The organism is Bacillus lumedeiriae, from assembly GCF_044891285.1.
Taxonomy (GTDB): domain Bacteria; phylum Bacillota; class Bacilli; order Bacillales; family Domibacillaceae; genus Pseudobacillus; species Pseudobacillus lumedeiriae.
In genome coordinates this window covers 57,672-115,342 of the sequence record NZ_JAUIYO010000007.1, presented here as the reverse complement: position 1 = coordinate 115,342, position 57,671 = coordinate 57,672, and the positions used below count along the sequence as shown (strand labels likewise).

General features: G+C 40.6%; 56 protein-coding genes and 2 riboswitches (2 of these 58 cut by a window edge). Of the genes, 24 read left to right on the top strand and 32 right to left on the bottom strand.

Features of this window, described 5'->3' with window-relative positions; all coding sequences use genetic code 11:
- From ntdP to mutY, 4 genes are all read right to left on the bottom strand, one after another.
- Nucleotides 1-69 carry the 5' portion of a nucleoside tri-diphosphate phosphatase gene (ntdP, locus tag QYG89_RS11000; RefSeq protein ID WP_404317185.1) on the bottom strand. The gene continues 462 nt to the left of window position 1, outside the view, so 69 of the gene's 531 nt are visible here — the first part of the coding sequence; it begins with the start codon at nucleotides 67-69; the stop codon falls past the left edge of the window.
- A 393-nt stretch (nucleotides 70-462) separates the two neighbouring features.
- Nucleotides 463-669, bottom strand: a complete 207-nt coding sequence (locus tag QYG89_RS10995; RefSeq protein ID WP_404317183.1) for a gamma-type small acid-soluble spore protein — start codon at nucleotides 667-669, stop codon at nucleotides 463-465.
- Nucleotides 670-895: 226 nt separating this feature from the next.
- On the bottom strand, nucleotides 896-1,645 hold the full coding sequence (gene fabL, locus QYG89_RS10990; RefSeq protein ID WP_404317181.1) for an enoyl-[acyl-carrier-protein] reductase FabL: 750 nt from the start codon (nucleotides 1,643-1,645) through the stop codon (nucleotides 896-898).
- Nucleotides 1,646-1,720: 75 nt separating this feature from the next.
- A complete protein-coding gene (mutY, locus tag QYG89_RS10985; RefSeq protein WP_404317180.1) occupies nucleotides 1,721-2,815 on the bottom strand; it encodes an A/G-specific adenine glycosylase in 1,095 nt (364 codons plus the stop codon).
- Between the two features lie 201 nt (nucleotides 2,816-3,016).
- Between mutY and QYG89_RS10980 the strand changes: the two genes are divergently transcribed.
- Nucleotides 3,017-4,003, top strand: a complete 987-nt coding sequence (locus QYG89_RS10980) for a metal-dependent hydrolase (RefSeq protein ID WP_404317178.1) — start codon at nucleotides 3,017-3,019, stop codon at nucleotides 4,001-4,003.
- A 71-nt stretch (nucleotides 4,004-4,074) separates the two neighbouring features.
- Here the strand turns inward: QYG89_RS10980 and QYG89_RS10975 are convergent, their stop codons facing one another.
- The 3 genes from QYG89_RS10975 to recX all read right to left on the bottom strand — a co-directional run bounded on the left by QYG89_RS10975 (nucleotide 4,075) and on the right by recX (nucleotide 5,581).
- Nucleotides 4,075-4,344, bottom strand: a complete 270-nt coding sequence (locus QYG89_RS10975) for a YfhJ family protein (protein WP_404317176.1) — start codon at nucleotides 4,342-4,344, stop codon at nucleotides 4,075-4,077.
- A 33-nt stretch (nucleotides 4,345-4,377) separates the two neighbouring features.
- Nucleotides 4,378-4,695 (bottom strand): YfhH family protein, encoded by a 318-nt coding sequence (locus QYG89_RS10970; RefSeq protein ID WP_404317174.1) that lies wholly within the window; start codon nucleotides 4,693-4,695, stop codon nucleotides 4,378-4,380.
- 85 nt (nucleotides 4,696-4,780) lie between these two features.
- Nucleotides 4,781-5,581 (bottom strand): recombination regulator RecX, encoded by an 801-nt coding sequence (gene recX / locus QYG89_RS10965; RefSeq protein ID WP_404317173.1) that lies wholly within the window; start codon nucleotides 5,579-5,581, stop codon nucleotides 4,781-4,783.
- A 114-nt stretch (nucleotides 5,582-5,695) separates the two neighbouring features.
- Here recX and QYG89_RS10960 point away from each other — a divergent pair, with 114 nt between their 5' ends.
- On the top strand, nucleotides 5,696-6,601 hold the full coding sequence (locus QYG89_RS10960) for a TIGR01777 family oxidoreductase (RefSeq protein ID WP_404317170.1): 906 nt from the start codon (nucleotides 5,696-5,698) through the stop codon (nucleotides 6,599-6,601).
- Between the two features lie 139 nt (nucleotides 6,602-6,740).
- Here the strand turns inward: QYG89_RS10960 and QYG89_RS10955 are convergent, their stop codons facing one another.
- Both QYG89_RS10955 and QYG89_RS10950 read right to left on the bottom strand, forming a co-directional pair.
- Nucleotides 6,741-8,042, bottom strand: coding sequence for a uracil/xanthine transporter (locus QYG89_RS10955; protein ID WP_404317168.1), 1,302 nt, complete (start codon nucleotides 8,040-8,042; stop codon nucleotides 6,741-6,743).
- Between the two features lie 194 nt (nucleotides 8,043-8,236).
- The gene (locus QYG89_RS10950; protein WP_404317166.1) at nucleotides 8,237-9,223 is read right to left on the bottom strand and encodes a diaminopimelate dehydrogenase; all 987 of its coding nucleotides are present in this window, start codon (nucleotides 9,221-9,223) and stop codon (nucleotides 8,237-8,239) included.
- A 202-nt stretch (nucleotides 9,224-9,425) separates the two neighbouring features.
- On the opposite strand from QYG89_RS10950, the gene QYG89_RS10945 reads away from it, so the two are divergent.
- The 3 genes from QYG89_RS10945 to QYG89_RS10935 all read left to right on the top strand — a co-directional run bounded on the left by QYG89_RS10945 (nucleotide 9,426) and on the right by QYG89_RS10935 (nucleotide 13,125).
- The gene (locus QYG89_RS10945; protein ID WP_404317164.1) at nucleotides 9,426-10,727 is read left to right on the top strand and encodes an ATP-binding protein; all 1,302 of its coding nucleotides are present in this window, start codon (nucleotides 9,426-9,428) and stop codon (nucleotides 10,725-10,727) included.
- The gene (locus tag QYG89_RS10940; RefSeq protein WP_404317162.1) at nucleotides 10,709-11,596 is read left to right on the top strand and encodes a response regulator; all 888 of its coding nucleotides are present in this window, start codon (nucleotides 10,709-10,711) and stop codon (nucleotides 11,594-11,596) included. The genes QYG89_RS10945 and QYG89_RS10940 overlap by 19 nt, the downstream gene beginning before the upstream one ends.
- 251 nt (nucleotides 11,597-11,847) lie before the next feature.
- Entirely contained in the window at nucleotides 11,848-13,125 is a 1,278-nt protein-coding gene (locus QYG89_RS10935) for a cation:dicarboxylate symporter family transporter (RefSeq protein WP_404317160.1), read from the top strand.
- Between the two features lie 161 nt (nucleotides 13,126-13,286).
- Here QYG89_RS10935 and QYG89_RS10930 read toward each other — a convergent pair whose 3' ends face one another.
- The gene (locus tag QYG89_RS10930; protein ID WP_404317158.1) at nucleotides 13,287-14,084 is read right to left on the bottom strand and encodes a hypothetical protein; all 798 of its coding nucleotides are present in this window, start codon (nucleotides 14,082-14,084) and stop codon (nucleotides 13,287-13,289) included.
- Between the two features lie 368 nt (nucleotides 14,085-14,452).
- Between QYG89_RS10930 and QYG89_RS10925 the strand changes: the two genes are divergently transcribed.
- A complete protein-coding gene (locus QYG89_RS10925; RefSeq protein ID WP_404317154.1) occupies nucleotides 14,453-14,947 on the top strand; it encodes a ferritin-like domain-containing protein in 495 nt (164 codons plus the stop codon).
- A 196-nt stretch (nucleotides 14,948-15,143) separates the two neighbouring features.
- Here QYG89_RS10925 and QYG89_RS10920 read toward each other — a convergent pair whose 3' ends face one another.
- On the bottom strand, nucleotides 15,144-15,911 hold the full coding sequence (locus tag QYG89_RS10920; protein ID WP_404317152.1) for a hypothetical protein: 768 nt from the start codon (nucleotides 15,909-15,911) through the stop codon (nucleotides 15,144-15,146).
- A 245-nt stretch (nucleotides 15,912-16,156) separates the two neighbouring features.
- A riboswitch (Lysine riboswitch) is annotated at nucleotides 16,157-16,338 on the top strand.
- A 129-nt stretch (nucleotides 16,339-16,467) separates the two neighbouring features.
- Between QYG89_RS10920 and dapA the strand changes: the two genes are divergently transcribed.
- From dapA to QYG89_RS10900, 4 genes are all read left to right on the top strand, one after another.
- Nucleotides 16,468-17,355, top strand: coding sequence for a 4-hydroxy-tetrahydrodipicolinate synthase (gene dapA, locus QYG89_RS10915; RefSeq protein WP_404317149.1), 888 nt, complete (start codon nucleotides 16,468-16,470; stop codon nucleotides 17,353-17,355).
- A 418-nt stretch (nucleotides 17,356-17,773) separates the two neighbouring features.
- On the top strand, nucleotides 17,774-18,613 hold the full coding sequence (locus QYG89_RS10910; RefSeq protein WP_404317147.1) for a basic amino acid ABC transporter substrate-binding protein: 840 nt from the start codon (nucleotides 17,774-17,776) through the stop codon (nucleotides 18,611-18,613).
- Nucleotides 18,614-18,693: 80 nt separating this feature from the next.
- Nucleotides 18,694-19,350, top strand: coding sequence for an amino acid ABC transporter permease (locus tag QYG89_RS10905; RefSeq protein WP_404317145.1), 657 nt, complete (start codon nucleotides 18,694-18,696; stop codon nucleotides 19,348-19,350).
- Nucleotides 19,347-20,069 (top strand): amino acid ABC transporter ATP-binding protein, encoded by a 723-nt coding sequence (locus QYG89_RS10900; protein WP_404317143.1) that lies wholly within the window; start codon nucleotides 19,347-19,349, stop codon nucleotides 20,067-20,069. The genes QYG89_RS10905 and QYG89_RS10900 overlap by 4 nt, the downstream gene beginning before the upstream one ends.
- Nucleotides 20,070-20,444: 375 nt before the next feature.
- Here the strand turns inward: QYG89_RS10900 and rlmD are convergent, their stop codons facing one another.
- The 8 genes from rlmD to QYG89_RS10860 form a co-directional block, all read right to left on the bottom strand.
- The gene (gene rlmD, locus QYG89_RS10895) at nucleotides 20,445-21,809 is read right to left on the bottom strand and encodes a 23S rRNA (uracil(1939)-C(5))-methyltransferase RlmD (protein ID WP_404317217.1); all 1,365 of its coding nucleotides are present in this window, start codon (nucleotides 21,807-21,809) and stop codon (nucleotides 20,445-20,447) included.
- Between the two features lie 109 nt (nucleotides 21,810-21,918).
- Complete coding sequence (gene pdaA, locus QYG89_RS10890) at nucleotides 21,919-22,704, bottom strand: delta-lactam-biosynthetic de-N-acetylase (RefSeq protein WP_404317141.1); 786 nt, start codon at nucleotides 22,702-22,704, stop codon at nucleotides 21,919-21,921.
- A gap of 75 nt (nucleotides 22,705-22,779) precedes the next feature.
- Nucleotides 22,780-23,715 (bottom strand): 1,4-dihydroxy-2-naphthoate polyprenyltransferase, encoded by a 936-nt coding sequence (locus tag QYG89_RS10885; RefSeq protein ID WP_404317139.1) that lies wholly within the window; start codon nucleotides 23,713-23,715, stop codon nucleotides 22,780-22,782.
- 291 nt (nucleotides 23,716-24,006) lie between these two features.
- Entirely contained in the window at nucleotides 24,007-25,548 is a 1,542-nt protein-coding gene (locus QYG89_RS10880) for a fumarate hydratase (RefSeq protein ID WP_404317137.1), read from the bottom strand.
- A gap of 310 nt (nucleotides 25,549-25,858) precedes the next feature.
- Nucleotides 25,859-26,035 (bottom strand): SE1561 family protein, encoded by a 177-nt coding sequence (locus QYG89_RS10875; protein WP_404317135.1) that lies wholly within the window; start codon nucleotides 26,033-26,035, stop codon nucleotides 25,859-25,861.
- Nucleotides 26,036-26,362: 327 nt separating this feature from the next.
- Nucleotides 26,363-27,163: a YfkD family protein gene (locus tag QYG89_RS10870; RefSeq protein WP_404317133.1), complete on the bottom strand. Its 801-nt coding sequence runs from the start codon at nucleotides 27,161-27,163 to the stop codon at nucleotides 26,363-26,365.
- Nucleotides 27,164-27,314: 151 nt separating this feature from the next.
- On the bottom strand, nucleotides 27,315-28,373 hold the full coding sequence (gene cax, locus QYG89_RS10865) for a calcium/proton exchanger (RefSeq protein ID WP_404317131.1): 1,059 nt from the start codon (nucleotides 28,371-28,373) through the stop codon (nucleotides 27,315-27,317).
- 90 nt (nucleotides 28,374-28,463) lie between these two features.
- Nucleotides 28,464-28,853, bottom strand: coding sequence for an OsmC family protein (locus tag QYG89_RS10860; protein WP_404317129.1), 390 nt, complete (start codon nucleotides 28,851-28,853; stop codon nucleotides 28,464-28,466).
- Between the two features lie 320 nt (nucleotides 28,854-29,173).
- Here QYG89_RS10860 and QYG89_RS10855 point away from each other — a divergent pair, with 320 nt between their 5' ends.
- On the top strand, nucleotides 29,174-31,090 hold the full coding sequence (locus QYG89_RS10855; protein WP_404317127.1) for a heavy metal translocating P-type ATPase: 1,917 nt from the start codon (nucleotides 29,174-29,176) through the stop codon (nucleotides 31,088-31,090).
- Between the two features lie 113 nt (nucleotides 31,091-31,203).
- Here the strand turns inward: QYG89_RS10855 and QYG89_RS10850 are convergent, their stop codons facing one another.
- Together QYG89_RS10850 and QYG89_RS10845 are read right to left on the bottom strand one after the other, a co-directional pair.
- A complete protein-coding gene (locus QYG89_RS10850; RefSeq protein ID WP_404317215.1) occupies nucleotides 31,204-32,019 on the bottom strand; it encodes a YihY/virulence factor BrkB family protein in 816 nt (271 codons plus the stop codon).
- A gap of 36 nt (nucleotides 32,020-32,055) precedes the next feature.
- On the bottom strand, nucleotides 32,056-32,403 hold the full coding sequence (locus tag QYG89_RS10845) for a hypothetical protein (RefSeq protein WP_404317126.1): 348 nt from the start codon (nucleotides 32,401-32,403) through the stop codon (nucleotides 32,056-32,058).
- Between the two features lie 385 nt (nucleotides 32,404-32,788).
- Here QYG89_RS10845 and QYG89_RS10840 point away from each other — a divergent pair, with 385 nt between their 5' ends.
- Both QYG89_RS10840 and QYG89_RS10835 read left to right on the top strand, forming a co-directional pair.
- Nucleotides 32,789-34,147: an alanine/glycine:cation symporter family protein gene (locus tag QYG89_RS10840; protein ID WP_404317124.1), complete on the top strand. Its 1,359-nt coding sequence runs from the start codon at nucleotides 32,789-32,791 to the stop codon at nucleotides 34,145-34,147.
- A gap of 70 nt (nucleotides 34,148-34,217) precedes the next feature.
- The gene (locus tag QYG89_RS10835) at nucleotides 34,218-34,439 is read left to right on the top strand and encodes a DUF1128 domain-containing protein (protein WP_404317122.1); all 222 of its coding nucleotides are present in this window, start codon (nucleotides 34,218-34,220) and stop codon (nucleotides 34,437-34,439) included.
- Between the two features lie 212 nt (nucleotides 34,440-34,651).
- Here the strand turns inward: QYG89_RS10835 and motB are convergent, their stop codons facing one another.
- The 4 genes from motB to hmpA all read right to left on the bottom strand — a co-directional run bounded on the left by motB (nucleotide 34,652) and on the right by hmpA (nucleotide 37,781).
- Nucleotides 34,652-35,413, bottom strand: coding sequence for a flagellar motor protein MotB (gene motB, locus QYG89_RS10830; RefSeq protein ID WP_404317120.1), 762 nt, complete (start codon nucleotides 35,411-35,413; stop codon nucleotides 34,652-34,654).
- A complete protein-coding gene (gene motA / locus QYG89_RS10825) occupies nucleotides 35,406-36,197 on the bottom strand; it encodes a flagellar motor stator protein MotA (protein ID WP_404317118.1) in 792 nt (263 codons plus the stop codon). The genes motB and motA overlap by 8 nt, the downstream gene beginning before the upstream one ends.
- A gap of 140 nt (nucleotides 36,198-36,337) precedes the next feature.
- Nucleotides 36,338-36,595, bottom strand: coding sequence for a hypothetical protein (locus tag QYG89_RS10820; protein ID WP_404317116.1), 258 nt, complete (start codon nucleotides 36,593-36,595; stop codon nucleotides 36,338-36,340).
- Nucleotides 36,573-37,781 (bottom strand): NO-inducible flavohemoprotein, encoded by a 1,209-nt coding sequence (hmpA, locus tag QYG89_RS10815; protein WP_404317114.1) that lies wholly within the window; start codon nucleotides 37,779-37,781, stop codon nucleotides 36,573-36,575. Before hmpA ends, QYG89_RS10820 begins: the two co-directional genes overlap by 23 nt.
- A gap of 181 nt (nucleotides 37,782-37,962) precedes the next feature.
- Between hmpA and QYG89_RS10810 the strand changes: the two genes are divergently transcribed.
- On the top strand, nucleotides 37,963-38,409 hold the full coding sequence (locus QYG89_RS10810) for an RrF2 family transcriptional regulator (protein ID WP_404317112.1): 447 nt from the start codon (nucleotides 37,963-37,965) through the stop codon (nucleotides 38,407-38,409).
- Between the two features lie 222 nt (nucleotides 38,410-38,631).
- Nucleotides 38,632-39,867 carry an aminopeptidase gene (locus QYG89_RS10805; RefSeq protein WP_404317110.1) on the top strand — a complete coding sequence of 412 codons (1,236 nt, stop codon included), beginning with the start codon at nucleotides 38,632-38,634 and terminating at the stop codon, nucleotides 39,865-39,867.
- A gap of 191 nt (nucleotides 39,868-40,058) precedes the next feature.
- Here QYG89_RS10805 and QYG89_RS10800 read toward each other — a convergent pair whose 3' ends face one another.
- Complete coding sequence (locus tag QYG89_RS10800; RefSeq protein WP_404317108.1) at nucleotides 40,059-40,964, bottom strand: LysR family transcriptional regulator; 906 nt, start codon at nucleotides 40,962-40,964, stop codon at nucleotides 40,059-40,061.
- Between the two features lie 137 nt (nucleotides 40,965-41,101).
- Nucleotides 41,102-42,055 (bottom strand): ornithine carbamoyltransferase, encoded by a 954-nt coding sequence (gene argF / locus QYG89_RS10795; RefSeq protein ID WP_404317213.1) that lies wholly within the window; start codon nucleotides 42,053-42,055, stop codon nucleotides 41,102-41,104.
- A gap of 203 nt (nucleotides 42,056-42,258) precedes the next feature.
- Between argF and QYG89_RS10790 the strand changes: the two genes are divergently transcribed.
- Nucleotides 42,259-42,768 carry an acyl-CoA thioesterase gene (locus QYG89_RS10790; protein WP_404317106.1) on the top strand — a complete coding sequence of 170 codons (510 nt, stop codon included), beginning with the start codon at nucleotides 42,259-42,261 and terminating at the stop codon, nucleotides 42,766-42,768.
- 251 nt (nucleotides 42,769-43,019) lie between these two features.
- Nucleotides 43,020-44,027 carry a rod-share determining protein MreBH gene (mreBH, locus tag QYG89_RS10785; RefSeq protein WP_404317104.1) on the top strand — a complete coding sequence of 336 codons (1,008 nt, stop codon included), beginning with the start codon at nucleotides 43,020-43,022 and terminating at the stop codon, nucleotides 44,025-44,027.
- A gap of 170 nt (nucleotides 44,028-44,197) precedes the next feature.
- Here mreBH and QYG89_RS10780 read toward each other — a convergent pair whose 3' ends face one another.
- The gene (locus QYG89_RS10780) at nucleotides 44,198-45,103 is read right to left on the bottom strand and encodes an EamA family transporter (RefSeq protein ID WP_404317101.1); all 906 of its coding nucleotides are present in this window, start codon (nucleotides 45,101-45,103) and stop codon (nucleotides 44,198-44,200) included.
- A 147-nt stretch (nucleotides 45,104-45,250) separates the two neighbouring features.
- A riboswitch (SAM riboswitch) is annotated at nucleotides 45,251-45,362 on the top strand.
- Nucleotides 45,363-45,454: 92 nt separating this feature from the next.
- On the opposite strand from QYG89_RS10780, the gene QYG89_RS10775 reads away from it, so the two are divergent.
- Nucleotides 45,455-47,320 carry a bifunctional homocysteine S-methyltransferase/methylenetetrahydrofolate reductase gene (locus QYG89_RS10775; protein WP_404317211.1) on the top strand — a complete coding sequence of 622 codons (1,866 nt, stop codon included), beginning with the start codon at nucleotides 45,455-45,457 and terminating at the stop codon, nucleotides 47,318-47,320.
- Nucleotides 47,298-50,744, top strand: a complete 3,447-nt coding sequence (metH, locus tag QYG89_RS10770; protein WP_404317099.1) for a methionine synthase — start codon at nucleotides 47,298-47,300, stop codon at nucleotides 50,742-50,744. The genes QYG89_RS10775 and metH overlap by 23 nt, the downstream gene beginning before the upstream one ends.
- 95 nt (nucleotides 50,745-50,839) lie before the next feature.
- Here metH and QYG89_RS10765 read toward each other — a convergent pair whose 3' ends face one another.
- Nucleotides 50,840-51,598, bottom strand: coding sequence for an SGNH/GDSL hydrolase family protein (locus QYG89_RS10765; protein ID WP_404317097.1), 759 nt, complete (start codon nucleotides 51,596-51,598; stop codon nucleotides 50,840-50,842).
- Between the two features lie 193 nt (nucleotides 51,599-51,791).
- On the opposite strand from QYG89_RS10765, the gene QYG89_RS10760 reads away from it, so the two are divergent.
- Entirely contained in the window at nucleotides 51,792-51,971 is a 180-nt protein-coding gene (locus tag QYG89_RS10760; protein WP_404317095.1) for a hypothetical protein, read from the top strand.
- A 91-nt stretch (nucleotides 51,972-52,062) separates the two neighbouring features.
- Here QYG89_RS10760 and QYG89_RS10755 read toward each other — a convergent pair whose 3' ends face one another.
- The 3 genes from QYG89_RS10755 to QYG89_RS10745 all read right to left on the bottom strand — a co-directional run bounded on the left by QYG89_RS10755 (nucleotide 52,063) and on the right by QYG89_RS10745 (nucleotide 54,538).
- Nucleotides 52,063-53,028, bottom strand: coding sequence for a Gfo/Idh/MocA family protein (locus QYG89_RS10755; protein ID WP_404317093.1), 966 nt, complete (start codon nucleotides 53,026-53,028; stop codon nucleotides 52,063-52,065).
- Nucleotides 53,025-54,128: a DegT/DnrJ/EryC1/StrS family aminotransferase gene (locus tag QYG89_RS10750; RefSeq protein WP_404317092.1), complete on the bottom strand. Its 1,104-nt coding sequence runs from the start codon at nucleotides 54,126-54,128 to the stop codon at nucleotides 53,025-53,027. Before QYG89_RS10750 ends, QYG89_RS10755 begins: the two co-directional genes overlap by 4 nt.
- 230 nt (nucleotides 54,129-54,358) lie before the next feature.
- Nucleotides 54,359-54,538 carry a hypothetical protein gene (locus tag QYG89_RS10745; RefSeq protein WP_404317090.1) on the bottom strand — a complete coding sequence of 60 codons (180 nt, stop codon included), beginning with the start codon at nucleotides 54,536-54,538 and terminating at the stop codon, nucleotides 54,359-54,361.
- 297 nt (nucleotides 54,539-54,835) lie between these two features.
- On the opposite strand from QYG89_RS10745, the gene QYG89_RS10740 reads away from it, so the two are divergent.
- The 4 genes in view from QYG89_RS10740 to QYG89_RS10725 are tightly spaced (at most 15 nt apart) and all read left to right on the top strand, a layout consistent with a single transcriptional unit that may run on beyond the window.
- The gene (locus tag QYG89_RS10740; protein ID WP_404317088.1) at nucleotides 54,836-55,726 is read left to right on the top strand and encodes a GNAT family N-acetyltransferase; all 891 of its coding nucleotides are present in this window, start codon (nucleotides 54,836-54,838) and stop codon (nucleotides 55,724-55,726) included.
- A 15-nt stretch (nucleotides 55,727-55,741) separates the two neighbouring features.
- Nucleotides 55,742-56,707 (top strand): CgeB family protein, encoded by a 966-nt coding sequence (locus QYG89_RS10735; protein ID WP_404317085.1) that lies wholly within the window; start codon nucleotides 55,742-55,744, stop codon nucleotides 56,705-56,707.
- 13 nt (nucleotides 56,708-56,720) lie between these two features.
- Nucleotides 56,721-57,572, top strand: a complete 852-nt coding sequence (locus QYG89_RS10730; protein ID WP_404317084.1) for a UDP-3-O-acyl-N-acetylglucosamine deacetylase — start codon at nucleotides 56,721-56,723, stop codon at nucleotides 57,570-57,572.
- Nucleotides 57,569-57,671: the 5' portion of a WbqC family protein gene (locus QYG89_RS10725; protein ID WP_404317082.1), read on the top strand. 587 nt of this gene lie beyond the right edge of the window; 103 of the gene's 690 nt are visible here — the first part of the coding sequence; its start codon is at nucleotides 57,569-57,571; its stop codon lies off the right edge, out of view. The genes QYG89_RS10730 and QYG89_RS10725 overlap by 4 nt, the downstream gene beginning before the upstream one ends.

The window sequence follows — 57,671 nt, the reverse complement described above, 5'->3', positions numbered from 1 at the left end:
ACGATGAATGTGTCCATCATGTTTATAACTATGGATTTGGATGGATTCACCTTCTGTGGGAATTGCCATGATTCTCCCCTACTTTCATTACAAGCTATTTGCCTTTACTGTTTCCTTCATGTGCATAATTAAAACGTTAGATTGTAGACAAAGTCTATTTTGAACATTTCTAGGCTGATTGAAAACGTTTATATTTCCTTATTATAACGATTTACACTCAAAATTAAAACAAAAGAGGTATGATAATCAAAAAAGAGAAAAGAAATGCAGTTATTCTAATGAGAGGAAAAACAACACAAAGAAAAGAGACTGTTCGCCGCGGCAATCGGAAACAGTCTCTTTCTTTGTGTCATTGGTGTCCAAATATAAGGGCACCCCCAGCATGATGATAGTATGTATATCTTGCTCACTTACTATATACAAGCGTATAAAGGAGGTGCCAAACACCTATAAAATACCCTCTTACGACGGATTTCTAGGCGCTCTGTTTTTACGAGCTTCAGATTGAGCGTTGCGCTCTCTTACTTCCTGAGCATCTGTTTCAGCTCCAAATTCCGTGCCAAAAGGTTGTCCCGCAGCAGAAGCGGCATTTTGTTGCCTTACTTCATTTACGTCTGTACCTGCAGGTGTTCTTTGTCTGTTATTTGGTTGATTTGGTTGGTTTCTCATTCTTATCACCTCCACAAGAATTACTTTGCCCAAGGTGATGAATTTTTAACCCGCTTTTTTAATTTTTTTGTCTATGTTAAATCCCCTCTGTTGATTTCCGCTGCAAGCGGTCCGGAAGCCTCCTCGCTGCTCTCACATCTTCAGGGGGGACCGTGGCCACGCTTTTCCCGCAGGAGTTTCGCGCCTTCCTCTCTAATCAGCAATCATCATTAACATAGCCTAATTTTTATACTAATAGTGAACGGCCGCCGTCAACGATAATTGTTTGGCCTCGAATCATGTAGGCGCCTTCTGAAATTAAAAACATCACTGCATGTACGATGTCTTCTATATGAACAATCCGTCCTGCAGGTGTATTCACTCTAGCATCTTCCAATATCTCCTCACGGTTAGGAAAATGTTTTAGTGCCTCTGTATCAATCGCTCCTCCCGAAACAGCGTTGACAACGATGTTCTTCTCAGCGAGTTCCACTGATAAATACCGAGTCATCGCTTCAACAGCTGCTTTAGACACACCAACAGCTGTATAGTTTTTCAAATAGCGGATCGCCCCCAGTGAACTAATGCTGACGATGCTGCCGCCGCCTGTCTCTTCCATGAGCCGAGCCGCTTCCTGAGAACAAAATAGCAGCGCCTTACTATTAATATCCATTGTCCAATCCCAGTGTTTTTCTTCTAGTTCCATAATTGGCCGCTGCACGCCGGAAGCAGCATTATTAATTAACACATCAAGCCGGCCAAACACTTCTTTTATTTCAGTAAACATTGCTTTTACCTTTGTCACATCACCGACATTCGCTTTAATCACGAGCGCTTTTCGTCCTAGCTTTTCAATTTCTTCTGCTGTTTCCAGTGCAGCTGTTTTGCTGCGCGCATAGTTGATAACGATATCGTATCCATTCTTCGCTAATTCAAGGGCGATTTGCTTGCCTACACCACGGCTGCTGCCCGTTACTAATGCCACTTTTTGTGTCATTGCTCTTTCTCCTTTCTTCTTGCATCCTTAAATTGTACCGGCTTCTTAACATACGGACAATACGCGCCCAAATCCTTACTCATCTTTCGCTTTCTTCCAAATCTTTTGATGAGAAACAGAAAAAGCGTACGTTTCCACTTCTTCCGCTTTTACGAGCCGGCTATTTTCTTTGACAGAGCAGTAATCGGTTACTCTCCCTTCATATACGTCAATATCCCAAGTTAAATGGGAAAAAACGTGCTGAATTTTCGCAATCGGCTCTGCTTTCAGCTTCGTTTCAATCTCGTATTCCCGTTTTAAAAAGAGTTCCAGTTCTACTTTTGGGCTGCCTATGCCGCTCAGTTCAGTATTGGGAAATTCCCATAAATTCGCAAGCAATCCTTGTGGGGGCCGCTTTTGGATCACGACTTCTCCCATCTCTGTTTTCAAAACAGCCGCTGCCAAATGAAGATGCCTCATCGTTTTCTTTTTCGTTTTCACCGGCAGTTCATTCATCGTTCCTTCATGAAACGCACAGCAATGCTCCCGCACCGGACAAAGCAGACAAGCAGGGGAACTTGGAGTACAAATTAACGCTCCTAATTCCATTAACGCCTGATTAAATGAGGAAGGATCATCTTCTGAGATCAACTGCCGGATCGCCTCTTCAAATACTTTTCTAGAAGAGGCTTTCGCGATATCGTCCCAAATGGAAAGAATTCTTGACATCACCCTCATCACATTGCCGTCAACGGCAGGCTCTGGCACCCCGTAGGCAATACTTAAAATGGCTCCGCTCGTATAAGGACCTACTCCCTTTAAAGAAGAAATTTCTTCTTTCGTATGAGGCACTCTTCCCCCATATTGTTCATGAACTTCACGAACCGCAGCTTGTAAATTACGAACACGTGAATAATAGCCAAGTCCTTCCCATGCCTTTAGCACATCTTCCTCTTCTGCTTCTGCTAATGCCTTCACTGTCGGAAATTGGTCAATAAAGCGTTCAAAATATGGAATGACTGTATCGACTCTCGTCTGTTGAAGCATAATTTCCGACACCCAGATTTTATAAGGATCCTTATCTTTTCTCCATGGTAAATCCCTCTTTTCTTCTTCATACCACTGAAGCAAATCGCGTTGAAATTGTGCGGCATTTACTTTTTCTATTTGATTAAGCGATGAAAAATTCACAACCAACCTCCGTAAATGTTAAAATTAAATCTATATAGGGAATAGTAATACTAAATAAAAGTGTCAGACCCCACATCCACTATATACTTTATATTAGAAGGATGAACATCCACTATATAAAACACATGGAGGATGGGGCCAGACCCTTGCTCAAACGAACCAAAACCACACCATCCACACTTGATAAAAGGAGGGACACTTTTGGATACTGGAACTCATATTGTCATGGGATTTGCTCTGGGAGGGCTGGCGACTCTTGATCCCGCCGTCTCCGCTGAACCGGTAACGAGATATGCTGTTATGACAGCCGTTGTGATCGGTTCGCAGGCTCCTGATATAGATACAATTTTAAAACTTCGAAACAATGCTGTCTATATACGCAATCATCGGGGAGCGACTCATTCCATCCCAGCGGTCATTTTATGGCCTCTTCTTATTACAGCGGTCATCTATTTATTGTTTCCAGGCAGCAATTTGCTTCATCTATGGCTGTGGACGCAGTTTGCGGTATTCCTCCACGTATTTGTAGATATATTTAACGCTTACGGGACTCAAGCGCTTCGTCCGTTTTCTTCCAAATGGGTCGCTCTTGGAGTCATTAATACATTTGACCCCATTATTTTTTCACTACATGTCGCCGGGCTGCTTCTATGGGCCATGGGGGCTCATCCTGGCTATACTTTTCTGATCATTTATTTACTGCTCATCGGTTACTACATCCTGCGCTTTCAAATGCAAGGCGCTGTTAGAAATTCCGTCAAAAAACTAATTCCAGACGCGGAAGAAATCATTATTGCTCCGACAGTCCGATTCAATCAATGGAGAATTGCTGTGAAATCGCAGGCTCACTTTTACGTCGCTCGCGGTTATAGACGATCCGTCACGATTCTTGATAAATACAAACGAGTCAAAGTTCCTGACTCAAAACTGTTCCAAGCAGCGAAAAAGAATGAAAATCTGGCAGCTTTCCTTCACTTTTCGCCAGTATATCGCTGGGAAGTAGCCGAATATAATGACTGCTTTGAAGTAAAATTCATTGATCTTCGGTATCGCAACAACGGATACTACCCTTTCGTCGCCGTCGTACAGCTTGACCTTGACTATAACGTGATCGGCTCGTACACCGGCTGGATTTTCAGTGAAGAAAAATTACGAAAAAAGCTGACATTTGTCCCTGAGTCCAATTAGATAAGCATATCGAAAACCAAAGGGTCTGACCTTACTCACGATAGACTGCGAGTGAGATCAGACCCTCTTTATTAATGAGTCATATCCTTGTCATCTTCAAGTAAGCGGCTATATTTCGGATTGCGGCCTGCAAATTCATGAAGACGGCTCCCGTAGTTTTCAAGCCATTGCCGGACCACTTTTTCTGTCATTTCTTTCCCTTGATAATCATGCCCTGCTTTTGCATAGGTTGTTTCGAAATCTTCCCATAAAAGCTCGACCCATGTCCGCGCTCTTGCATAAGACAAGCTTGTATTTTTACTTAATAAAAGATGGGCCAGTCGTTCAAACATATCTTCCATTCTATCCGTCCTTTCTATGTATCATCGAACAATTTAAAGTTTTAGCATGGAAATTGGCAGTCCTTCTTCCTTCTCATCACCGCCGACTCTATATCCCCAGGCGAACACCCCGTTCATATAATCAACTTTAAAATATGCCCCGGGATCGCCTTTGATTTCATACCTTTCTCCCGGAGTAAAATCAGCTGGATTCATTAAATAAGCTTCCGCCATTAATGCTTTTCTTTCTAATACCGCAAACTCATTAACAACCCCAAGCTGTTCGGCTTTACGCGCCCGCTCTTTTAACCTTCCGATTTCCTGTCTCAATTCAACCTCTGTCATCTCACTGTAACGCTTCCCTATTTCCAATCATTACACACCCTTTTTTCTTTAGTATAGTGAAATAGTATCAATTAAGAAAGTGAAAAACTTGTCCCTAAAGCAGCCACAGAAATTATGACTCTTCCTGCAGCCGTTCGAGGGCACGCTCAATATCATCAATCGAAAAACCCTTTCGATAAAGTGCCTGCTTCATTTTCTGTCTGTATTCCCCATCAGAAAACTTGCTATACCGGCGATGTGCTTTTTCCACTTGATACATAAGCGCTTCTATCTGCTCCTCTTCATTTTCACTTGGATGTGATTCGGCCAGCGCTTCGTGAATCACATTCCAGCTATAGCCTTTCCTGGCGAGCATCTGCTCTATTTTTTGCTTTTGAATGATGAGTGATTCATTCCTATATTTTTGCCTGTATTTTTCCGCCAGCTTGACCGATTTTTCTAACTGAAAACGAAACTCAAATGGCGCTAGCACTTTTTTTATTAAGACATCCGCTATTCCTTTTTCTTTTAATTCCCGCTCAATCAGCTGCGGACCTTTATCTGACGTATTCATTTGTGTGTTGGCATATGCCTCAGCAAACTGCGCATCATCTAAATAGCTTAATCGGTATAGGGAACGGATCACTTCTTCTGCGGCTTCATTTGTCACTTCTTTCTTAACAAGAAAATCCCGTACTTCTTTTTCCGACCTCATTCTAATAGATAAAAAATGAATCGCTGCATTCATCCCTTGGCGAACAGCATCCTGTTGAAAAATAGCGGCCAGCTTTTCATCAGTCAACTCCATCCCTTTTCTTAATTCAAATTGGATAAGCACCGACTCATCTACACTAAAAGCATATTTCTCATCAATAAAGATGTTATAACGGTCCTTCAGCTTTTGCTGCAGAGAGATTTTTGTAATGACTCCCATATGCGTCACCTCTTTACTCTTAAATGTACCACATACAAATGCTTAGATTCCTTCTGCAAATGGTATTATAAGTATATAACTTTGATTTCCATAATAATTGGGGGAGGGAAACAAATGAAAGCAGCTATTGCCGGCGGCACGGGATTTGTCGGAAAAGCACTAACAGATCAGTTACTAAAAAATGGCTGGGAGGTTATCATCTTGACGCGCAGCCTAAAAAATAAAAAAAACACGAAAAATATTCGCTTTGTTGAATGGCTTTCGAATGATTCAAAGCCCGAGGAAGCCCTGAAGGATGTCAATGTTTTTATTAACCTGGCAGGTGAATCGCTGAATAGCGGCCGATGGACAGAAGAAAGAAAACGGCGGATTATTAACAGCCGAATCTCATCGACAAAGGAACTCATTCGAATAATGGGTGAGCTTCCAAATAAACCGGATGTCTTTATTAATGCCAGCGCTATTGGCTGTTACCCTGTTTCCCAAATAGCTGTTTATACAGAGTCGTCCAATGAATTAGGCAGCGACTTTCTTGCTCATACCGTAAAAATTTGGGAAGAAGAAGCCAGTCACGCTAATGCACTTGGAATTCGAACAGTCTTTGCACGCCTTGGAGTTATTCTAGGAAAGGAAGAAGGAGCTCTTCCTCGAATGGCTTTGCCTTACAAACTATTTATAGGTGGAAAAATCGGCTCTGGCAGTCAATGGCTGTCATGGATTCATGTCCAAGATGTGGCAAGGGCCATTTTCTTTATCATTGAGCACCCTGAAATCAGCGGACCTGTTAACTTAACCGCTCCTTCCCCTGAAACATTAAATACAATAGGAAAAACGCTGGGAGAGATTCTACACCGCCCGCATTGGCTTCCTGTTCCAGGGATTGTGCTTAAAACGGCTCTTGGTGAAATGAGTACATTAATCTTAAACGGCCAGCGGGTGCTTCCCGAAAAATTAATTGCCCATTCGTTTTCCTTTCAATTTCCTGATATAAACCAAGCATTAAAAAACATCTATTCATAGTTGTGCACAAAAATATCCACAACCTGTGAATAATGTGGATATTTTTGTTGATCTTTTATTTTTTCAAATCTATTTATCTATGATTATGTGGAAAAAGTTATCCACAACTTGTTAGTAACTTGTGGAAAGAACTTGAAGCTTATTTTTCAGACAGCGCCGATTCATCGTACCGTTCCCATTTGACAGACCGTTCTAAAACGATGGATAACAGCACACCCATGATAAATCCATTAGAAAGAAATGGCTGAATATAAATCGGCATCTCACTGAAAATCTTCGGATCGATAGTCATTAAGCTAATACCAGCAAGCATAGGCAGAGCAATACGAAAGATGGTATTAGAATTGAAAACAATGCCTTGAATGGACTGCAGAGCGGTGCCGAATAATTGTAAATAGGCAGCAAATAAAACAGCATTGCCGATTGTGATTGGCATCGTTGCCAAAAAGGAGCCCGCCGCTGGGATCAGACCGAGCAAACTAAATAAGGCGCCCCCAATTAAGAAAGGAGCCCGATCAAAAATACGTGTACTCTCCAAGAAACCAATCGTGGAGGTAAATGGAGCATAAGGTACAAGTCCAAAAACAGAACCAACCGCTGTATATAAGCCAGTCAAAGAAAATGAACGATTATAACTTTTTTCCGCTGGTTCTTCACGATACAATCGCGCCGCCGCCTGAACGGAAGTAATCGTATTACTCATGTTGATCATCCCAGTAACAAATGTGGCTAAAACAATTCCCCATTCTAAATTAGGTGTGCCTAAAGGGAATAAAGAGAATGAGTGATCACCAGCAGAAAAAAGTGTATCCGCTGGGAAGATCATACGGTAGACGATCCAGCCCGCTGCAATCCCGATTAAAATGGAAAAGTTGCTGATGGCTCCTTTGCCTTTAATTTTCAGGATCACTACCAGCAAAACAACACCTATAGACAGCAGGCTGACCGGCACATCTAATGTTCCAGCCGGTGTGATCTTCAGCATGCCTGTAAAGAAAATAAATATAAGCTGAGCAGAAAGCAAAAACAAATACACACTCATAACCATCGGTGTAAACACCTTTTTCACCCATGCGGATAGACCGAACACACCTACAGCGATCATACAAATGGCTGAAGCGAGTATACCAGTAGCGATGCCTCCGCCGATTGTCTGTAAATCCATACCGAGAGCAGAAGCGGAGGCGCTAAAGTTCAAAAGCAGACCCCATGATAATCCCGAATGCCCTTCCAGCAAAGGATAGCGGTGTCCCCACAGCCCTTGCAGCACACAAGCAGCCCCTGTCAGTATGAGTGAGCTGCGCAGCATCATTGAGATATCTGCTGCAGACAAATCAAATGCCGCCCCGATAGAAACAGGGACAACGATCGTATTAGCAAAAATAAAGAAGACCCACTGAATCGCTGCTATACTAGTTGGTAACACATTTAACTTTTTCATCCAATCCTTCCCTTCTCTATTCATCATCCCATACTCATTATTTGAAATAAATGGCGATGTTAATGATGTTTGTTGATTTTGCTGCTTTGTTGATTGGAGCGGAAATCAACGGATAAGTTTAACAAGGCCAAATAAATAGAGAAGAATGAAAACATCCAGGTGAGGGAATCCCGAACCTGGATGTTTGACTATACTTATAGTAATTCTTCGCGCAGCTGTGCAGCTGATTTCGGTGAAAGCAGGCCTGGTGCTACGTCAAATACTGTTTTAGCACCTGCTTGTCCATCTTTATTCATTCGATGGGCAGCACGAGCGTAAGCGACAAGCACACTTGACGTAAATTCTGGATTACTGCCAAGGTTTAGTGAATATTCAATAATTTGATTCGTATCTTCACCTGTTTTTCCGCTTCGGATCACGAAACCGCCATGCGGCATAGCTGAATGATTCGCTTTCATTTCTTCTTCGGTAATAAATGTGACATTTGTATCATAATCAGCAAAGTAGTTTGGCATTGTTTTGATCGTCTTTTCAATTTCGGCTTTATCGGCCCCTTCTTCAGCGACGACATAACATTCACGAAGATGTTTTTCTCTTGTTGTTAATTCTGGATTTTCACCGTTTCTTACACGATTCATCGCTTCCTCGCTTGGAATTGTGTATTGTACGCCTGCTTTCACTCCGTTTATACGGCGGATCGCATCAGAATGTCCTTGACTCAAACCTTTCCCCCAGAAAGTATACGTTGCTCCTTCTGGTAAAACAGCCTCACCAAACAGACGATTTAATGAAAAGAGTCCTGGATCCCAGCCAACTGAGATGATGCTCACTTTTCCAGATGCTTTTGCAGACGCATCCACTGATTCGAAGTATTCTGGAATTTTTGCATGTGTATCAAAACTATCAATTGTATTAAACAATTTCGCGAATTCTGGTCCTTGTTCAGGCAGATCCGTCGCTGAACCGCCACACAAAATCATGACATCAATCTCGTCTTTATACTGTTCCACATCTTCTACCGACAATACTTTGACAGCAGGATCACCAACATCTACGCTCACTGGATCTCTTCGTGAAAATACTGCGACTAGTTCCATATCTTCGTTTTGTTTAATGGCTGATTGCACACCCCGGCCAAGATTTCCATAACCCGTGATACCGATTCTAACTTTGCTTCCCATATGTACTCCTCCTCAGACGAAATATCGCTTAAAAAAGCTTAAATTAAGAGTATCGCAACATGGTTTTCGACACAACTTTTTTCTTTGTCGAAGAACAAAGAAATTATGGTTCCATCTCCATAGCGTTCCTTTTACTTCATCATTCTATTATAATGAAAGCAATCATTTAGATTTACTTACATATATAAATCAGGAGAAATAGATGTTATCAATAAACAAATTTGTAAATGGAAATTCCAATCAATTTTCTAAAGTTCCTCTCGTCCTTACAGCCCTATTGACCGCTATTGCGAGTGAAGTCAGAGTTATCCCCTTTTACGGGGAGGCTTTTCGTTTCGGATTAGGCAGTATTACTTTTTTTCTGCTTATTCTCATTTGGCCCTCATCCTCTTTTATTCGAACAGGCTGGGTCACCGGTCTCTCAGTCGTTTGTTTTCGTGTGTTTGAAGATATGGTAACGGGTGCTGTCCCTTTTTGGACGAGCCTAGTCGATCACTCGCCCGCCTTTTTATATTATTTTTTATTCGCTTTAGGATTTCATTTCATCAAAATAGAAACGTATAAAACAATTCCGCTTCTTTTGGGCGCTTTAGCTGCTGGACTGGAAGTGATCGGGAACAGCGCGGAATACCTGTTACGCTGCTGGCTGTTAAACTACACAGGCCTTGACTTTGGAGAGTGGATATTACTGTGCGGGGTAGCCTTGCTTCGCAGCTATTTTGTCGTGGGAGTGTATAGTTCAATCACTATTTCAGAACAAAAGAAACAAATGCAAGAGATGCTGACGGTCGGTTCAGAATTATACGTAGAATCTCTTTATTTGCAGAAATCAATGGATAATATCGAACGAATTACAGCATCCAGCTACGATTTATATCGGAAATTAAAAAAAGAAAACCTTCGTGAACTGAGCTCACAAGCGTTAGGTATTTCACAAGAAATACATGAAGTAAAAAAAGATTCACAACGGATTCTTTCAGGCCTTTCTAAAATATCTGCACATAAAAAAAATGAAGTGATTTTCCTTTCGGACGTACTCGCCTTTGTCGTAGCAGCAAATGAAAATTACAGTGAGCTTTTGAAGAAGAACATTACTTTTCACTCGTCCATATCGATTGATTTCGAAACAAATCAACAAATTCCTCTGCTGGCGCTATTAAATAATCTCACAGCTAATGCGATCGAAGCCATTGAGAAAAAAGGCTGCATCACTTTAAGTATTTTCGAGGAAGCAGAATGCACATCCTTCATTGTGAAAGATTCTGGCAAAGGCATCCCCGCAGATGACCGATCATTCATCTACGAACCGGGGTATACGACTAAATATAATGATCAAGGGGTTGCCGCAACCGGGATCGGACTTTCCCACGTACGAGACGTGGTTCATCATTTGCAAGGCTGCATCGGGATTGAATCATCAGTGGAAGGAACGTGTTTCACCATCCGAATTCCAACAACAAATATTAAAAAAGGAGTGACAGAAAATTGCGCTACTTTATTGTAGATGACGATACAGCAAGCCGCCGAATGCTGGAGAACATTATTACGGATGGTGAACTCGGCATCGTCATAGGCGAGGCCGACAGCGGAGAAAAGGCTCTTCCTTTAGTCCTTGCTGCTCAGCCCGATGTCGTCTTAATTGATTTATTAATGCCCCAATTGGATGGGATCGAAACGATTGAACAACTAAAACTGCAGGGCTTTCAAGGGCAGTTCATTATGATTTCTCAAATAGTTAATAAAGAAATGGTCGGAGAAGCCTACGATAAAGGCATTGAATTTTTTATCCACAAACCAATTAACCGTGTAGAAGTGCAAAGCATTTTAAAGAAAACGATCGAACAATTCCGTCTCAAACATTCATTAATGGCAATCCGAGAGTCGTTGGCCCACATTGAAGTGCCCATTTCCCCTCAAAAACAGCGCAGTGTAAAGGAAGTCATTCTATCTATCTTAAATGATCTTGGGATTACCGGAGAAACAGGAAGCCGAGATATTATTTTCATGATGGAGTTTGTCATTCACCAAAGAGAGGACGACGCACTGCTGCCTCCATTAAAAGATTTATACGAAGCGGCGGCCCGGATAAATAAAACAAGCGAGTCCGATATAAAGAAAGAAAGCAAATCCATTGAGCAGCGAATCCGCCGAGCTATTATAGCCGCCCTTAATAACTTAGCTTCACTAGGTTCCATCGATTATACGAATCCTAAATTTGAATATTACGCCCCTCGCTTTTTTGATCTTCAGGAAGTTCGACTACGGATGAAAGAAATTGATGAAGGCAGTAATGAAACGATGAAAGTAAAAATTAATATAAAAAAGTTCCTGCAAGCTTTGTATATTGAAACCATTGAAAAGCTCGGCCGCTGAATGGTTAGTCATGAAACTTTATTTATAGAACAAGCCCCCATTGCGCCAATTCAGAGATGGGGGCTTGTTGCTCCTTTATAAAATAAAACTCTCTTGTTGATTTCCATTTCAATCAACAAGGGGCATTCACATAGCCTAAAAAATAAAAATTTATTAAAAAGTTTGTCGGATTTTATCGGATTCAATAACACCTCCCTATAATGATGTATAGATTCAGTAAGCGTTTTCAGTATGTAAGGAGAGGTGACTATATGAAAAAGTTTAAATTTGGGTTAGCTTACCAAATTCTTGTCGGATTAGCCTTAGGTATTGCCGTAGGCGCAATTTTTTATGGAAACCCTGCAGTTGCAACTTATTTGCAGCCCATTGGAGATATTTTTATTCGTTTAATTAAAATGATTGTTGTACCAATCGTTATTTCTACACTCATTCTTGGTGTTGCTGGAACTGGAGATATGAAAAAGCTAGGGAAACTTGGCGGAAAAACGATTCTTTATTTTGAAGTCGTCACAACGATTGCCATTGTCGTCGGTTTGCTCGCAGCGAACATCATCAAGCCTGGAGAAGGCATCGATATGTCCAAATTAGCTAAAGGCGATATTCAACAATATGTTGAAACAACAAATGAAGTAACGAGCCACAGTTTTGCTGATACATTTGTCAATATCGTACCAAGTAATGTCATCCAAGCATTAGCGAATGGCGACATGCTTGCTGTCATTTTCTTTGCTGTGATGTTCGGTTTAGGTATTGCCGCAATCGGTGAAAAAGGAAAACCGGTCCTTGCCTTCTTTCAGGGTACAGCGGACGCTATGTTTTGGGTAACAAATCAAATTATGAAGTTTGCTCCATTTGGTGTATTTGCATTAATTGGTGTTACTGTTTCAAAATTTGGTGTCGAGTCATTAATTCCACTCGGTAAATTACTCATTTGTGTATACGCTACCATGCTCTTTTTTGTTGTTGTCGTGCTTGGTATTATTGCAAAGATGTGCGGGACAAGCGTCATTCATCTTGTCAAAATCTTAAAAGACGAACTCATCTTAGCTTTCTCTACTTCAAGCTCAGAAACTGTACTTCCAAAAATAATGGAGAAAATGGAGAAATACGGTTGTCCAAAAGACGTCGTTTCCTTTGTTATTCCTACCGGTTATTCATTTAATTTGGATGGATCTACTCTTTATCAAGCACTTGCGGCAATCTTTATCGCCCAAATGTATGGAATCGATTTAAGTATTACACAACAAATTACATTAATGTTAGTATTAATGGTTACATCTAAAGGAATTGCTGGTGTGCCGGGAGTATCCTTCGTCGTTCTACTAGCAACGTTAGGATCTGTAGGCATTCCACTAGAAGGACTCGCCTTCATCGCTGGAATCGACCGTATTCTAGATATGGGACGTACTGTAGTAAATGTAATGGGTAACTCTTTAGCAGCTGTTGTTATGTCTAAATGGGAAGGCCGCTTCGACTCCTTAAAAGGACAAAAATACCTCCTTTCTATTAAAAAAGAAAAAGCAGCTTAATTTTATATTTAAAAGGGACAGACCTCTCAGCCATCGGGCTATGAAGTCTGTCCCTTTTTTCTTCCGCATGACATAAATCTATCACCTAAAGCAAAAGATTTGAATATGTTACCTATAGGAATATAAATGAAGAGTCTTTAGAGGAATGATCAGTGGATATATTATATTTTAAATTGCGCAATAATATATAATTCTTTTTGAAATTTTTGTAATAGTTCATCGAAAGAGGAATGAATTAAAAGTGGAAAAAGGCTTTCAAGTGCTTCGTTGTAATCCTGACCTAACACTTCCCGCAGAACAATAAATTTATGAAAGAGCAGTGCTTTTTCAAAATCAATCCCTAGTTCATATAAGCCTTTGTGCAATTCTTCTTTAGGAATTTTTCTAATTTTATTATAGATTTTTTTATTTTTCTCTATAAATTTCATCTCTAAATAATAAGTAACATAATCTGTATAGACCATTTGACCAATATCATTTGCTTCTTTTTCTGAATAATTAAAGCCAATCACACGACCTTCCTTATTTTCACGGATAATGGCGGTTTTATTTCCTTGTAACTGTGAAATAAAACTTTTTACGCTTTTATCAAAGATTTTATTAAATTGAATCGTTTGATATAGTTTAACTGCAAAATCTTTATGTTCTTCACCAACGACAAATAACCTGTCTACTATCGGTAATAGTTTTAATACTCCTTCGGAAAGTTGACTAGATGCATCATATATAATGATATCGTATTCTTTCTTCATCTTTTTAACTTTTCTTTTTTGTTCTGCCCATGATAACTTTGAGAATTCATGAACAAGCTCATTTGAAGGCTCTTCTTTTTCTAAAGTCCCGTAAGAAATAAAGGCCGCAGATAAATACGTGTTCCTTTTAAGCCATTTATAAATGGATAAAGACAACTCCGTTACACCTGATTTTGCTTTTGGCGAATAGAAACCAACTAAATACATATTCACTCACCCCCTTTTACTTAGGCTTTGTTAAACTCGCCTATTGACTTCCGCTGCAGGCACCCGCCTCCCGCTTCAATCAATAATAGTCATTAACACAGCCTTTTATTTACATAATATTCAAAAAAGTAATTAGTGTTAAAGACAAACCCCTACTTTCTTCCCTTTCATTCAATCTCTTCTCAAAAAAGATTTTGATATGATCTAAACTTAAAAGGACTCTCCATCATTAAATCAATAAAGGAAATATTTACATCGGTTTATACGATGAGTCTATTTTTATTGAATTCACATTTTATAAATCCCTCACATAAAGCAGGAAGCGTGAATATATTGCCCATATGAATATAAAGCAAGGGGGATTTTTCATGTATCTACCATACGGTTATCCGCTTAGGCAATACAGTCCGCCCCAAAATTCACTCTCTCAAGGAATGGATCAGCATTGTTTGCCCTCAGCGTTAGAACGCGTAAAAAAGGCTGTTCAAGGGGAAAAAGAAGATGAGCTGTTCTATCAGCACTTAATCGCCATGGCACCGACACAAGAAGCGAAAGACGTGATCGCCACAATAAGGGATGATGAAAGAAAACACAACCAAATGTTTAGACTTATTTACCGTAGTTACACAGGGCAAGATATAGCGCCTTCCGAAGAAGAGACCTTCCAACAACCCGAGAGCTATAGTGAAGGATTAAGAACGGCTTTATTTGGGGAGCTCCGCGCTGTAGAAAACTATCGAAAAATCAAGCAATGCTTATCTGGTTATGTATATCAGCAAATGTTATTCGAAATTATTACAGATGAGCTGAAACACGCCACGAAATATAATTATTTGTTCACATTAGCCAAATTAGGCGGTTGATTTCTGTTCTTTTGCTAGTTAATTTAGAAAATAATAAAAGAGGCCAGTTCTCCATTACTTTAACGTAATGGGAAACTGGCCTATGAAAGAACCTACTCTTATTCAATAGCTGCTGCATACATAATATCAAGCACTTTTCATCTGGATATATAAAGTACGAATCATTCTTATATGAAAGACATTCAAAGATTAACCGTTATTTCCCTTCGATGCTGTTTCTAAAATGGTCGTAGTCAGTCTTAATGTAATGAAATAACTTTGCATTGCCGCCGCGGTCTGGATGAGTGAGTTTTAATAATCCTTTATATGCCGCTGCTACTTCTTTATTATCGGCCATTTTTGAAAGCCCTAACTTTTTATGATTTAATTGAGTAGTAGAGGTGAAATGATACTTATTTCTTTTACTTTCTTTTAATTTTCTCCATTCATTGCGCAGTTCAATATTTTGTTTTAATAAATCCCTTATTTCATTTTGTAATTTATTTACATCATTTTTTAATGCGATAACTTCTCTTTTCAACTGATCACGCTGCTGAAGTACTCCTTTTTTTGCAACCTCATGTAGTTCTTCTATTCCTTTTATATGCTTATCTTGTGCTTGTATTTTTAATTTTAATCGGCGGATGATCTCGTCCGTATTTTGATCCATACGACCATTTGTGAACAGCTTTGAAGGTGTATCATCCATGCTTGACTCGATTTTCCTGTTCCCCTCGGATTTCATCCTGCCCCCGTGCAGCCAGCGTCTAATGGTTTGAATGCCGATACTTTCTGTTACTCCTGCATCCTTTAACAGGTCAAGTACTTGATCTGTGTCGTCAATAATGTATCCGTTTTTTCTATTCCCTTTTCCTCCTTCATATTTAATCTTCCCGTCACGCAGCCATCGTTTAACGGTTTGAATGCTCCTATCTTCTGTTACTCCTGCATCCCTTAACAGCTCAAATGCTTGATCTGTGTTCACAACGTTCCCTCTTTCCCTTTTCCTGTAACGTTATATTAAATAATACGAATAATTAAGCTCATATTTTTAATCGTATCATAGTTACTTTATATACAAAGAACAAACAGATAAAGAATAGATGACAGATATCACAGAAGGATAACGAAACATTATCAATAGTTAAGGCTTTTTTTCATTGTAATCAAGCGAGAAAACTGATATCATTTAATCCAATTGAATATTTACTTATTTCAATATTTTTTTGAAGTAAGGATAGAGGCGCAAAGACCATTAGTACACAATAGGAGGATGAATGAGGTCCAATGACGATTGTGAAAAGGGGAATTTGCCGAAGCTGAAAAGAATCTCATTTCTCTTGAAGCTGGTTCTGTTATTGAATAAATACAGAATTGTCATATAGGAAACTATATGGAGGGCTATCTTACGCGCAGAAATAATTTTTATTACATAATTGTTTCTACTGCAGCAGCGAAGCCCCGTTGCTGCTTTTTTGCGTTAATTACTAATTGCCCTTCTCCCTCTATGTTATAAAAATGATAAAGGATGTGGAGAAGTAATGAATTTCGGACAAATTTTAACTGCAATGGTGACCCCATTTGATCAAAATGGTGAGATTGATTTTAATGCTGCAAAAAACTTAATCAATTATTTAATTGACAACGGAACGGACGGTTTAGTGGTAGCCGGTACAACCGGAGAATCTCCTACGTTAACGACGGAAGAAAAAGTAAAATTGTTCCAATTCGTAGTTGAAGTAGTAAACGGAAGGGTTCCTGTCATCGCTGGTACTGGCTCCAATGACACAAGAGGCTCGATCAGTTTAACGAAGCTTGCGGAAAAAACCGGGGTAGACGGAATTATGCTCGTTGTTCCCTACTATAACAAGCCATCTCAAGAAGGTTTGTATCAACACTTTAAAGCGATTGCTGAATCCACGTCATTACCGGTCATGCTATACAATATACCAGGGCGAAGTGTTGTCAATATGTCTGTTGAGACGGTCGTTCGCCTTGCAAAGATTCCAAATATCGTTTCAATTAAAGACGCAAGCGGCGATTTAGATGCGATGACTGAAATCATCAGCCAAACACCTGAAGATTTTTCATTGTACAGCGGTGATGATGGTTTAACTTTACCAGTGTTATCGATTGGCGGCATAGGAGTGGTCTCGGTTGCTTCTCACATTATTGGGAATGAAATGCAAACGATGATTGAACACTTTAAGAATGGGAAACTTCAAGAGTCTGCTCTAGCCCACCGCAGCCTTCTCCCAATCATCAAAGCACTATTTGCTGCACCAAGTCCATCACCTGTAAAAGCAGCATTAAATCTACACGGAGTCCCTGTTGGCAATGTTCGCTTACCAATCGTTCCTCTAAATGATGAAGAACAAAATGCCTTGCAACAAGCACTGAAATTAGTAGAAAAAGGAAAAAGCGCATAAACAAATAACATTTTTTAAAGATTAGACGTTTTATTATTAAGGATTTAAACATGAACAAAAGTAAGTCATGTTAAATTTGTTTCAAAGAATAAATCAAACGGATTAGGCCCAAAGAAATGCAGGCCTAATCCGTTTTTTGATTTTTTAGAGATTCTTACTTTCTCTTTTTTGTAAACATATATTTTTTCAACATTTCTAGCATATTTTTAACCAACTAAGGAATTCAAAAGAGATTTTGTTGCGGAAATATAGGTCTAAATGTACAATGCATATATCTGAAAATACAGAAAATTCGGAAATTCATCCAAGTGATTCAGGTACTTTAGAAACACATAATTATTTAAAGGGGGGCATTCACTTCGAATGGTTACACTTCTTGTTTTTTGTAAAATAAATAAAATGTCTAGGGGGTAGCTCGATGAGAAAAATTACACTTTTTGCTTTAGTCATGGTTTTCACACTTATTTTAGCGGCTTGTGGGACAAGCCCGACGCAGACGGACAGCGCAAGCAATAATAAGCCAAATAATGAGAGTAATGGATCATCTGGTGAAGGTAAGAAAAAACTAAAGGTTGGAACAGATGCGCATTATCCGCCATTTGAATCAATTGAAAACGGTAAAATTGTAGGATTTGATGCCGATTTATTGGTGGAGCTTGCAAAAGAAACAGGATATGATTATGAATTCGTCAATCTAGGATGGGAACCGTTATTTCTTGAGATTAAAGACGGCATTTCTGACTTTGGATTATCTGCTATTACAATCAGTGAGGACCGGAAGCAAACCTATGATTTTTCAGTTCCTTACTTTCTATCAACAAACAAGATTTTAGTTCCTGAAGGCAGTGATATTAAAAGTATAGCTGACCTAAAAGGCAAAGTAGTAGCCATTCAAAACGGAGCATCCGGACAGGCAGCTATTGACAAAGTTCTTGGGAAAAACAATCCAAATGTTAAAAAATTCGAAAATAATAATCTAGTTATTTTGGAATTGACGAGCGGCGGAGCTGATGCAGCTGTTGCTGACAATGCTACACTCGAAGAGTATGTCAAAAAGAATCCAGATCAAAAACTTGTTGTCGTTGAAGATAAAGAAGGATTTGACAATGAATTTTATGGATTGATGTTCCAAAAAGGCAGCCCACTAAAAGCTGAATTTGATGCAGCTCTTACGAAGCTTATCGAAAACGGGACATATGCCAAAATATATGAGAAATGGTTTGGGGTACAGCCAGATTTAGAAACATTAAAAGAATAGCATTAATAATTAGAGAACTAAAATTGCGTAATTCTAAAAAATTGTATTACGCAATTTTAGTTTAATTAGGGGGTAGGTTAATGGGATTTCGCTTTGATCTCATCGCTGAATACATTCCATTCTTTTTGAAAGGAACTATGTTAACAATCGGATTATCGATTGTAGCGACTTTACTTGGGACATTATTCGGATTAGGAATCGGATTAGGGAAAATGTCAAAGAATAAGCCAATTTCATTTCTTTTTCATTGCTATATTACATTTTTCCGTGGAACCCCTTTATTTGTGCAATTATTTTTAGTTCATTTTGGGGTAGTCCCCCTTTTGATTGGACATACTAATGGGATTTTAGCCACAATTATCGCTCTTTCTTTAAATGCAGGAGCCTATATTGCTGAAATTTTTAGAGCTGGAATCCAGTCTATTGATAAGGGTCAAATGGAAGCATCCCGTTCTTTGGGTATGAATCATGTTCAAGCAATGAAAAATGTTATTTTGCCTCAGGCTTTTAAGAGAATGATCCCGCCTCTTGGGAACGAATTCGTTGTTCTTATTAAAGATTCCTCCCTTGCAGCAATTGTGGCAACACCTGAACTTATGTATTGGGGACGTGCAATGGCTGGTAATTATTTTATTGTCTGGGAGCCGTATATCACAGTCGCACTTATCTATCTTGTGTTAACTACTTCTATGAGTCTTTTATTAAATCGTCTTGAAAGAAGGTTGGCAGTAGAATGATTCAAGTGAAGCATTTAAAAAAATCATTTGGCACGAATGAAATTTTAAAAGATATTAATGTAGCTATTAAACCTCAGGAAGTGGTGGTCGTTATTGGACCATCAGGATCAGGAAAGTCTACATTTTTAAGGTGTTTAAATATGCTTGAATCGATTACAGGCGGACATGTTTTGATCGAAGGCCTTGATTTAACTGACAAGAAAACAGACATTAATAAAGTAAGAACCGAAGTTGGCATGGTCTTTCAGCAATTTAATTTATTTCCACATAAAACCGTAATTGAAAATATCATGCTTGCTCCTATGAAAGTGAGAAATATACCTGCGCAAAAAGCAAAGGAAAAGGGCCTTGAACTTTTACGCAAAGTAGGCCTTGTAGAGAAAGCAAATGTATATCCAGATTCATTGTCCGGCGGGCAGAAGCAGCGTGTCGCTATAGCGAGGGCTCTTGCAATGGAGCCGAAAATAATGCTTTTTGATGAGCCGACCTCGGCACTGGATCCAGAAATGGTCGGGGAAGTGCTAGAAGTAATGAAACAACTAGCTAAAGAAGGGATGACAATGGTCGTTGTAACCCACGAAATGGGCTTTGCTCGTGAAGTTGGTGATCGTGTCTTATTTATGGATGGAGGCTATATAGTTGAAGAAAATCTCCCTAAAGAAATATTTGAAAATCCGCAGGAAGAAAGGACAAAAGCCTTCTTAAGTAAAGTTTTATAAAACATTGGTCCTATCCTTTTTAAAAGAATGAGGCTTTTACGCTGTGTGTCTATCCACAGTGTAAGAGCTTTTCTTTATGACAAAAATATATTACATTGGGAGATAGTGCAGGTGAATTACACCCCACTAAAATAGATACTGTAAACAATAATACTTTTTTCAATGGTTAGCCCTCTTTTATTCCCAATTCTTCCTTTAACGAATAGCGGCGTATTCCCTATTTTATTATCAAAACACTAAAAGCCGGTGCAAAATGCCAATTCGCACCGGCTTTTTAGACAACTATTTTATTTTTTAAAGAACTTTATTATTCATGAACACGTAGATCATCTTCTATTTACTATTCAAAATAAAGCCCCTCTGATGTGCCCGCTGCTATATTTCTTTCCTTACGAGCAATGAACAGCTCTCTACATGCGCCGTCTGTGGAAACATATCCACTGGCTGAATGTATTCAATATTGTAAAGCTGACTCAGCTGATTAATGTCTTTCGCAAGTGTCGACGGGTTGCATGATACGTATACAAAGCGTTTCGGCTTGATCTTTTTGATCGTATCGAGCAGTTTCTGATCGCAGCCTGTGCGCGGCGGGTCAACGATGATGACATCGGGCTTCCATCCTTCTTTCAGCCATTTAGGGAGCCACTGTTCAGCTGTGCCAACTTCGTATACTGTTTTTATTTTCAGTGCTTTGGCGTTTTCTCTTGCGTCTTTAATCGATTCCGGAATAACGTCCATTCCCCGGATTTCTGCGGCACCATCCCCCACCCAGCGGCCGATGGTCCCTGATCCGCAGTACGCATCAACGACTTTTTCCTTCCCTGTCAATTGGGCTGCTTTTTTCACTTCATCGTACAGCTTAACGGTCTGGTCCGGATTGAGCTGAAAGAACGCGCGGGCAGACAATGAATACGTTTGTTCGCCAAGTCGCTCTTCAATCGTTTCGGAACCAGCAAGCGGCAGGCTTTTGTCCCCAAAGATCAACGATGTTTTTTTCGGATTGATGTTATGAATAATCGACTTAACATTCGGAAGGCGCTTTTGGACTTCTTCTACGATGAGCTGCTTTTTCGGCAGTTCGTTCGTGGCGGTAACAATAACGAGCTGGATCTCGCCGGTTGCGACACCGATGCGGGTAACGATTGTCTTGACGATCCCTTTGTTCTTCTTCTCATCATAAATCGAAATGTTGAAATCCTTCAGTATTTGCTTTACTGTGTTGAGTACATCATTCAGTACCGGCTGCTGCACAGCACAGTCCGGAATATCAATCAGTTTGTGCGAATTTAAGCTGTACAAGCCGGCAATGACCTTTCCATCTCGGCTGCCTACTTGAAACTGACTTTTATTGCGGTAAGACCATGGATTTTCCATGCCAATCGTCTCGCGAATATCAAGCGACTCTACTGGCAATTTCGTATGGCGTTCCAGTGATTGAATTAAAATATCGCGTTTCTCTTTTAACTGCTGGCTATAGGTGATGTGCTGCAGCTGGCAGCCGCCGCATTGATCATACACCGGACAAGGCGGAGTCGTACGGTGAGGAGATTTCTTCCGGATTTTTTTAATTTTCCCCTCTGCAAACTTCGGGTGTACTTTCGTTGCTTCTACAACGACTTCTTCTCCCGGCAGTGCACCTGGAACGAAGACAACCTGCCGTTTAAAATACCCGACACCTTCCCCATTAATTCCAATCCTCTTTATTGTCAGCGGAAACGTTTGTTTCAATTTTATTTTCATATTGCTTTCCTGTTTCACTTTGTCACGTCCTCATATTCATGCCTTTATTTCATGCTTTCTTCATAGTATAACGAAAAATGATCAAAAAAACAGGACTGCCGCGGCAGTCCTATGCAGAAATCCGTTTTTGTTTTTTACGGTAATCATCCAGGCTTTCAAAGCGATATCCTTGCTTTTTCAAGTCTTTAATCACCTTCGGAAGTGCCTCAGCGTTATCTTTAGACACAGTATGAAGAAGCAAGATCGCTCCTGGATGGATTTGCTTCATAATGTTGTCGTAAGAGTATTGCCAGCCTTTTTGATTGTTCGTATACCAATCCACAAAAGCAAGAGACCACATCACATGCGTATATCCTTCTTCTTTCGCCATCTTCAGTGTTCTTTCACTGAAAATGCCGCGCGGCGGACGCAGATATTTCATATCCTTTTGTTTCGTCAGCTGCGCTGTTTCCTTTTTAACACGGGCGAGCTCTTCTTTTAATTTTTCATCACTGACTTGTGTCAAATCAGGATGATGCCATGAATGGTTGCCGATAATATGCCCTTCTTTATTCATTCGTTTCACAAGATCAGGCGCGCTTTCTAAGTAATGACCTGTAACGAAAAAAGCGGCGGGCACTTTTTCTTTTTTCAGCGTATCTAAAATACTCGCTGTATAACCATTTTCATATCCATTATCAAACGTTAAATATAATACTTTTTCTTTGGCGCTGCCTTTATAAAAAGCGCCATGTTCATCTAACAGTTTATCCAGCTTTGGTCCCGCTTCTGCCTGCTGACCATTGGATGCTTTTTTTAATCCCCAATGAATCGCCTGATTGGAAACAGCCATAACGGGATAAGTGAAACTAAAGAAAAACAGAGCAGCGAACATTGCATAAATTATCCACTTCATTATCATCTTCCTTTGCTCTTTTCCTTTAGTTTCAGTTTAAAAAAAGAAAATATCCGCGTTTTACGCATGTAGTTTTCACCAAAAATAGCTAATAAACAAACCAATTGACAACAAAAAGCCAAAGAATGTATTCGTCTGGGCCGTCGCCTTCATTGCCAAACCTGTTCTCTTAGGAACACCTTTTCCAGCGAACCCTTTAATAGCCTGAACCGGCTTAGGTATGCTTAAAAATATGAGGAATAACCAAGGGCTGACATCGTCTAAAATCACTAGTCCCACAACCCACACATAAGCGACAGCAAACAAGAATCCCAAGAAATATACAGCCTTTTCGTGCCCCATTAAAATGGCTAATGTTTTTCTTCCGCCTTTTTTATCCTCTTCGATATCTCGAATATTGTTCGAAAGGTTAATGGCACCTACAAGGATAGCGATCGGAATCGAAATCATAATGCTTTGTGTATTCACAACGCCTGTTTGAATAAAAAATGAAATAAGAATAAAGAAGGACCCCATACACAAACCTGAAAATAATTCTCCAAATGGCGTGTAGGCAATCGGCAGAGGACCACCTGTATATAAATAGCCGACAGCCATTCCTCCAAGGCCAACGAGCGCCAGCCACCAGCTGCTGTTCATACAAATGTAAACTCCTAATACAAGAGCCAGACCATAAAAGGCTAATGCCAAATTCAATACGTTCTTTGGCTGCATTCCATGCCGGACAATCGCTCCTCCAATTCCTACAGACTCCTCCGTATCCAAGCCGCGTTTGAAATCGTAATACTCATTAAATAAATTCGTAGCAATCTGAAGCCATAAACAGGCAAAAAGCATCGCTAAAAACAGCCACATATCAATATCCACGTAAAACATTGCTAACACCGTTCCAATTAAAACAGGTACAAAGGAAGCCGTTAATGTATGAGGGCGAGTTAATTGCCACAATATTTTCCCTGTGCTTTGTTTTTCCGATGCACTAGGCTTATTCTTCATATGTTCTTGATTCATTCCTTTCTTCCTCTCAACTCAGATTGATTCTAAACGTTCCGGCGTTGATTTCCAGCCAGACTCGATGATGTTTTACAAAATGATTCTACGCCAATTAAAATGGAAATGCTATTCCATTTGTTTCCCGATTATACAGTGAATCTAAAAAAGAAGGAGCTGTCTCCTCAGGGCCTCCCTTCTCCAACAGCACCTATATATGGTCCTCCTTTACTTAATGGAAGTCCCATATATAAGGTTAGAGGGGTTTGACACTTTCGCCTAAAGACAACTCCTTCCTCATTCATGCAATCATTAGATAAATACAGGCTCTTTAAATTGAGACAGCTTTTCTAATGAAGATTTATCAACGTGCTCATGCAAGCTGTTTCCATGTGAATCCATTGTTACAACAGCTGTAAAATCTTCTACTTGCAGGTGCCACATCGCTTCTGGAATACCGAATTCCATCAAGTCAACACCATCAACGGATTTGATACAATCCGCATAGTATTGTGCCGCCCCGCCAATTGCATTTAAGTAGACACCGCCGTGTTCTTTTAAGGCTGCAAGCGTTTTTGGACCCATTCCGCCTTTACCGATAACTGCACGGATACCGAATTTCTTCATAATATCCCCTTGATAAGGCTCCTCACGAATAGAAGTAGTTGGTCCCGCTGCTTTTACATGCCACTTGCCTTGCTCATCTTTCAGCATAACTGGTCCGCAATGATAAATCACTTGGCCATTTAAATCTACTGGTGCTTCATGATCTGTTAAATATTTATGGATCGCGTCGCGGCCTGTATACATTCTGCCAGTGATTTTAACCACATCTCCTACTTTTAACTCACGGATCTGTTCTTCTGTAATCGGTGCTGTCAGCGTCACTGTACGGCTTTCTGATTGTACTTCTTCTGCTCCTTGATTCGATTGTTGGAAAGTAACCTCTTCGCCATCTTGATACATCCACTCTTGAATTTCACCTGTGTTCGCATCAATTTGCACGCCTAAGCGGCGGAAAGCCCAGCAGTTGTATGCAACAGAAACGAAAAAGCTAGCTGGCAGACGGTTGATTACACCGATTTTACAGCCAAGCAGTGTCGTTTCGCCTCCGAAGCCCATCGTTCCGATGCCAAGCTCATTCGCATGCTTCATCACATATTCTTCTAACTTGCGCAAATCTTCGTTCGGATTCACGTCATCCACACGGCGGAAAAGCTGATCTTTCGCTACTTCATATCCGCTTGTGCGGTCACCACCGATGCCGACACCAATGAACCCTGCGCTGCAGCCTTGTCCTTGGGCCTGATAAACAGAGTGCATGATACACTTACGAATACCGTCTAGGTCACGGCCTGCTTTGCCAAGACCTTCAAGCTCACAAGGAAGGCTGTATTGAATGTTTTTATTTTCACAGCCGCCGCCTTTTAAAATTAAGCGGGCATCAATGTAGTCCTCTTCCCACTGTTCAAATTTAATAACCGGTGTGCCGGCTCCTAAGTTATTGCCGCTGTTTTCGCCTGTTAGCGAATCAACAGAGTTCGGACGCAGTTTTCCGTTTTTCGTTGCTTCTACCAACGCTTCGTAAATCGCTTCTTTAATTTGCAGCTGATTCACTCCGATTGGTGTTTTTACTTTAAATGTCGGCATACCTGTGTCCTGGCAAATTGGAGAAATATTTTCATCGGCCATTTTAATGTTGTTTGTAATCGTATCTAGACTCATTGCTGATCGTGTACCTGCATTTTCACGCTCTTTTGCCGCTTTTACTGTCCGGCGTACATCCTTCGGCAAATTCGTTGATGTTTCTACGATTAATTGATACATACTTTGCTGAAACTTTTCTAAATTCATGATTTGTCCCCTTCTCACTCACTTTATATATATATATCTTTTTATTTCAATACTCCTTATTATAACGCTGAATTTTGTCGTTTTAAAGGGGAACTTGCGCCCAAATAAAGGAACCCGCTTGTTGACAAACGCTCGCTTGCTTCTTTTCTCACCTGTCTGCGGTGCTCATGATCCCATGATCCTTCTGTTCACTCCGCTCCCCGCCAGTCTTCGCGCCTTGAAAGACAAGCGTTTTCAATCAATCTGGGAGCACCTAAAATAGAATGAATTTATTCAAAAAAGAAACCGGTTCTTCAACCGGCTCCTTTGCTCATCTCTGTTTAAATTGTTCACACTTTTCCTCGATGTCATCGATCATTCCAAGAAGACGATCAATGTCTTCTAATTCTGTTTCTTCTGGATCAATGGCATCCAGTACTTCCATAAATATATTCAAACGTTCCTTCAAATAACTGATTTGTGATTCTTTATCATGAATGGCTTTCATACTTGTCGGACACTCCTGTCTATTTTATTTTTGACATCTTCCCAAAAACTGTTTTCATCTTAAAGGATTTAACTCATTCGCTGCAATCATTTTCTTCAATGAAATGGCCAAGCCGACACTTAAAATGAACTTGGATCTTTGCAACTTAGATAGCGATCAACGGCTTCGTTCCTTAAAACAAAAAAAAGAGAGTACTGAAACTGCACCCTCTTCCTTATTCTAAATAAATATAATAATGAAGCAATACCACCGCATGCGCTGTTTTTTAAATTTTGTGTGCCGATGTCACCAATTTATGCACGAGAAACTTCAGAATCGCTATTATAGCTATCGGGCCGATTTATAGCTGAATGATACATGATTTTTAATAGGAATCCATGCGCTAATCGGTTTCGAACTAACGTTTTTAACAACGATAGCCCGTTTCCATCCCGAGACGGCGATATATACCTCTCCATACGTAACAGTTCCTTTTTCATGTACAGCAGGCGCAAATCCATACAAATAACCAGCTGTTTTAGGCGGTACATTGTACACTTCATTCTGCTTTGTCCCTGTACCAATAGCTGTTGAATAAGATAACGGCCAGCCGGTCTTATCGATGGCTTCCTTTAAAATCATCTGCTGGACTTCTTCCGATTTCGGCAGTTTAGCTGACAGGCCGCCTTTTACTACTTTGTGCGCTTCTTGAACGTAATGAATTTGATAATTCGTCTTCCCTGCTCGATTATCGTAAAAGTTTGTGTTAATTTTTTGGTACTGCCAATTGGGGCTTGTTTCTTTTGAATGATAGGCGAGCGGCCATTCACCAAGAAACACCGACATTCTAGTACCGAAAGCGAATGGAGACTTTTTAATCGCTGATTCATTCAGCATTCGGATGAGCGTAGGGTTCGTAATCTTCGTCTGAGTCGTGCTTAACAGCTCTTTCGTCAATTCACTCGCTTGTAATTCAGATAGCTCTGCCTCTTCATTTAAATAAGTGTTTTCGCGTGTAATGTCTTGAACCGAAGCAGGCATTTTCTCATTGAACGTATCTTCTTGCTTCTTTTCAGCAAAAGCAAACTGTGGATTTCCCGTATATATAAGAGCAATAAGTATGCCCAAAAACAAGTGAGTCCATTTCATCAGATCCTATCCTCCTCGTTTCTTTTTCTTAGTTTGCTCCTGCCTTTTCAACTTATCCATGCAACAGCAAAAAAGCTGCAGCAAGCCAATGACTTGTGCAGCTTTTTCTATTTGTCCAGCTTGAGCACCAGATCAGGCGCTTCCGCTTTTCTTATAGCAAATAAAAACCAATGCCCATAATTACATAAGCGGCAAGCAGTGTCAGTCCTTCAAACCAGTTTGTTTCCCCGTCGTTCGAGATAATGACCGCTAAGAAGACAGCGGTCACCATAGATACCAGTTCTGGAATCGTAAAAACAAGCGGCATCGGCTGATTAAACATTAACGAAAGTAAAACGAGTACCGGCGCAACAAACATCGCAATTTGCAATGTTGAACCAACGGCAATTTCTACAGCAATGTCCATTTTATTCTTCATCGCCATTACAATAGCTGAAGCATGTTCCGCTGCATTACCGACAATCGCTACAATGATCACCCCGATAAACAGCTCTGTCCAGCCGAATCTTTCCCCTACCGTTTCAAATGTATGCACAAGATTCTCAGATACATATGCAACAGCAAGCGTCGCCAGAAGCAGCACACCGATCGCTTTTCCTTTCGACCATTCCGGTTCTTCGTGATGACCCTGCCCTTCCTGTTCACTATTAGCAGCGTACACACCACGATGTGTAACAAGTTTAAAGAACAAAGCAGCCAGATATAGAATAATCATAATAATAGATATCCCGATACTTAAGGTAAGGGTTTTCGATTCATTCATTCCCATTGAAAAGATTTCCGGGACGACAAATGCTACGATGACAGCGAACATTAAAAGACCCGAGTTGTGCCGTGCATCATGTACATTAAACGTCTGGCGCTTAAACTTGAGTCCCCCTAAGAAAAAAGAAAGTCCTGCAACAAGAAGCAAATTACCGAGTACAGAACCTGTTAAAGAAGCAAGAACGACCTCGATCAACCCTGCTTGCAAGGCAAAAATAGAAATGATCAATTCTACTGCGTTGCCAAATGTCGCATTTAACAATCCGCCAATTCTTGGACCTGCAACAATCGCCAGACTTTCTGTAGCCCTGCCCATGTAGCTTGATAAAGCGACAATCGTTACACAGTAAATACCAAACATCATTAATGTCGGCCAATGCATAAGTGCTCCAGCCACAGACAACGGAACACCAACTAGCACCAAGATTCCAAATATCTTGCCCATAAGCTGCCCCCTTTTTTCACGTTAAGAAATAAATATGCCGCTTCTATCAACATTCCCCATTTTTTTATTTCTTAACGCTCATTGAGGGTATTATTCGCCTGGAATAATTTCGAAAGTTTCGACTACTTCAATCGCAGGAATGACTGACTGTACCATTGAACAATTCTTTCTCGTTAGTTCCATCGCTTTATGTATTTGCTGTTCCGATAAGCCTTTTCCTTTAATTGTGAAATGCACTTCCACTTTTTCAATCCGATTCGCTTCTTGCTCGTTACGGTGAACATTCGTATCAATTTGAATATCTTCTACATGCATCCGTTTCTTTTCAAGAATTTTTCGCAGGACGCCCCCGCTGCAGACAGCGATAGAAGCAGTCAATAATTGAAATGGTCGGAATCCGTATGCTTCATCGCCGGAAATATCAAGCTGTCCGTACGAAAGATCTGTCGTAAACCCGCCTTCTTTCATTTGAAATTTCATCTTTCTTCACCCCACTAAAATAATTCATACTAAAATGATCCATTTTATTTTAAATCATATAAAAAAACAAAGCAAGATTACGCCTAAGAGGAACTAAAATAGGCGTTTTCCACAATCTACAGATTATCCTTCCTTTTTAGCTTTGGCTGTGTTAATATATGCTTAATTATAATTATTTTAAATTGATAATAACGCTTCTCATTTAGATAAAAGTTGATTTTACAACAATTGAAAATGATTTTCACTAATAAAAGAGGCTTTAACCACTGATTACTATTCTCAATTAAAAAGGTTAAATATCAATTAAGGAGGAACAGCAGATGAATGCACAAGCCAAAGTATTACAAAATAATTATCAAAAAGAAGCTCATTGGATCACTGCTATCAAACCGCATGCAGAACTTATCGCTGCCCTATTAAGCGGTGTGTTAATTCTAGCCGGGTGGCTTCTTGATAAAAATGGCGTTCATACGACAGCTGTTGCGATCTACGTGCTGGCTTTTGTCATTGGCGGTTTTGCCAAAGCAAAAGAAGGCATCGAAGATACGATCGCTGACAAAGAGTTAAATGTAGAGATGCTCATGATTTTTGCTGCGATCGGTTCGGCCATCATCGGGTATTGGACAGAAGGTGCAATCCTGATTTTCATCTTCTCTCTCAGTGGAGCGCTCGAAACGTATACAATGAACAAAAGCCAGAAAGAAATCTCTTCGTTAATGGAAATTCAGCCGGAAGAAGCCTGGCTCGTCAGGGATGGAAAAGAAGCAAAAGTCCATGTATCCACACTGGAAATCGGTGATTTAATCCTTGTGAAACCAGGGGAGCGCATCCCTTCTGATGGTAAAATTTCAAAAGGACAAACGACCATTGATGAAGCCGCCATTACAGGAGAATCTCTTCCTGTTTCGAAACAAAGAGACGGAGAAGTATTTGCAGGTACCGTCAATATTACCGGCTCTATTTACGTTGAAGTAACAAAACTAGCAAGTGAAACACTTTTTCAAAAGATTATCCAGCTCGTTCAGTCCGCCCAAAGTGAAAAATCACCTTCTCAGTTGTTTATTGAGAAATTTGAAGGAGTGTATGTAAAAGCAGTACTTGCGGGAGTCGGCCTTATGATGTTCCTGCCCCACTTTGTTCTAGGCTGGAGCTGGACAGAAACGTTTTACCGGGCAATGGTACTTCTGGTCGTTGCTTCTCCTTGCGCGCTCGTTGCCTCCATCATGCCGGCGACACTCTCTGCGATTTCTAACGGAGCCCGCCACGGTATTTTGTTTAAAGGCGGGATTCATTTAGAAAGCTTAAGCAATTTAAAAGCCGTTGCGTTTGACAAAACTGGAACACTGACGCAAGGAAAGCCTGAAGTAACGGATATCATCGTCCGTAATGACCTGTCAACAACTGAACTGCTAAGTGCTGTTGCTTCCATTGAAAGCCAGTCCAATCACCCTCTCGCTCAAGCTGTCGTTCGTTTTGCTCAAGAAAAAAATGCACCCTATTACGCTCCCGATCATTTAGAGGATGTAGCTGGCTGGGGCGTCCAAGGAGCAGTTGGAGGAAAACAGTGGAAAATAGGGAAAGCTGATTTCGTCGGCCGGGAAGATGCACTCTCTTTTTCTGAAGGGATGGCTTACGAGCTGGCCGGCGACGGAAAAACAACGGTCTTTGTGAAAGATGATCATGGCATTGCCGCAATCATTGCTTTAAAAGATTTAATACGTGAAGATACACAGCATGCATTAGAACTGCTTCATCAAGAAGGCATTTATACGATTATGCTGACTGGCGATAATAAAACAACAGCCAAAGCAATCGCTAAAGAAGCACGCCTTGACGCATTTATCGCCGAATGCCTGCCGGAACAAAAAGTAGATCATTTAAAGAAATTGATTAATGACCATCAAACAGTTGCTATGGTTGGGGATGGCATTAATGATGCACCAGCACTCGCAACAGCTAATATCGGCATTGCTATGGGAGAAGGATCTGATGTCGCTCTTGAAACAGCAGATATTGTCCTAATGAAAAATGACCTTCCCAAAATTGCAGAAGCGATTCGCCTATCTAAAAAAATGAAACGGATTGTCAAACAAAATGTCATCTTTTCTATAGCAGTTATTATGCTGCTGATTATTTCTAACTTTCTACAAGTGCTCGACTTGCCGTTTGGCGTAATCGGACATGAAGGAAGTACCATTCTCGTTATTCTAAACGGCCTGCGGCTGTTAAAATCATAATAAATACAAACCCCCGAATGAAATTTGCCTTAAAATAAAAGCGCCGGCTCCCCTATCCACAGTGCATACGGGGCCGGCTCCTTATAAGGCATTTTTATTCGGGGATTATTTTATTACTGACAATTATCCTGGATATCATTCTTTAACGCATTGATTTCTCCGCCAATAAGAATGATCATGGCAGACAGATAAAACCAAATCATCAGAACGATAATACCGCCAATACTGCCATATGTCGCTGAATAGTTGCCAAAGTTATTAACATAGAAAGAAAAGCCTAGTGATACGGCCATCCAGCCAATCACAGCAAAAATCGCCCCCGGAAAAACGGATACGCATTTAATGCTAAGATTAGGTGCTAAATAATATAATCCGACAAACACTCCGAATAACAATAATGGAGAAACAAGCCAGCGCAATCCATTCCAAAGCATTAAAAACTGATCAGATATTCCTAAGTAACCAGAAGCAAATAAACCAATTTGTTTGCCGAATACTTGAAGAATCAATGCTGCCGCTACAATAAAGATTAAACCGAATGTCAATAAAATAGATAAACCTCTTACGTAATAGAATGATCTTGTTTCTTCAATATCATAAGCATGATTTAATCCCTTAATTACAGCATTCATCCCTTTTGATGCTGACCAGATTGTAGCGATAATACCAAAAGACAGCAAACCGCCATTTCGATTCAACAACACTTCATTGATCGTATTTTCAATCGTAGTCATCGTCTCTCCTGGAGCGAAGTCGCGAATAAGGTCAAACATATCCTGCTGGTTAATCGGCAAATAGGCCATCATCGTCATGGAAAAAATCAACAGAGGAAATAACGCCAAAAGAAAAAAGTAAGCCATTTGTGCCGATGTATCAAGCACATCGGAATCCTTCAGTCTTTTAACTAACCGCTTAAAGAACACGTTCATCTCTGTTTTTTTATCAGACAAATAATCCCCTCCTAATTACTTTGTTGAAGTTTGTCCAGCTGCACTTGACGTGTCTTCTTCATGCGGGAGGAAGGTTGTTTTTGTTTCGTCTACAAGCTCTTTTACGCTTGGCGTCAGCTCTTTTAGGCTGTCCACCTTTTCATAAATAAAGTTCACGTCTTCTGTAGCTTTTTGAACCATCTCTCTTGCCTGATTGATGATTTCTTTAGATGAAGCAGACAGCTTCTCTGGATCTTTCAGCATGTCAAATAAATAAACAGCCCATTCTTTCATTTCTGCTCTTGTTTGACGATCAGTTAATGCAATCGCTCCCCCAATCACTGCTCCGATCGCTGCTTTTGCAAAAAACTTACCTTTTCCCATTTCTATCATCCTTTCTGACAATTAAGCTGCTTCAGCTCTTTCACATTTATTAGTTGCTTTGAACAAGCTGTTCGTTTATCATTACTGTCTGCGGACTTAGCAATGGCTCTTACACTCTTTTATTCCCCTTTTGATGAAGTAACGAAACATAGATGAAAAGAACGCATAAAATCCAGCCGCTGCAGTAAAGTAAAGACAGCATTTGTTCGCTTCTATATAAGAATACCATGAACATCATTCTTTAATAGACAAATCTTTTCCTTCTTTTTCACACATATACATTCATTTGTGAATTTCAACAAAAATAAATATTTTTGTTATTTTTTTCACGTTGAACTACTCTTTTCTGAATATTCTTATATAATAAAACGAAGGAGGAGATAGGATGGATCAGAAAAAATTGCTGGAAATAATGAATAGCATCAGCGGATATATTTGGGGTCCGCCTCTACTAATTCTCTTAGTAGGAACAGGGATTTTCCTAACAATCCGCCTTGGTTTTTTACAATTAAGACTGCTTCCTTATTCTCTCAAACTCGCATTCAGTAAAAACCAAGACAAACAATCAGAAGGAGATATTTCTCACTTCCAAGCCCTCATGACGGCGCTTGCTGCCACTGTCGGTACCGGTAATATTGTTGGGGTGGCGACGGCTATTTTGGTCGGAGGTCCTGGTGCTGTCTTCTGGATGTGGATGAGTGCATTTTTTGGAATGGCAACGAAATACGCGGAAGCCGTGCTCGCTGTAAAATACCGCGTGCAGGATGCCGATGGAGAAATGTCCGGCGGTCCGATGTACTATCTTGAACGAGGCTTGAAACAGAAATGGCTCGGTGTTTTATTTGCCTTGTTTGGAGCGATTGCGGCTTTTGGAATCGGTAACTTAGTTCAAGCAAATGCTGTTGCCGGTGTCGTTCAAAACACTTTTCATGTCCCTCCTTTCGTTACGGGAATCATTTTATTAATTTTTACTGCACTTGTACTGTTAGGCGGGATTAAAAGCATTGGAAGAGTCACTGCTTTTTTCGTTCCGATTATGGCTGCCTTTTATTTACTTGCAGGTCTGATTATTTTAGCTATGAACTTTAGTGGAATTCCTGCAGCGTTTGCTTTAATTTTCTCAGATGCCTTTACTGGCAGCGCTGTAGCAGGAGGCGCCATTGGAACAGTGATCCGTTATGGAGTTGCCCGCGGGGTGTTCTCTAACGAAGCCGGTCTCGGTTCCGCACCGATCGCGGCAGCCGCTGCGAAAACCGACATGCCTGCTCGTCAGGCTCTCGTATCTATGACTCAAGTATTTATTGACACAATTTTAATTTGTTCTATTACTGGATTAACTATTGTCATGGCCGGCCAATACGATAAAGGACTGGAAGGCAGTGCATTAACAACTGTATCGTTTGAGACATTCCTTGGCCCTGCTGGTTCTTATGTTGTGGCTCTCGGTCTATTATTCTTTGCTTCATCTACGATTATCGGCTGGTCTTACTACGGAGAAAAGTGCTTCTCTTACTTATTCAGTAAAAAAGTAGTAAAGTATTACCGTCTTGTTTTCGTCGCTGCTGTCTTTATTGGAGCGGTGACAAGCCTAGAAATCGTTTGGACATTTGCTGACATCATGAATGGATTAATGGCCTTCCCTAACTTAATAGGCATCGTCGGTTTATCTGGTGTCGTCATTCATGAAACGAAGCATATACTGAAAGTCATTAAAGAAGAGAAAGCCAAAAAGAGTGCAGCTTAATAAGGCAGATTGACAAAAATAGTGAAAAGTGAAATGATGTTATCAAATTGCCCGAGAGGATGAGAAGAACGTGGATCTGTCTGTGAAATCACCTGAAAACATAGAATATATGATAGAACAAATCACTTCGAAGCTGCGCATGGTCAATGTCGGTGCTATTAAACCCGAACATTTTAGCGAAGCCTCCTATGAAGATTTAAAAGACATTTATGAATTAGTAAATAGAAAAAACACCTTTAGCCCTAGTGAAATGCAAGCAATCGTTGAAGAGCTTGGCAACTTAAAGAAATAAAGCCGGCATTTGCCGGCTTCAGGCTGTTGACAAACGCTCGCTTTCTTCGTTGCTCGCCCGTCTGCGGTGCTCATGACCCCTCTGGTCACTCTGCTCCTCGTCAGGAAAGACAAACGTTTTCAACCAGCCTGAGGGTGTATAAAATAGACTTTGTCTAAAAAAGCCGGCATTTGCCGGCTTTTTTCACGTCTGTTATAAAGCGCTGTTCATTTTTATTTCACCGAATCAGGAGTTTGCACACCGTTTTCTTTTTCTCCTTGCGGTAAAATTAATATTTCTACCCGTCGATTTTTTGCCTGTCCGGCTTTTGTTTCATTTGATGCGATCGGCTGATATTCCCCATAGCCTTTCGCACTGAACAAACGAGGATCAAGCTTCTCGTTTTCCAAAACAACTTTCATAAAGTTGACCGCTCTCATGGCGCTTAATTCCCAATTTGATTCAAACTCTGCTGTTTTAATCGGAATGTTATCAGTATGTCCGCTAATAATGATCATGCGTGGTAAATCCATTTCTAGTAATCGAGAAATATCTCTTGCTGCTTTTTTATCTTCTTCCCTAATTTCAGACACTCCCGAATCAAAGAGAACATTTTCACGGATACGCAGCAACAATCCCTCTCCGTTTAACACCGTTTCTACTTTGTTTTGCAAATTATTTTCTGTAATATATGTATTGATCTTTTGCTGTATTTGAGCTAGTTCTTTTTTATCCCGCTCACCAAGTCCTGTCAACGGCTGATCGGGAGATGTCGTTTCAGAAGGAGTTAACTCGGAATAATCCATTACTCCGACACCTCCTGTAAAAATATTATTGAATGCCTGGGAGAAAAGTTGAAACTTTTTCGCATCAACCGAACTCATGGAAAATAAGACGATAAATAAAGCGAGCAGCAATGTCAGCAAATCCGCATAAGGCAGCAGCCATGACTCATCAATATGATCAGGATCTTGACGTTTTTTTCGCTTACTCATTTGTCTCGCCACTTTCCTCGATCAATTTCTTCTTCTCATCTGCAGGCAAATAAGAGGAAAGCTTTTGTTCAAGCACACGCGGCGATTCTCCTTCTAAAATAGAAAGGACACCTTCAATCATCATTTCTTTCACTTTGATTTCTTGTCTGGATTTTCGCTTTAATTTATTAGCAAACGGATGCCAAAGCACATACCCAGTAAAAATCCCTAACAACGTCGCCACAAAAGCGGCTGAAATCGCGTGCCCCAGCGTATCAGTATCATTCATATTGCCAAGAGCTGCAATTAAGCCGATGACCGCACCGAGCACTCCAAGTGTGGGGGCATACGTTCCTGCCTGAACAAACATACTCGCAGCAGACGCATGGCGCTCCTCCATAGCCGAAAGTTCTTCGTTCATCACGTCACGTATGTAATCAGCATTTTGCCCGTCTACTGCTAAGCTGAGCCCATTCTTCAAAAATGGTTCATCCACTTCATCGACTCTCGCTTCGAGAGCAAGCAGACCTTCTCTTCTTGCAAGTTCAGCCCAGCCCGTAAACTGCCGAATCACCTCTTGCGGAGACATCATTTCTTTTTCTTTAAAAATGACTCCAAACAGCTTTGGCAATCTTTTTAACTCGCTTGAAGGAAAAGCAATCGTAACTGTAGCTGCTGTTCCGAGCAAAATAATTAAAAGAGCGGCAGGATTGATCAGCACTTCTGGACTTACTCCTTTGAACACCATACCTACTCCTACAGCGACAACTCCAAGAATAACTCCTATAATTGAACTTTTGTCCATTCTCATTCACCCTGTATTTTTATTTTTGTAATTTTAATATCGGTCTGAAAAAGTTTTTTTGTATCTTTTTTCACAATTATTTTATAGGTGAAAGGGCTTGTTAAACGAAAGACTTTGTTCAACTCCCTTATTGATTTCCATTACAGACACTCGCCTGCCGCTCTAATCAACAAAGGGGCAACATCAACACTCATCATTAAATAGCCAAACGAAAAACAAACCAATACGACAAGTATATCGTATATTTTTATAGAGTTTTTTATAGGAAAATCTCCATTTTTTTGACTATCTTGTGAAAATTCTTTTGTGATATACGCAAAAAAAGAAAGCGTCCCAACAGCCAAGCTTTTGGAACGCTCTCTTTTTTTATCTGTTTTATTGTGCTTTTGAAAGCTCAACAGCTGGTCCGAAGAATTCAAATTTAATTCGATCTTCCGGAATACCGTTTTGACTTAAATGGCCAATCACTGCTCCCATGAATGGCACTGGACCGCAAACGTAACAAATGCTGTCTGAAGAAATGACTTCTTTTAAGAATTCAGCACTAATACGTCCTTCCACATCACACATTGTTTGTTCATCTGTCTTCTTGTCATAAGCAACGTAAGAACGGGCATTGGCTAATTCTTTTACCATTTGTTGTGTATGCTCTTTAAATGCATGAGCCGCTTCGTTGCGCGCTGCATGGATAAAGACAATTTCACGTTTGCTATTTTTCGCTGCTAATGTTTCAAGCATGCTCATCATCGGAGTAATACCAACTCCCCCGCTGATCAAAGCAACTGGTGCTTCATTATCAACATCGAGATAGAAATCTCCAGCTGGCGCACTCAATTCAACGACATCGCCTTTATTCACATGGCCGTGTAAATAGTTAGATGCTTTTCCTGCTGGTTCATGATCCGCTTCACGTTTAACAGAAATACGGAAATAGTCTTGACCAGGAGCTGCTGATAGGCTGTATTGTCGATTAACGATATTCTTTTCACCAGGAATATGAAGCTTAATTGTAATATATTGTCCCGGTTTATAAGCAGGTACTTGTGATCCGTCTTTCGGTTTGAAATAGAAAGATGTAATAAGAGAGCTTTCTTCTACTTTATCAGCTACTTCAAACTCTTTAAAGTCCATCCAGCCGCCTAGCTGTTCACTTGCTTCTCTATACATTCCCGCTTCAGTGTCAATAAATATTTTAGCAATCACCCCATATGCTTCGGCCCACGCATCGATAATTTCATCTGTTGCTGCATCACCTAATACTTCCTTAATCGCTTTTAACAAAAACTCGCCGACAATTGGGTAATGTTCAGCCTTGACCCCTAGACTGCGGTGTTTGTGAGAAATTTGTGTGACCGCTGGGATCAGCACTTCCAATTGATCAATATATCTTGCAGCTGCATAAACAGTAGTAGCTAAAGCTGTTTGTTGGCGCCCTTGCTGCTGATTCGCATGGTTGAATATATCTAAAAGCTCTGGATGTGCTGCAAACATTGATTTGTAAAAGTGAGTAGTAATATCTTTTCCTCTTTCTTCAAGTACAGGAGCAGTAGATTTCACGATATCAATAGTTTTTTGGGATAGCATAATAGGCCCTCCAATAATGAGTTATTTTAAAGATGTATTTTTGATACATCTTATTTATAATCCTTTTTCAAACCGAAATCAATGCTTTTTGATTTGTGTAATAAAATGTTCACATTCTTTGATTCCCATTACGTGGACATATATAATAGAAATAAGACCAAAAAAAATAGTGGTGAAAAAAATGAAATTAACGCTTTACACTGATTATTCCCTGCGTGTATTAATATATTTAGCTTCTAAACCAGAAGAAGAACTTTCCAATATTAAAGAAATAGCAGAGGCTTATCAAATTTCGAAAAATCATTTAATGAAAGTGATTCATGAACTTGGTAAGTTAGGGCTGATTGAAACGATCCGCGGACGCAGCGGCGGCATTCGGCTCGCTCTTCAGCCAGAAGACATCAATATTGGTAAAGTCGTGCGGCAAACAGAAGACAACTTCCATTTAGTCGAATGCTTCAACCCAGATATAAACAGCTGTGCCATCACATCAGTATGCGGACTAAGGCATATTCTTTATCAAGCGCTGCAAGCCTATCTTGCCGTACTTGATCAATATACGCTGAAAGATCTGACAGTGAACCCGACCGCCTTACGCAATCTATTATTACCAACCCCTGAAGATTAAACCCGCATCTTCGGGGGTCCATCTATGTTTTCCCACATGTAAATATGGCAAACACAAAAAATTGAAAGTCGCTTCATAAAGCCACACCTTTCCTGATACCCATCCTATAAGAAATCTCAATCCAAAAAACCCTCATTTTTCACCGTAACATTTTGCCCTTTCTTCTATTCTTGATACAATGAATATATTCACTATTTTGTTTAAAAAAGGAGAATGCATAGGATGGACTTCCAACAAACGTTAGAAAAGTATGCTGAACTGGCCGTAAAAGTAGGCGTCAATATTCAAAAAGACCAAACGCTAGTCATTAACACATCGATTAACACAGCTGATCTTGTACGATTAATCGTAGAGAAAGCGTACAAAGCAGGCGCCAAGCATGTTTATGTGAATTGGGATGATGATGTCGTGTCGCGTCTGAAATATGATCTCGCTCCAGACGAAGCATTTAAGGAATTTCCTAAATGGCGCGTACAAATGCTTGAACAATCAGCAGAAGAAGGCGCAGCCTTTATGTCCATCATCTCCTCCAGCCCGGACTTATTAAAAGGTGTTAATCCAGAACGTATTGCCAGTTTTCAAAAAGCAGCCGGGCAGGCGATGAGCAAATATCGTCAATACATTCAATCCGATAAAGTCAGCTGGACGGTGATTGCTGCTCCATCCCAAGCATGGGCAGAAAAAGTATTCCCTGACCTTGATCAAGAAAAGCAAGTGCCCGCCTTATGGGAAGCGATCTTTAAAGCTGTACGTGCAGATACAGACAACCCTGTGGAAGCTTGGAAGACACACGATGAAGAACTGCACAAAAAAGTCGATTATTTAAACGAAAAACGATTCAAACAACTTCACTATACGGCACCTGGAACAGATTTAACGATTGATCTTCCTGATGGCCATCTCTGGGTCGGAGCTGGCAGCATCAATGAAAATGGGCAGGAATTCATGGCCAACATGCCGACAGAAGAAGTATTTACCGTTCCTTATAAAACCGGTGTCAACGGGTATGTGTCCAGTACAAAACCATTGAGCTATGGCGGCAACATTATTGATGAATTCAAAATCACGTTCGACAACGGCCGGATTACAAACGTACAGGCAAAAGAAGGAGAAGACGTATTAAAGAAATTGGTGGAAACAGATGAAGGCTCCCATTACCTTGGGGAAATCGCCCTCGTCCCTCATCATTCACCTATTTCAGAATCAAATATTCTCTTTTACAACACGCTATTCGATGAAAATGCCTCTAACCACCTAGCTATCGGCAGTGCTTATGCATTTTGCATCGAAGGCGGCAAATCCATGTCACAAGAGGAACTTGGACAAAAAGGCCTGAATACAAGTATCACGCATGTCGACTTCATGATTGGTTCAGCCCAAATGAATATTGATGGAATTAAAGAAAATGGAGAAATCGAACCAATCTTCCGGAACGGAAACTGGGCGGAAGGCGTTTAATATGAAGTCTTTGTTAAACACCCCTGTTGATTTCCGCCGTGGGCGGTCCAATCGTCAAAGGGGCAACGGCAACAATCATCATGAACATAGACAATATGAAAAAAGCTGTCCCTTAATGCGAAGGGACAGCTTTTTGTATGTGGTTCATCATTTCAGACAGTTTTTTAATTGGCTCAAGCCTTTCATACTATTTATAAACTGAATTGATTCAATCGGTCATAATATTCAATGAGAAAATTATAAAATAACTTTTCCGAAGGCGATAGCGTACGGACTTTTGTGACAATCACTCCGACCGTTCTTGTTACTTGCGGCACACTGATGGGCAGGCTGATTGTGCCAGGGGGTGTTTGTTCGATTAAAAGTGTTTCCGGCAGCAAGCTGACACCGAGCCCCGCTTCTACCAACCCCTTAATCGTATATATGTCTTCACTTTCAAACCCAACTTTAGGTTCAAAACTCACTTGACGGCAAGCTTCGATGACGAGTTTTCTCATATCATAACCCGTACGAAATAAAACGAATTGATCATGCCTTAACTCCCGCAGATTTACTTCCTCTCTTTTCGCCAGCCGATGATGATCTGGAAGCAGCACTCTCATATTTTCGGAAAAAAAGATCTCGGTTGAAATTTCATGTGTGCTTTCAGGTACCGGAGAGACAAAAGCAAAATCAATCTCGCCTCTTTCCACTAGCTCCCGAAGTTCCTTGTTCGATCCTTGATGAAAGTCAAATCCAATGTCCGCATATTGGCTCCGAAAAGCAGAGATCACACGCGGCAGCGTTTTTGTAGCAAGAGAGTTAGGAAAACCAAGTCGAATCTTTCCGGTTTCTGGATTCAAGTAACTATCTACCGCTGCCACAGCGCGGTCAATTTCAGCCATGGCCAATTCAATATGCTGCAAAAATATCCTGCCTGCATGGGTTAACTTCACATTTCGCCCTTCACGCGAAAATAATTCTACACCGAGTTCATCTTCTAATTTAGCAATTTGCCGGCTGACTGCTGATTGCGCTACATGCAGACGGTAAGCGGCTTCTGTCACATGCTCTTCTTTAGCTACTTCCATAAAGTATTTAATTTGCCGAAGCTCCATTAAGTCCACTCCCTTTCCAGCCGTTTTTCTATTGTATGTTTATTTTACCACGGCACCTTTAAATCACAGAAAAAAAAACGGACCGATAACAGTCCGTTTCAAATGGTAGACAAGAGCTATTTTAGGCACCCTCAGACTTACTTTTTCATTGCGCTATAAAGAACCGCCTTTTGTGCATGCATCCGGTTTTCAGCCTGTTGAAATACAACAGATGCGTCTCCGTCCATCACTCCAGCCGAAACTTCTTCATCGCGATGTGCCGGCAGACAATGCATAAACTTGCAATCTGGATTAGCAAAGGACAGCAACTGTTCATTCACTTGATAAGGAGCAAAATCCTTCAAACGTGCCTCCGCTTCTTCCTCCTGTCCCATACTCGTCCATACATCTGTGTAAATAAAATCTGCTCCTTGTACTGCTTCTTGCGGATTTTCGACAAATTCAAGTTTTGCTCCTGTTTGCGAGCTAATTTCTTTAGCAATTTCCACAATTTGAGTAGCCGCTTCATAACCGGCTGGTGTCGATAATGTAAAGTCCATCCCCATCATTACTGCGCCAATCATCAATGAATGAGCGACGTTGTTGCCATCTCCAACATATACAAGTTTCGTTCCTTTAAATTCACCTTTGATTTCATAAATAGTTAAAAGATCTGCAAGAGCTTGACACGGATGATATAAATCCGTTAATCCATTAATGACAGGTATATTTGCGGCCTCAGCCAATGCTTCAATTCTTGAATGGCTGTGCGTACGGATCATAATGCCATCCAAATACCCTGATAACACCTTACCTGTGTCTTCAATGGTTTCGCCGCGTCCAATTTGCATATCGTTGGAGCTCAAAAACATCGCATGGCCTCCAAGCTGAATCATAGCTGCTTCGAACGAGACGCGCGTTCTCGTGGAGTGCTTTTCAAAGATCATTCCAAGAAGCTGACCTTTTAAAGCATCAAAATACTTTTCTCTATTCTTTTTCATATCATCTGCTAAATGAATAAGTGCCTCTATCGTTTCTGGAGTATAATCCACAAGTTTTAATAAATCTTTCCCTTTTAATGCCTGAGTTTTTTGTATATCTGTTGTTATCAATTTTCTCACCCCGTGTATCTCATTTTTAATTTATCGTTTCTTTCATTTGTTCGCTGTTTATGATCTTATTAATATTTATACATTAAAATTAATTAAAATACAACCTTATTTTCTGAATTCTTCTATTTTTTTTGTAAAAGAACCGTTTTTTTGATCATATGAGGTATACTACATGTATGAAATCAATTAGCGAGGTAACGCATATGAGAGAAAAAAAGTTCATGAAAGATACCCTGTCTGTTAAGACGAGCCATGTCTTCCCGCCTGACACAAATCATCATGGCACTTTATTCGGCGGTAAATTGATGGCAGATATAGACAATATCGCCTCTATCTCAGCTACAAAGCTAGCTAGAAAACCTGTAGTGACAGCTTCGACAGACTCTGTTGATTTCCTAAAGCCCATTCGTGTAGGGGATGCAGTTACGCTTGAAGCCATGGTATCTTATACAGGCACAACAAGCATGGAAGTATTCGTAAAAGTATCATCTGAAAATTTAATGACGGGAGAAAAGGAAGTAGCAGCCATTTCTTTCTTAACATTTGTCGCTCTTGACCAATCGGGGCGGTCAGTTGTGATCCCTGAAGTGATTCCTGAAACAGAGGAAGAAAAATGGCTGAATCAAACAGCCATCAGCCGGGCCGAACACCGGAAAGAACGGAAAAAATACAGCAAAGAACTAGCGGCATTCTTTTCTTCTGCAGGTAAATAGACTGATAAAATGTAATAAACATGTAAAAACCGCTGAATTCCAGCGGTTTTTTAGTTTACAAAAATTAAGATTTATTAACATCCTCTTCCCTTCTCCCTCCACGAAATCGCTTCATTCATTATTCTTGTTGGAGAAAACCGCTGTAATAATAGAGTTCAAATTGTAATATTCCATTTTCCTTATTTTGTCCCCTATACGGTTCACTTCGTTCCTTTTTATACTATATAGAGATGTCATTTGGAGGAATGAATATGTTTGGACAAATGGAAATTGGAATCGATTTAGGAACGGCTAATTTACTTGTTTACAGTAAAGATAAAGGAATTATCGTCAATGAACCATCAGTCGTAGCCATTGATACGGAAACAAAAAAAGTGGTCGCTATTGGTACAGAAGCTAAAGAAATGATTGGAAAAACTCCTGGACGCATTGCGGCTACACGCCCGATGAAAGACGGTGTGATTGCCGACTTTGATATTACATCTGAAATGCTTAAAGGATTAATGAAAAAGGCCAGCAAAGTGTTAGGTTTCAAAATCCGCAAACCAAACGTTGTTGTTTGCACTCCTTCTGGAGCGACAACCGTCGAAAAGAAAGCGATTGAAGATGCAGTAAAAAGCAGCGGCGCAAAAACCGTTCATTTAATTGAAGAGCCTGTCGCTGCTGCGATCGGTGCTGATTTGCCTGTAGAAGAACCAATCGCTAATTTGATCGTTGACATCGGCGGCGGCACGACAGAAGTGGCGATCATCTCTTATGGCGGTGTTGTTTCTTGCAACTCAGTCCGAGTCGGCGGTGATAAGTTGGATGAAGATATCATTCAATACGTACGCAAACAATATAACCTTCTCATCGGTGAACGGACCGCGGAAAAAATTAAAATGGAAATCGGCTATGCTTTAATTGATCACGAAGAGCGCACGATGGATGTACGCGGGCGTGATCTCGTTACAGGTTTGCCTAAAACAATTGAAATAAGCTCTTATGAAATTCAAAAAGCAATAAAAGAATCATTGCTTACTATTCTAGAAACGATTCGCGTCACTTTGGAAAATTCTCCGCCTGAACTAAGCGGTGACATCGTTGATCGCGGCGTAGTCATCAGCGGCGGCGGCGCTCTGTTAAACGGCATACAGGAATGGCTGAGCGAGGTCATTATCGTACCCGTTCACCTTGCTCCTAATCCATTGGAATCTGTTGCGATTGGTACTGGACGCTCGCTGCACGTCATGAAAATTTTGCAAAAAGTAACCAACTAACCGTCTTTTGTATTTTATTTCTGCCAAAAAGGTTGACTCAAAATGAAAGAGTCTGCTCCCACACTAACAACAGACTGTATATTCGAAGGAGTAACTTCTATAATATATAGTCTATTGAAAGCAGGAACAGACCCTTCTGAGTCAACCTCTTTCATTTCCTTGGAAAATCATTAACAACTGCTAGAAAACTTCTTTGAATCCACATTTTTCCTCGAACGCCATTGCGGAACACCAATACCGATTAAGATTAGTACAATCCCGGCTGCCTGCCCGAGTGTCAATTGTTCTCCAACAATGAGCATCGCTCCAATCATTGCCGCTGGTAATTCCGCAGCACCAAGAATGGCCGCTATCCCTGAATCGACATGCGGTGTACCTAATGCAAAGAAAACAACAGGCACAAATACGCCAAACAATCCGATCGGCCAGCCATATTTCCACAAACCGTCCGTGATCGTGCCATCGACGATAAAAGCAGGCGATATAAATAGAAAAGTAGTGAGCAATCCGCTAATAGCGATGATGAAGCTTCTTTGAATCGTTGGCACCCCTTTTCCTGCTTTGCCGCTAAAGAAGAGGTACAATGCAAACATCAAGGCAGCAAGAAAACCATACACAAGACCTTTTGTATTGTTTAACAATCCTAGCCCTTCAGGGGACACACCAGCAGCGAATGGTGTACCTACCCATAAAAGAATAATTGAAATGATCTTTAGATGAGAAGGAAAAGTTCTTAAATAAATAGATTCAATGAGAACTCCAATCCAGGTAAATTGGAAAAGCAAAACGATGGCTACTGAAGCAGACAGCTCCTGTATACTAATAGCATAAAATACTCCTGTTAAGCTTAATAAAATGCCGACACCAAACAGGGACAAAGTCTGTTTGCCATTTACCTTCACACGTTTTGTTAAGATAAATGGAATGAACAGCAGCAGCAGTCCGAAAAGGTATTGAGAACTAGCCGCATGAGCCGCCTCATAGCCGGCATTCGTCATCAGCTTAACAATAGAAGCTTGAAAGCCATAACTGCTTGCCCCTATTAAAATAAATAAAGAATACCGAAACTGATTCAATCTTAATCCTCCTTTATTTAAAGCCAGTATATCCTGCCCAACACTATTCGACAATCCTATTTAAATTATTCTAAATTTTCTATTGACTAATTCCTGCTAAAGGGATATGATATGTTCAATTATCAGATTAAGTGAATAGTAACGTATTTCTTATCAAGAGAAGCTGAGGGTACTGGCCCTGTGAAGCTTCAGCAACCAGCCGCTAGCGGGCCTAGGTGCTAAATCCAGCAAACTGCTGAATCAGTTTGAAAGATAAGAAGGATCAAACATTAACGATGTAAAGCCTTCTTGCTATGTTTAAGGGGGCTTTTTCTTATGATTAGAAATAAGTGGTTGGAAAGGACGGACACTATGAAGCTATTAGACAGGCTGCAAAATGAAGTATTGACAGCTGATGGTGCAATAGGCACTCTTCTCTATTCTTATGGCATTGATTTTTGCTATGAGGAACTCAATGTAGAAAAACCGGAAATTATTGAAAAGATTCATCGTGAATATATCAAGGCAGGCGCTGATATTATTCAAACAAATACGTACAGTGCCAACGCTATAAAGCTTGCAAGATACGGACTGGAAGACCGCGCACTGGAATTAAATAAAGCAGCGGTACGCATTGCCAAGAAAGCAGCGGCACCAGAACAGCGATTCGTTCTCGGCACCATTGGCGGCATTCGCGGTATTGGCAAAAGCAGCGCACCTCTTCCTGATATCGAAGAAGCGATTCGGCAGCAAGCAGAGGCCATTTTGTCAGAAGATCCAGACGGTCTCTTATTTGAAACATACTACGATTTTGAAGAATTAACGACTATTTTACAATTCATTCGCAAGATGACCGATTTGCCGGTGATTACTCAAGTATCTATGCATGAACCTGGTATTTTGCAAAATGGACTTTCATTAAATCATGCATTGAAACAGCTAGAAGCGCTTGGAGCAGACATTGTCGGCGTAAACTGCCGCCTCGGCCCTTATCATACCATTCAGGCATTTGAAGAAGTAACGCTCCCAGAAAAGGCTTTTTTATCCGCTTATCCAAACGCCAGCCTGCTTGATGTAGAAGATGGACGGATTGTCTATGAATCAGAAGCCGATTACTTTGGCCAAGCAGCTGTCCGCCTTCGGAATGCAGGTGTCCGTCTCATCGGCGGCTGCTGCGGTACGACACCAAAACACATTGAAGCAGCGAAAAAAGCACTTGCTGGTCTTGCACCTATTACGGAGAAGAAAGTCATCCCTAAAAAGCCAATTACGATTAAAGAATCCATTCCGCCTATTGTGCCTCCGCTAAGCGAACAAGTAAAAAAAGAACGGACGATTATTGTTGAACTGGATACACCGAAGCACTTGGATACGACCACTTACATCGAAGGAGCTAAGGCCTTGCATGAAGCAGGAATAGCCGCGATTACAATGGCTGATAATTCACTCGCTTCTCCACGTGTCAGTAACTTGGCGATGGGATCTATACTTAAAATGAAGCATCACATTCGTCCTCTCGTTCATATCACGTGTCGGGACCGCAATCTGATTGGATTACAATCCCACTTAATGGGACTGCATGCACTTGGGCTTCATGATATACTCGCTATTACGGGTGATCCAACAAAAGTCGGCGACTTTCCTGGCGCTACTTCTGTATATGATGTTTCAAGTATGGAACTCATCCAATTGATTAAACAGCTGAATGAAGGAATTTCTTTTTCCGGAAAGCCATTCAAGCAAAAAGCCAACTTCTCAGTGGCAGCCGCGTTTAATCCAAATGTTCGTGTACTTGACCGGGCTGTTAAACGCCTTGAGAAGAAAATTGAATGCGGGGCCGATTATTTTATTACGCAGCCGGTCTTTACGAAAGAAAAGATTATTGAAGTATATGAAGCAACGAAACACTTGCCGACTCCAATCTTTCTTGGCATTATGCCATTAACAAGTTCACGAAATGCTGAATTTCTTCATCATGAAGTGCCAGGCATTAAACTGTCAGACGAAACACTTGCTAGAATGAAAGCATACGAACATGATAAAGAGGCATCGGCACTTGAAGGAGTTAGAATTGCAAAAGAATTAATCGATACAGCCGCAGAGCTGTTTAACGGCATATACATTATTACACCATTTATGCGCTATGAAATGTCGATTGAATTGATCCATTACATCGAAGAGCTGGATAGAAAAAAGAATGAAAGAGGGATCACTCATGTCCAAACAATATCCAATTGAACAAGAGCTGGAAAAACGTATTCTTTTCTTAGATGGTGCAATGGGCACGATGCTTCAGCAAGCCGATTTAACAGAGGATGATTTCGGCGGCGAAGAATACGACGGCTGTAATGAATACTTGAATATTACCGCTCCTCACGTGATCGAAAAAATTCACCGTGACTACTTAGCAGCAGGCACCGATATTATTGAAACGAATTCATTTGGCGGTACTCCACTCGTACTAAATGAATATAACCTCGGTGATCAAGCTTACGAAATTAATAAACGGGCAGCAGAAATTGCACGCAAATGTGTAGATGAATTTTCCACTCCTGATCATCCACGCTATGTAGCCGGTGCGATCGGTCCAACAACAAAAACATTATCCGTCACAGGCGGAATTGATTTTGATACATTAAGCAAAGATTTCGAGCTGCAGGCGACAGCCCTTATCGACGGCGGCTGCGACTTAATTTTAATGGAAACTAGTCAAGATATGCTAAATGTGAAGGCTGGGACTCTTGGTATTGAACGTGCCTTCCAAGCAACCGGAAAAAAGCTCCCTGTTATGATTTCTGGTACGATTGAACCGATGGGTACAACACTTGCGGGACAAAACATTGAAGCATTCTATATATCTATTGAACATATTCGTCCGTTATCAGTCGGTTTAAACTGTGCGACAGGACCAGAATTTATGACGGATCATATCCGCTCGCTTTCTGATTTATCTAAAAGCTTTATCAGCTGCTACCCGAACGCTGGATTGCCTGATGAAGAAGGCTGTTACCATGAATCTCCAGAATCACTTGCCATGAAAATTAAAGGCTTTGCTGAAAAAGGCTGGCTGAACATCGTCGGCGGCTGCTGTGGTACAACACCGGACCATATCCGTGCGATGAGAGAAGCAATTGCTGATCTTCCTCCCCGCGAGCGTCCGGAACAGCCGCATGAACACGTTGTTTCAGGGATTGAGCCTCTTCAATATGACGACTCAATGCGCCCATTATTTATCGGTGAACGTACGAACGTGATCGGTTCTCGCAAATTTAAGAGGCTGATTGTCGAAGGCAAATATGAAGAAGCAGCGGAAGTCGCCCGCGCGCAGGTGAAAGGCGGCGCCCACGTTATTGACATTTGCCTTGCCAATCCAGACCGTGACGAGCTGGAAGACATGGAAGCTTTCATGAAAGAAGTCGTGAAAAAAGTGAAAGTACCGCTCGTCATCGATTCTACAGACGAAAAAGTCATTGAAAAAGCGCTGAAATACTCTCAAGGGAAAGCGATTATTAACTCTATTAATCTAGAAGACGGCGAAGAACGCTTTGATGCCGTGCTGCCGCTTGTAAAAAAATATGGAGCAGCCGTTGTTGTGGGCACAATTGATGAAATAGGTATGGCGGTTACTCGCGAGCGCAAGTTGGAAGTAGCCCAGCGTTCTTACGATCTGCTCGTGAATAAATGGGGACTCCCTCCTGAAGATATTATTTTTGACCCGCTTGTCTTCCCTGTCGGCACCGGTGATGAGCAATACATCGGCTCAGCAGAAGAAACGGTTGAAGGCATCCGGCTTATTAAACAAAAGATGCCGAAAGCGTTAACCGTTCTCGGCGTCAGCAACGTATCATTTGGCCTCCCTCCTGTTGGCCGTGAAGTGTTAAATGCGGTGTATTTATATCACTGTACGCAGGCAGGACTTGACTATGCGATCGTCAATACAGAAAAGCTAGAACGTTTCGCTTCGATTCCTAAAGAAGAAATTACAATGGCAGAGAAATTACTATTTGAAACGAACGATGAAACGCTTGCCATTTTCACGGACTTTTATCGTGATAAAAAGAAAGAGAAAAAAGAAGAAGATATTCCAAAAACAGTAGAAGGACGACTTAGCTATTACGTCGTTGAAGGCACGAAAGAAGGATTAATTCCTGATTTAGAGCAGGCACTGGCCATGTTTGATACACCGCTTGATATTATTAACGGTCCCCTAATGAAGGGCATGGCAGAAGTCGGCCGCCTCTTCAACGATAACCAATTGATCGTTGCGGAAGTACTGCAAAGTGCCGAAGTGATGAAAGCATCTGTTGCCTTTTTAGAACCTTATATGGAGAAAAAAGAAAATGACAACGGTAAGGGAAAAGTCGTTCTTGCTACAGTAAAAGGCGATGTTCACGACATCGGCAAAAACCTCGTTGATATCATTTTAAGTAACAACGGGTTTAAAGTGGTTGACTTAGGTATTAAAGTAACACCTGCTGAATTGATTGAAGCGATTAGAAAAGAAAATCCGGACATGGTAGGCCTTTCCGGTCTTCTCGTTAAATCTGCACAGCAAATGGTCATCACTGCTCAAGATATGAAAGCAGCAAACATTGATTTGCCAATTTTAGTTGGAGGAGCCGCTCTTTCCCGCCGCTTCACCGAAACGAAAATTTCACCAGAGTACACAGGCCCGGTGTTATATGCAAAAGACGCAATGGATGGCTTAAACCTTGCCAACCGTCTGCAAAATGAAGAAGAAAAAATTGAACTTTTAAGTGAATTAGCACAAAAGCAGGAAAAACGGAAAGAAGTAGAAGCATATCGCGGAACGATGACATCACCGGCAGTAGCTGTGCTTGAAAAGCCGAAGAAAACCGTCCGTCAAGATGCACCCGTGTTTGTACCGCGTGACTTACAAAAACGTATTCAGCGCAACTACCCTGTCGCTCACTTAAAACCTTATATCAATATCCAAACATTGATCGGTCATCACCTTGGGTTGAAAGGCAAAGTAGAAAAACTACTCGCTGAAAAAGACGAACGTGCGGTGGCACTGAAAGACATGGTGGATGACTTCTTACAATCAGGTCATTTAAAAACAGCTAGCGTTTATCAATTTTTCCCAGCTCAGTCTGACGGCAATGACGTCATTATTTATGATCCGGCAGACAGCAAAACAGAAATCGAACGATTCACCTTCCCGCGCCAGCAAAGGGAACCATTCCTTTGCCTCGCTGACTACTTGAAACCAGTGGACAGCGGCGAAATGGATTATGTCGGATTCTTCCTCGTTTCGGCCGGATTCGGTATTCGTGATCAAGCTGTAGAGTTCAAGGAAAAAGGTGAATTCCTAAAGAGTCATGCCGTCCAGGCGACAGCTTTAGAACTTGCTGAAGGATTCGCTGAACGTATTCATCAGGAAATGCGAGACCAGTGGGGCTTCCCTGATTCGGTCGATTTCACGATGAAAGAACGTTTTGCGGCTAAATACCATGGACAACGTTTCTCTTTCGGCTATCCGGCCTGCCCGAATCTCGAAGACCAGGCTAAGCTATTTAAATTGCTTCAACCTGAGGAAATCGGTGTTCGGTTAACAGAAGGATTCATGATGGAACCGGAAGCCTCTGTTTCCGCCATCGTTTTCGCTCATCCGGATGCAAGATACTTTAATGTAGATTAACAAAAATAGACAGTGCCTCGGCACTGTCTATTTTCATCTTAGTTGATTGCAGCTGATATGTGTTACTCGGCCGTTTAACTGCTTTGTTCATCATTTCAACGGCTTTTTTGTGCAAGCACCTTATGAAGCGCTGCATTTACAGAGCGGTAAATGACATCTGATCCCTGTGGAGTAAGGTGGGTGCCAGATGTGTCAATCAATCCTGATTGAATGAGCTTTCTATCTGTGATTCCGTCCATTGATTGCGTCATGTTCGCATAGTTGTCAATTAAGAACACGTTCTGCTGCTTGGCTGCTGTCCTTATGATCGCATTGTATGAATCATGCCACTGCCTAGCCCCGTTATATTTCGTATAAAGGTTTTGATCATGTCTTGAATAATAATATTGAATTTTATTATTCCCTTGAATGATCGGAGGAGTTGTCATTAAAATCACTTCCACTTTTCGCGCTTTCAAGGTATCTATAAAATAGTTTAAATTATGTTGAAATCGTGCTTTTGATACTCGTGGCTGACTGTTCGTATTTAATATCGCGTCGTTTGTTCCAAACATAATAATGACGGCTTTCGGGTTTTTATTTAATACATCTTTCGCAAACCTTATTCTGCCATTTTCCGATGTATGTCCGGCAATTCCAGCGTTGATCACTGTATAACTTCGCTGCAGCTTGTTTACCCATTTATCTTTTACATCGTAATTATTTGTATTCCAATTCGTTCCCCCGGTGTTACTATCCCCAAATGCCACAATGACACTGCTTTTGTTCATTGCTGTGCTTGTCTGTCCCTCAGCAGCAGCTGATTCGCTATGTATAGTGAATAAAAAAAGCAAAGTGAATAATCTAATGCCCATTCTTTTTAACATTTATTTACGTTTCAAACCTTCCTTGATTTCATTTTATTTCCATTATACTATGCTTTTTATACTAGTCAATTCCCCTCTACTATACTCTTCCCCTTTAACAGCAAATCGATCATGGAATGCGCTGTGTTTTTTGCATAACCTTCCCTTTCCAAGCCACATTAATCATAAAGGAGATGACAACATGAAGAAAAAAAACACAGTCGATCAGCCCCCTCTTATACCTGATACCCCACAAGTTACAATACGTTCAGAGATGAATGAATATCCTCCTGGCGATTCTGTCGATGAGTACAGAAATCTTAAAGATGCTAATGAGCACCTTGCCGGCAAAGAAATTGGGCAGCAGAATAATAACCTTTAACATGTCCAATCAAAAAAGTAAACCAACTATAATATTTGGTTTACTTTTTTTACTCTTATATTATTAGCGGTCATTTTCAACTTTGTTAGTATCATTTCATATGTTGACTTTTTTCTATCTGCTCTTTAATTTTCAATGCTACTTCAAGCACCTTGGATGCTTCATGGATACCAACTTTAGGATGTTGTTTCAATTGAATGGCTTGAAGAAAGTGTTCAAGCTCTAAATATAACGCATTCGCATGGGGAACAATTATTTTTCCAACCACATTTTCAGGAGGACAGGAAAGTGTACCCGCTGGGGCACGATCTGCTTTATGGTAAATATATAGCTCTTTCGTTAATAAATTTGCTTTAAGAAAGCGATCCTGTTCTGTTACATATACACTTCTTTTTTTCTCTAAGGAAAGGCGGCTGGAAAATAAAGATGCATAACACCCGTTTTGAAAGGAAAGTAAAGCGGAAGCAGCCTCTAATCTTTTACCTTCTTCCGTGTAGTAACCCACTCCAGTCACAGTGGAAAGAGGACTATTTATCAATTGTAAAACGATATCAATATCATGAATCATAATATCGAGGATGACATCTGTATCAATCTGCCTGTTTGGTACCCCAAACCTTCTAGCCTCAATGAACAGTACGTTATGTGGGCTTACAGTTTCGGATAACTGTTTAAAAGCTGGATTAAAACGTTCCACATGGCCAACTTGAACGACAACTGGTTCTTTCTCTACCATTCGTCTAAGCTGCTCAGCCTCCTTTAAAGAGGAGACAAAAGGCTTTTCAACCAACACATGTTTTCCTCTCTGAATTGCCTGTAGTGTTAATGAATAATGAGAAGACGTCGGGACGGCAATAATGACAGCATCTACTGCATGTATGAGTTTCTCATAAGAGGAAAAAACCGAAACTGCAAACACTTTTGCTACTTGTTCACTTCTTTCCTGATCTATATCGTATACACCAATAAATTCTACATTTTTCATTGATTTTAATATTCTACAATGATTCAAACCCATACTTCCAATGCCTGCCACTCCTATTTTAATAAGACTCATGACTGATCACCGAAAAACTCTTGTATAGATACTATCACCTGATCTTGCTGCTTGGCTGTCATCATAGGGTGGATCGGCAGAGCTAATATTTCTTTAGAAACACTTTCTGCAACAGGAAAATCCCCTTTTTCATATCCCAATTGAGAAAAAGCTCGTTGAAGATGAAGTGGAATAGGATAATAAATTCCAGTAGCAATTTGTTTTTGCCTGAGAAATTCGGCCAATTGTTCTCGTTGTGTCGTCTCTATGCAATATTGATGAAAAACATGTTCTCTATCTACCTCTATAATCGGAACTTGAACAGTTCCAGTTAATCTAGATGTATATTCCTCTGCCAATTCTCTTCTTCGATGATTCCACTCATCCAATCGTTTGAATTTGACTCCTAGAATGGCGGCTTGTATCTCATCTAATCGGCTATTTAAACCAATGTGTGTATGAACATATCGCTCACAACTGCCATGGTTTCTCAAAGTTGTAATTTTGCTATATAATTCTTCATCATTCGTTACGATCATCCCTCCATCACCATACGCCCCCAAGTTCTTGGAAGGAAAAAAAGAAAAACACCCTACATCACCGAATGAACCAACTTTTTTCCCCTGAAAGGCAGCTCCAATGGATTGACACGCATCCTCAATCACTCGAAGATGATACTTACGGGAAATATCCATGATAGCATCCATATCTGCGGGTTGGCCGAATAAATGAACAACGATAATAGCTTTCGTTCTTTCGGTAATTGCAGATTCAATTAAATGTGGATTCATATTATAAGTAAACGGATGAATATCTACAAAAACAGGTGTTGCGCCTACTCTTGCAATCACTTCTGCTGTGGCAAAAAAGGTAAAAGGGGTCGTAATCACTTCATCACCGGCTCCGATATTTAATGCTTCCAAACTTAATAAAAGGGCATCCGTGCCATTAGCAACTCCCACTCCTTGAGCAACACCTATATATTTGGAAATATCATTCTCCAGTTTTTTCCCTTTTTTTCCTAAAATAAAATGACTGCTTTCTAGCACCTGATCTATTGACTGATTAATTTCATCTTTTAATATTCTATACTCCGCCTTTAAATCAACAAGAGGAATCATTTCCTCTCCCCTTTTCCTGCTTAATTTATGTCATAAATCGTTTAAATTGATAAAAATTGGCTCACGTTACCTCTTAAAACATAATATATTCATCACATCTAAAAAGGTGAGCAGCTGCCTGTAGCAGAGTGCTCACCTTTTCTAAAAACTATGATGTTCCTTTTTCCTGCCTTTAAATAGTGAAGCCAGCTCTTTGTATCCTTCAATGCTTAAAACACTTTTCCCTTTGTTTAGTAATCGGCATCAGACGGAGGCGGTCCCTTTGGCGGCCTTGGTTTTGGTTTTGGTTTTGGTTTTGGTTTTGGTGGTTTTGGTGGTTTTGGTGGTTTTGGTGGTTTTGGCGGCTTTAGTGGTTTTGGTGGTTTTGGCTTTAGTTTTGGCGAGTCTTTATCTAGTTTCTCTTCTCTCATCTTGCTCAACCCCTTTCTTTAGCAAAACAGCTTTTATAATAACACCTGCTTTATTACAATATGTTTCATATTACTTTTCAATGAGGGGATATAGTCAACCACGGACAATTGTCACTAAGGAATACGTTTCAGCATAGAATATCATGACATTTCGTGTTATTTCTTATGCGTTTAACCATACGCAGCGTTTATAAATTTCATATGAAATGGTGATATAAAATGAGAATAACATCGTATACGGATCAATTCGAAAGCATCTGGGATGACTTTGTTCAGCGTTCAAGAAATGGAACCTTTATGCAGGAGCGTAAATTTATTAATTATCATCCTCCAGGAAAATTTCAGGATTGTTCCTTAATGGCTTATGATGACCAAAACCGATTAATCGCTGTCATCCCTGCCGCATTAAAACAAGAAGGAGAATCTTCCATTTTTTGTTCCTATCCAGGTGCCTCACACGGTGGAATTATTATTAATCACAAGTTTGATACTTCTAAAGCTTTAGCCCTGGCCCCTCTTCTCATAGAACACTGCCGCCGCCTTGATTTAAAAGCGATAGAGCTAAAATTGGTTCCACGTATTTACCATCTCTCTCCTTCAGATGAAATCGATTTTGCTTTAAGATACCACGGATTTTCACCTAGTATTTCAGAATTAGCGACAGCACTTCCGCTCAAAGAAATAGACACAGCAGATCGTTTTATGGAGAAAAACGCGATTAGAAATAGAAACAAAGCAATAAATCAAGGTGTAATCGTCAAAGAAAGTGACGATTATATTCAGTTCTGGGGGATATTACAAAAAAATCTTAAAGAAAGGCATCATACATTTCCTACTCACACATACTCAGAAATTCTTGATCTCATTCAAAGATATCCTAATCAATTGAAATTGTTTTCCGCTTTTTATCAAGAAAAAATGATTGCTGGTGTACTCGTTTTTGCTCTTAATCGCCGGGTAATTAATTGTTTTTATATTTGTCATCATGAAAAGTATCAGCACTTAAGACCTTTAAACCTAATTTTCAGTGACCTTATCACTTGGGGATTACAAGAAGGATTCCACTTTGTCGACTGGGGGATTTCTACCGAAAATAAAGGGCAAGTAGTGAATGCTGGTTTATTCAAGTTCAAAGAAGGGTTTGGAGGACGGGGCATTTTACGTGAAACCTACAGATTAACTTTATGAAATCAGGTGATAAATATGAACATCCTTTTTATTGAAGCTGCGAAACAGTATTTATCGGGGCTTCCTTCCGGTTTTGAAAAATTGGGCTGCCACGTGAAAGTGTTGACGGATATTCAAGAAGAAGAGCTAAAGAATGTGTTAATGGAATTCAAGCCAGATTTGGCAGTAACAGCTGGATGGACGAAAATCCATACATCCGTTAAGCTGCAGACTCTCCATAGACTTCTAAAGGAGTATGATGTGAAACATGCCTACTGGGCAACAGAGGACCCCCGTTGGCGGGAAAAATGGTCCCTTTATTATATTGAAACGACCTGCCCGGATTATATTTTCACTATTGATCGTGATTCTATTTCCTTTTATGAGGAGTTAGGCTATTCGGCTCACTACCTTCCCTGGGCTTGTAACCCTGACTTCCATCAGCCAGTCCAGTCTCAGGATCAGTACGCATGTGACATCGCCGTTGTCGCAACGGCTGGCGTGACTTGGAATTCTTATCGCAAAGACAGTGTACAGATTCTTTTAAAACCATTGATAGAAAAAGGCTATGACGTTTCAATATGGGGAAAACGCTGGGATAGATCCCACTCCCCATTCATCGGCTTTGATGTTCCAGCTCAGTTTCTGCGGCAAAAACTTCCCTATTTGGATACAAACGATGTTTACAGCTCCGCAAAAATTGTTCTCGGATTTCAAAATACTCTCACGGAACTAACTTCACGTACATTTGAAGTTCTAGCTGCCCGCGGATTTCTATTGACACCATCTACCCCTGCTGTTCAAGAAACCTTTATTCCAGGAAAGCATCTAGTTTGTTCTCATTCACCCGAAGAAACGATCGAATTAGTTAATTATTATCTTAAGCATGAAGAAGAAAGAAAAGCCATCGCTCATTTAGGACAAAAAGAAGTCTACTCAAGGCATACCTATACACACCGGGCTGCGGAAATATTAAGGGTTGTAAACAAATCATTAGGATAAGGTTGGGATCTCCATGCAAAAATCAATCAAACATTCTGCCCAATGCAGCGGTATGACTATAACAGGGAAATTTCAAACGGCAGTCACCTTTTTTCCAGCCCCTCCTGATACCGGTATCGTGTTTATCCGTGATGATCTGCCGGGGAAGCCTCAAATAGAATGTCGAGCGGAATATGCCAGCGCCGATTCTCGATGGACCTCTCTAATGAAAAATACGATTCATATTGAACATACAGAACACCTTTTAGCCGCGATCACTGGTTTAGGTATTGATAATCTAAAAATACACTTGAACAGTTCTCATGTTCCTGTTGTCAGCCAATTCAGCTGCCATGATTTCACAAATGCTCTATTACAAGCAGAACCCGTCATTCAACATTTACCAAAGAAATATCTAACTGTCACTAAACCACAATGGATCTTCGATTCCTTCACCTTTGAGGGGGAATGTTATGACAACATTTTAATCGCTTTACCTGCTGCAGAGCCCACATTCACTTATCTGCTTGATTATCCAAATAAACAGCTGCCAACCCAACTGGCCCATTACAAATTGACGCCAGACTCAAACTTTGTCTCTGACTTGTCACCAGCTAGGTCATATATTATGGACTTTGAATATGATCTTGTCGAGGGGCTAATTGGCTCTATGATCGATCAATGCCTTGTGCTTTCCAATGACAAAAACAATAAACTGAGATGGGATAATGAACCAGCCAGACATAAACTAGTGGATTTATTGGGCGACCTTGCCACAATCGGTATACCAGTGAAAGGACACTTTATTGGTATACGAACAGGTCATAAAACGAACATTAGAATGGCCAAAAAACTAATTGAGGCGTTCGGAGGGGATTGTCGATGATCATCGCTATTCATCAGCCTAACTACATCCCTTGGTGCGGATATTTTCACAAAATGCTGTCTTGTGATTTATTTGTCATCCTCGATGACGTGACTTTTT

Excerpts from the sequence above, each read along its gene's own strand:
- rlmD (WP_404317217.1), bottom strand. The coding sequence starts at position 21,809 with ATGAAAATAAAATTGAAACAAACGTTTCCGCTGACAATAAAGAGGATT.
- QYG89_RS10840 (WP_404317124.1), top strand. The coding sequence starts at position 32,789 with ATGGATCAGAAAAAATTGCTGGAAATAATGAATAGCATCAGCGGATAT.
- cax (WP_404317131.1), bottom strand. The coding sequence starts at position 28,373 with ATGGGCAAGATATTTGGAATCTTGGTGCTAGTTGGTGTTCCGTTGTCT.
- mreBH (WP_404317104.1), top strand. The coding sequence starts at position 43,020 with ATGTTTGGACAAATGGAAATTGGAATCGATTTAGGAACGGCTAATTTA.
- QYG89_RS10855 (WP_404317127.1), top strand. The coding sequence starts at position 29,174 with ATGAATGCACAAGCCAAAGTATTACAAAATAATTATCAAAAAGAAGCT.
- fabL (WP_404317181.1), bottom strand. The coding sequence starts at position 1,645 with ATGACACAAAAAGTGGCATTAGTAACGGGCAGCAGCCGTGGTGTAGGC.
- QYG89_RS10730 (WP_404317084.1), top strand. The coding sequence starts at position 56,721 with ATGCAAAAATCAATCAAACATTCTGCCCAATGCAGCGGTATGACTATA.
- motB (WP_404317120.1), bottom strand. The coding sequence starts at position 35,413 with ATGAGTAAGCGAAAAAAACGTCAAGATCCTGATCATATTGATGAGTCA.
- QYG89_RS10790 (WP_404317106.1), top strand. The coding sequence starts at position 42,259 with ATGAGAGAAAAAAAGTTCATGAAAGATACCCTGTCTGTTAAGACGAGC.
- QYG89_RS10950 (WP_404317166.1), bottom strand. The coding sequence starts at position 9,223 with ATGGGAAGCAAAGTTAGAATCGGTATCACGGGTTATGGAAATCTTGGC.
- QYG89_RS10845 (WP_404317126.1), bottom strand. The coding sequence starts at position 32,403 with ATGGGAAAAGGTAAGTTTTTTGCAAAAGCAGCGATCGGAGCAGTGATT.
- QYG89_RS10735 (WP_404317085.1), top strand. The coding sequence starts at position 55,742 with ATGAACATCCTTTTTATTGAAGCTGCGAAACAGTATTTATCGGGGCTT.
- QYG89_RS10860 (WP_404317129.1), bottom strand. The coding sequence starts at position 28,853 with ATGAAATTTCAAATGAAAGAAGGCGGGTTTACGACAGATCTTTCGTAC.
- pdaA (WP_404317141.1), bottom strand. The coding sequence starts at position 22,704 with ATGAAGTGGATAATTTATGCAATGTTCGCTGCTCTGTTTTTCTTTAGT.
- QYG89_RS10755 (WP_404317093.1), bottom strand. The coding sequence starts at position 53,028 with ATGAGTCTTATTAAAATAGGAGTGGCAGGCATTGGAAGTATGGGTTTG.
- QYG89_RS10945 (WP_404317164.1), top strand. The coding sequence starts at position 9,426 with ATGTTATCAATAAACAAATTTGTAAATGGAAATTCCAATCAATTTTCT.
- QYG89_RS10910 (WP_404317147.1), top strand. The coding sequence starts at position 17,774 with ATGAGAAAAATTACACTTTTTGCTTTAGTCATGGTTTTCACACTTATT.
- QYG89_RS10885 (WP_404317139.1), bottom strand. The coding sequence starts at position 23,715 with ATGAATCAAGAACATATGAAGAATAAGCCTAGTGCATCGGAAAAACAA.
- QYG89_RS10975 (WP_404317176.1), bottom strand. The coding sequence starts at position 4,344 with ATGGAAGATATGTTTGAACGACTGGCCCATCTTTTATTAAGTAAAAAT.
- QYG89_RS10850 (WP_404317215.1), bottom strand. The coding sequence starts at position 32,019 with ATGAACGTGTTCTTTAAGCGGTTAGTTAAAAGACTGAAGGATTCCGAT.
- QYG89_RS10870 (WP_404317133.1), bottom strand. The coding sequence starts at position 27,163 with ATGAAATGGACTCACTTGTTTTTGGGCATACTTATTGCTCTTATATAT.
- QYG89_RS10900 (WP_404317143.1), top strand. The coding sequence starts at position 19,347 with ATGATTCAAGTGAAGCATTTAAAAAAATCATTTGGCACGAATGAAATT.
- QYG89_RS10765 (WP_404317097.1), bottom strand. The coding sequence starts at position 51,598 with ATGGGCATTAGATTATTCACTTTGCTTTTTTTATTCACTATACATAGC.
- QYG89_RS10745 (WP_404317090.1), bottom strand. The coding sequence starts at position 54,538 with ATGAGAGAAGAGAAACTAGATAAAGACTCGCCAAAACTAAAGCCAAAA.
- QYG89_RS10800 (WP_404317108.1), bottom strand. The coding sequence starts at position 40,964 with ATGGAGCTTCGGCAAATTAAATACTTTATGGAAGTAGCTAAAGAAGAG.
- dapA (WP_404317149.1), top strand. The coding sequence starts at position 16,468 with ATGAATTTCGGACAAATTTTAACTGCAATGGTGACCCCATTTGATCAA.
- QYG89_RS10995 (WP_404317183.1), bottom strand. The coding sequence starts at position 669 with ATGAGAAACCAACCAAATCAACCAAATAACAGACAAAGAACACCTGCA.
- QYG89_RS10810 (WP_404317112.1), top strand. The coding sequence starts at position 37,963 with ATGAAATTAACGCTTTACACTGATTATTCCCTGCGTGTATTAATATAT.
- QYG89_RS10805 (WP_404317110.1), top strand. The coding sequence starts at position 38,632 with ATGGACTTCCAACAAACGTTAGAAAAGTATGCTGAACTGGCCGTAAAA.
- motA (WP_404317118.1), bottom strand. The coding sequence starts at position 36,197 with ATGGACAAAAGTTCAATTATAGGAGTTATTCTTGGAGTTGTCGCTGTA.
- QYG89_RS10880 (WP_404317137.1), bottom strand. The coding sequence starts at position 25,548 with ATGAATTTAGAAAAGTTTCAGCAAAGTATGTATCAATTAATCGTAGAA.
- QYG89_RS10740 (WP_404317088.1), top strand. The coding sequence starts at position 54,836 with ATGCAGGAGCGTAAATTTATTAATTATCATCCTCCAGGAAAATTTCAG.
- QYG89_RS10750 (WP_404317092.1), bottom strand. The coding sequence starts at position 54,128 with ATGATTCCTCTTGTTGATTTAAAGGCGGAGTATAGAATATTAAAAGAT.
- QYG89_RS10775 (WP_404317211.1), top strand. The coding sequence starts at position 45,455 with ATGAAGCTATTAGACAGGCTGCAAAATGAAGTATTGACAGCTGATGGT.
- QYG89_RS10925 (WP_404317154.1), top strand. The coding sequence starts at position 14,453 with ATGTATCTACCATACGGTTATCCGCTTAGGCAATACAGTCCGCCCCAA.
- QYG89_RS10930 (WP_404317158.1), bottom strand. The coding sequence starts at position 14,084 with ATGTATTTAGTTGGTTTCTATTCGCCAAAAGCAAAATCAGGTGTAACG.
- QYG89_RS10905 (WP_404317145.1), top strand. The coding sequence starts at position 18,694 with ATGGGATTTCGCTTTGATCTCATCGCTGAATACATTCCATTCTTTTTG.
- metH (WP_404317099.1), top strand. The coding sequence starts at position 47,298 with ATGTCCAAACAATATCCAATTGAACAAGAGCTGGAAAAACGTATTCTT.
- QYG89_RS10875 (WP_404317135.1), bottom strand. The coding sequence starts at position 26,035 with ATGAAAGCCATTCATGATAAAGAATCACAAATCAGTTATTTGAAGGAA.
- QYG89_RS10760 (WP_404317095.1), top strand. The coding sequence starts at position 51,792 with ATGAAGAAAAAAAACACAGTCGATCAGCCCCCTCTTATACCTGATACC.
- QYG89_RS10955 (WP_404317168.1), bottom strand. The coding sequence starts at position 8,042 with ATGAAAAAGTTAAATGTGTTACCAACTAGTATAGCAGCGATTCAGTGG.
- hmpA (WP_404317114.1), bottom strand. The coding sequence starts at position 37,781 with ATGCTATCCCAAAAAACTATTGATATCGTGAAATCTACTGCTCCTGTA.
- QYG89_RS10935 (WP_404317160.1), top strand. The coding sequence starts at position 11,848 with ATGAAAAAGTTTAAATTTGGGTTAGCTTACCAAATTCTTGTCGGATTA.
- recX (WP_404317173.1), bottom strand. The coding sequence starts at position 5,581 with ATGGGAGTCATTACAAAAATCTCTCTGCAGCAAAAGCTGAAGGACCGT.
- QYG89_RS10960 (WP_404317170.1), top strand. The coding sequence starts at position 5,696 with ATGAAAGCAGCTATTGCCGGCGGCACGGGATTTGTCGGAAAAGCACTA.